The organism is Acetobacter sp. DsW_059, from assembly GCF_002153695.1.
GTDB classification, from domain to species: domain Bacteria; phylum Pseudomonadota; class Alphaproteobacteria; order Acetobacterales; family Acetobacteraceae; genus Acetobacter; species Acetobacter thailandicus.
This window is the reverse complement of sequence record NZ_JOPI01000028.1, coordinates 1-57,446: the sequence shown is the minus strand read 5'-3', so window position 1 is coordinate 57,446 and position 57,446 is coordinate 1. Positions and strand designations below refer to the sequence as shown.

The 57,446-nt window shown below is 52.1% G+C and carries 48 protein-coding genes; 23 read left to right on the top strand and 25 right to left on the bottom strand.

Annotation, left to right across the window (positions count from 1 at the left end; all coding sequences use genetic code 11):
• Window positions 1-574: 574 nt before the first annotated feature.
• From HK25_RS07240 to HK25_RS07205, 8 genes are all read left to right on the top strand, one after another.
• Window positions 575-1,063, top strand: coding sequence for a hypothetical protein (locus HK25_RS07240; RefSeq protein ID WP_086635801.1), 489 nt, complete (start codon window positions 575-577; stop codon window positions 1,061-1,063).
• A complete protein-coding gene (locus tag HK25_RS07235; RefSeq protein WP_086635800.1) occupies window positions 1,053-1,496 on the top strand; it encodes a cell wall hydrolase in 444 nt (147 codons plus the stop codon). The genes HK25_RS07240 and HK25_RS07235 overlap by 11 nt, the downstream gene beginning before the upstream one ends.
• The gene (locus tag HK25_RS07230) at window positions 1,489-1,827 is read left to right on the top strand and encodes a hypothetical protein (RefSeq protein WP_086555132.1); all 339 of its coding nucleotides are present in this window, start codon (window positions 1,489-1,491) and stop codon (window positions 1,825-1,827) included. The genes HK25_RS07235 and HK25_RS07230 overlap by 8 nt, the downstream gene beginning before the upstream one ends.
• Window positions 1,824-2,201, top strand: a complete 378-nt coding sequence (locus tag HK25_RS07225; RefSeq protein WP_086635799.1) for a hypothetical protein — start codon at window positions 1,824-1,826, stop codon at window positions 2,199-2,201. The genes HK25_RS07230 and HK25_RS07225 overlap by 4 nt, the downstream gene beginning before the upstream one ends.
• A 1-nt stretch (window position 2,202) precedes the next feature.
• Window positions 2,203-2,403, top strand: a complete 201-nt coding sequence (locus HK25_RS07220; protein WP_086555130.1) for a hypothetical protein — start codon at window positions 2,203-2,205, stop codon at window positions 2,401-2,403.
• Between the two features lie 145 nt (window positions 2,404-2,548).
• Window positions 2,549-3,937, top strand: coding sequence for a DUF262 domain-containing protein (locus HK25_RS07215; RefSeq protein ID WP_086635798.1), 1,389 nt, complete (start codon window positions 2,549-2,551; stop codon window positions 3,935-3,937).
• On the top strand, window positions 3,927-5,843 hold the full coding sequence (locus HK25_RS07210; RefSeq protein WP_086635797.1) for a DUF262 domain-containing protein: 1,917 nt from the start codon (window positions 3,927-3,929) through the stop codon (window positions 5,841-5,843). Before HK25_RS07215 ends, HK25_RS07210 begins: the two co-directional genes overlap by 11 nt.
• A 72-nt stretch (window positions 5,844-5,915) precedes the next feature.
• Window positions 5,916-6,458, top strand: coding sequence for a hypothetical protein (locus HK25_RS07205; RefSeq protein ID WP_086635796.1), 543 nt, complete (start codon window positions 5,916-5,918; stop codon window positions 6,456-6,458).
• On the opposite strand, the gene HK25_RS07200 is transcribed toward HK25_RS07205, so the two are convergent.
• Genes HK25_RS07200 through HK25_RS07160 form a run of 9 tightly spaced genes read right to left on the bottom strand, consistent with a single transcriptional unit; the run spans window position 6,451 to window position 15,960 of the window.
• A complete protein-coding gene (locus HK25_RS07200) occupies window positions 6,451-7,803 on the bottom strand; it encodes a tetratricopeptide repeat protein (RefSeq protein ID WP_086635795.1) in 1,353 nt (450 codons plus the stop codon). The genes HK25_RS07205 and HK25_RS07200 overlap by 8 nt on opposite strands.
• Window positions 7,804-7,823: 20 nt before the next feature.
• Window positions 7,824-8,675, bottom strand: coding sequence for an alpha/beta fold hydrolase (locus tag HK25_RS07195; protein ID WP_086635794.1), 852 nt, complete (start codon window positions 8,673-8,675; stop codon window positions 7,824-7,826).
• Window positions 8,672-9,697 (bottom strand): P1 family peptidase, encoded by a 1,026-nt coding sequence (locus HK25_RS07190; RefSeq protein WP_086635793.1) that lies wholly within the window; start codon window positions 9,695-9,697, stop codon window positions 8,672-8,674. The genes HK25_RS07195 and HK25_RS07190 overlap by 4 nt, the downstream gene beginning before the upstream one ends.
• On the bottom strand, window positions 9,697-10,470 hold the full coding sequence (locus HK25_RS07185; RefSeq protein WP_086635792.1) for an ABC transporter ATP-binding protein: 774 nt from the start codon (window positions 10,468-10,470) through the stop codon (window positions 9,697-9,699). Before HK25_RS07185 ends, HK25_RS07190 begins: the two co-directional genes overlap by 1 nt.
• The gene (locus tag HK25_RS07180) at window positions 10,463-11,308 is read right to left on the bottom strand and encodes an ATP-binding cassette domain-containing protein (protein ID WP_086555122.1); all 846 of its coding nucleotides are present in this window, start codon (window positions 11,306-11,308) and stop codon (window positions 10,463-10,465) included. Before HK25_RS07180 ends, HK25_RS07185 begins: the two co-directional genes overlap by 8 nt.
• Window positions 11,305-12,150 (bottom strand): ABC transporter permease, encoded by an 846-nt coding sequence (locus HK25_RS07175; RefSeq protein WP_086635791.1) that lies wholly within the window; start codon window positions 12,148-12,150, stop codon window positions 11,305-11,307. The genes HK25_RS07180 and HK25_RS07175 overlap by 4 nt, the downstream gene beginning before the upstream one ends.
• Window positions 12,147-13,118, bottom strand: coding sequence for an ABC transporter permease (locus HK25_RS07170; protein WP_086555120.1), 972 nt, complete (start codon window positions 13,116-13,118; stop codon window positions 12,147-12,149). Before HK25_RS07170 ends, HK25_RS07175 begins: the two co-directional genes overlap by 4 nt.
• Window positions 13,118-14,632: an ABC transporter substrate-binding protein gene (locus HK25_RS07165; protein ID WP_198945960.1), complete on the bottom strand. Its 1,515-nt coding sequence runs from the start codon at window positions 14,630-14,632 to the stop codon at window positions 13,118-13,120. The genes HK25_RS07170 and HK25_RS07165 overlap by 1 nt, the downstream gene beginning before the upstream one ends.
• Window positions 14,632-15,960, bottom strand: coding sequence for an LLM class flavin-dependent oxidoreductase (locus tag HK25_RS07160; protein WP_086635790.1), 1,329 nt, complete (start codon window positions 15,958-15,960; stop codon window positions 14,632-14,634). Before HK25_RS07160 ends, HK25_RS07165 begins: the two co-directional genes overlap by 1 nt.
• 463 nt (window positions 15,961-16,423) lie before the next feature.
• Between HK25_RS07160 and HK25_RS07155 the strand changes: the two genes are divergently transcribed.
• Window positions 16,424-18,790 (top strand): TonB-dependent receptor, encoded by a 2,367-nt coding sequence (locus HK25_RS07155; protein WP_086635789.1) that lies wholly within the window; start codon window positions 16,424-16,426, stop codon window positions 18,788-18,790.
• Window positions 18,791-18,803: 13 nt separating this feature from the next.
• Here HK25_RS07155 and HK25_RS07150 read toward each other — a convergent pair whose 3' ends face one another.
• On the bottom strand, window positions 18,804-19,991 hold the full coding sequence (locus tag HK25_RS07150) for an MFS transporter (protein WP_086635788.1): 1,188 nt from the start codon (window positions 19,989-19,991) through the stop codon (window positions 18,804-18,806).
• A 264-nt stretch (window positions 19,992-20,255) separates the two neighbouring features.
• On the opposite strand from HK25_RS07150, the gene HK25_RS12950 reads away from it, so the two are divergent.
• Window positions 20,256-20,432 carry a hypothetical protein gene (locus HK25_RS12950; RefSeq protein ID WP_158092813.1) on the top strand — a complete coding sequence of 59 codons (177 nt, stop codon included), beginning with the start codon at window positions 20,256-20,258 and terminating at the stop codon, window positions 20,430-20,432.
• 17 nt (window positions 20,433-20,449) lie between these two features.
• Here the strand turns inward: HK25_RS12950 and HK25_RS07145 are convergent, their stop codons facing one another.
• Together HK25_RS07145 and HK25_RS07140 are read right to left on the bottom strand one after the other, a co-directional pair.
• On the bottom strand, window positions 20,450-21,376 hold the full coding sequence (locus HK25_RS07145; RefSeq protein ID WP_158092932.1) for a tetratricopeptide repeat protein: 927 nt from the start codon (window positions 21,374-21,376) through the stop codon (window positions 20,450-20,452).
• 115 nt (window positions 21,377-21,491) lie between these two features.
• Window positions 21,492-22,724, bottom strand: a complete 1,233-nt coding sequence (locus HK25_RS07140) for a tetratricopeptide repeat protein (protein WP_086635786.1) — start codon at window positions 22,722-22,724, stop codon at window positions 21,492-21,494.
• Window positions 22,725-23,289: 565 nt separating this feature from the next.
• Between HK25_RS07140 and HK25_RS07135 the strand changes: the two genes are divergently transcribed.
• A complete protein-coding gene (locus HK25_RS07135; protein WP_086635785.1) occupies window positions 23,290-24,924 on the top strand; it encodes a lactate permease LctP family transporter in 1,635 nt (544 codons plus the stop codon).
• Window positions 24,925-24,981: 57 nt separating this feature from the next.
• Here HK25_RS07135 and HK25_RS07130 read toward each other — a convergent pair whose 3' ends face one another.
• From HK25_RS07130 to HK25_RS07115, 4 genes are all read right to left on the bottom strand, one after another.
• Window positions 24,982-25,956: an SPFH domain-containing protein gene (locus tag HK25_RS07130; RefSeq protein ID WP_158092931.1), complete on the bottom strand. Its 975-nt coding sequence runs from the start codon at window positions 25,954-25,956 to the stop codon at window positions 24,982-24,984.
• A 113-nt stretch (window positions 25,957-26,069) separates the two neighbouring features.
• Window positions 26,070-26,726 (bottom strand): GNAT family N-acetyltransferase, encoded by a 657-nt coding sequence (locus tag HK25_RS07125; RefSeq protein WP_233127738.1) that lies wholly within the window; start codon window positions 26,724-26,726, stop codon window positions 26,070-26,072.
• 22 nt (window positions 26,727-26,748) lie between these two features.
• Window positions 26,749-28,914, bottom strand: a complete 2,166-nt coding sequence (locus tag HK25_RS07120; protein WP_086635804.1) for an FUSC family protein — start codon at window positions 28,912-28,914, stop codon at window positions 26,749-26,751.
• Window positions 28,915-29,351: 437 nt separating this feature from the next.
• Window positions 29,352-29,984: an EcsC family protein gene (locus tag HK25_RS07115; protein WP_086635783.1), complete on the bottom strand. Its 633-nt coding sequence runs from the start codon at window positions 29,982-29,984 to the stop codon at window positions 29,352-29,354.
• Window positions 29,985-30,137: 153 nt separating this feature from the next.
• Here HK25_RS07115 and HK25_RS07110 point away from each other — a divergent pair, with 153 nt between their 5' ends.
• Entirely contained in the window at window positions 30,138-30,512 is a 375-nt protein-coding gene (locus HK25_RS07110; protein WP_086553592.1) for a YidH family protein, read from the top strand.
• 42 nt (window positions 30,513-30,554) lie between these two features.
• Here HK25_RS07110 and HK25_RS07105 read toward each other — a convergent pair whose 3' ends face one another.
• Window positions 30,555-31,301, bottom strand: a complete 747-nt coding sequence (locus HK25_RS07105; RefSeq protein ID WP_086635782.1) for an SDR family NAD(P)-dependent oxidoreductase — start codon at window positions 31,299-31,301, stop codon at window positions 30,555-30,557.
• A 334-nt stretch (window positions 31,302-31,635) separates the two neighbouring features.
• On the opposite strand from HK25_RS07105, the gene HK25_RS07100 reads away from it, so the two are divergent.
• On the top strand, window positions 31,636-33,090 hold the full coding sequence (locus tag HK25_RS07100) for a phosphomannomutase (protein WP_198945962.1): 1,455 nt from the start codon (window positions 31,636-31,638) through the stop codon (window positions 33,088-33,090).
• 126 nt (window positions 33,091-33,216) lie between these two features.
• On the opposite strand, the gene HK25_RS07095 is transcribed toward HK25_RS07100, so the two are convergent.
• Both HK25_RS07095 and HK25_RS07090 read right to left on the bottom strand, forming a co-directional pair.
• Entirely contained in the window at window positions 33,217-34,467 is a 1,251-nt protein-coding gene (locus HK25_RS07095; RefSeq protein ID WP_158092930.1) for a 2-hydroxycarboxylate transporter family protein, read from the bottom strand.
• Between the two features lie 129 nt (window positions 34,468-34,596).
• Entirely contained in the window at window positions 34,597-35,304 is a 708-nt protein-coding gene (locus HK25_RS07090) for an RraA family protein (protein ID WP_086635779.1), read from the bottom strand.
• 114 nt (window positions 35,305-35,418) lie between these two features.
• Here HK25_RS07090 and HK25_RS07085 point away from each other — a divergent pair, with 114 nt between their 5' ends.
• Window positions 35,419-36,330, top strand: coding sequence for a LysR family transcriptional regulator (locus HK25_RS07085; protein ID WP_086635778.1), 912 nt, complete (start codon window positions 35,419-35,421; stop codon window positions 36,328-36,330).
• A gap of 3 nt (window positions 36,331-36,333) precedes the next feature.
• Here the strand turns inward: HK25_RS07085 and HK25_RS07080 are convergent, their stop codons facing one another.
• Window positions 36,334-37,407: an AraC family transcriptional regulator gene (locus HK25_RS07080; RefSeq protein ID WP_086553599.1), complete on the bottom strand. Its 1,074-nt coding sequence runs from the start codon at window positions 37,405-37,407 to the stop codon at window positions 36,334-36,336.
• Window positions 37,408-37,593: 186 nt separating this feature from the next.
• On the opposite strand from HK25_RS07080, the gene HK25_RS07075 reads away from it, so the two are divergent.
• The 4 genes from HK25_RS07075 to HK25_RS07060 all read left to right on the top strand — a co-directional run bounded on the left by HK25_RS07075 (window position 37,594) and on the right by HK25_RS07060 (window position 42,822).
• Window positions 37,594-38,976: an ethanolamine ammonia-lyase subunit EutB gene (locus HK25_RS07075; RefSeq protein ID WP_086553600.1), complete on the top strand. Its 1,383-nt coding sequence runs from the start codon at window positions 37,594-37,596 to the stop codon at window positions 38,974-38,976.
• A 4-nt stretch (window positions 38,977-38,980) separates the two neighbouring features.
• Window positions 38,981-39,772 (top strand): ethanolamine ammonia-lyase subunit EutC, encoded by a 792-nt coding sequence (eutC, locus tag HK25_RS07070; protein ID WP_086553601.1) that lies wholly within the window; start codon window positions 38,981-38,983, stop codon window positions 39,770-39,772.
• Window positions 39,769-41,124 (top strand): ethanolamine permease, encoded by a 1,356-nt coding sequence (gene eat, locus HK25_RS07065; RefSeq protein ID WP_086553602.1) that lies wholly within the window; start codon window positions 39,769-39,771, stop codon window positions 41,122-41,124. The genes eutC and eat overlap by 4 nt, the downstream gene beginning before the upstream one ends.
• A gap of 300 nt (window positions 41,125-41,424) precedes the next feature.
• The gene (locus HK25_RS07060; RefSeq protein ID WP_086553614.1) at window positions 41,425-42,822 is read left to right on the top strand and encodes an outer membrane beta-barrel protein; all 1,398 of its coding nucleotides are present in this window, start codon (window positions 41,425-41,427) and stop codon (window positions 42,820-42,822) included.
• Window positions 42,823-42,887: 65 nt separating this feature from the next.
• On the opposite strand, the gene HK25_RS07055 is transcribed toward HK25_RS07060, so the two are convergent.
• The 3 genes from HK25_RS07055 to HK25_RS07045 all read right to left on the bottom strand — a co-directional run bounded on the left by HK25_RS07055 (window position 42,888) and on the right by HK25_RS07045 (window position 45,945).
• Window positions 42,888-43,223, bottom strand: coding sequence for a carboxymuconolactone decarboxylase family protein (locus tag HK25_RS07055; protein WP_086553603.1), 336 nt, complete (start codon window positions 43,221-43,223; stop codon window positions 42,888-42,890).
• 117 nt (window positions 43,224-43,340) lie between these two features.
• Entirely contained in the window at window positions 43,341-44,762 is a 1,422-nt protein-coding gene (gene clcA, locus HK25_RS07050; RefSeq protein WP_369824737.1) for a H(+)/Cl(-) exchange transporter ClcA, read from the bottom strand.
• A gap of 7 nt (window positions 44,763-44,769) precedes the next feature.
• Window positions 44,770-45,945, bottom strand: a complete 1,176-nt coding sequence (locus HK25_RS07045) for a restriction endonuclease (protein ID WP_086635777.1) — start codon at window positions 45,943-45,945, stop codon at window positions 44,770-44,772.
• A 391-nt stretch (window positions 45,946-46,336) separates the two neighbouring features.
• Here HK25_RS07045 and hpnC point away from each other — a divergent pair, with 391 nt between their 5' ends.
• The 5 genes from hpnC to HK25_RS07020 all read left to right on the top strand — a co-directional run bounded on the left by hpnC (window position 46,337) and on the right by HK25_RS07020 (window position 52,320).
• Entirely contained in the window at window positions 46,337-47,278 is a 942-nt protein-coding gene (hpnC, locus tag HK25_RS07040) for a squalene synthase HpnC (protein WP_086553616.1), read from the top strand.
• A 73-nt stretch (window positions 47,279-47,351) separates the two neighbouring features.
• Window positions 47,352-48,233, top strand: coding sequence for a presqualene diphosphate synthase HpnD (gene hpnD, locus HK25_RS07035; RefSeq protein ID WP_086553605.1), 882 nt, complete (start codon window positions 47,352-47,354; stop codon window positions 48,231-48,233).
• A gap of 25 nt (window positions 48,234-48,258) precedes the next feature.
• Entirely contained in the window at window positions 48,259-49,554 is a 1,296-nt protein-coding gene (gene hpnE / locus HK25_RS07030) for a hydroxysqualene dehydroxylase HpnE (protein ID WP_086635776.1), read from the top strand.
• 70 nt (window positions 49,555-49,624) lie between these two features.
• A complete protein-coding gene (gene shc, locus HK25_RS07025) occupies window positions 49,625-51,595 on the top strand; it encodes a squalene--hopene cyclase (protein ID WP_086553607.1) in 1,971 nt (656 codons plus the stop codon).
• Between the two features lie 5 nt (window positions 51,596-51,600).
• A complete protein-coding gene (locus HK25_RS07020) occupies window positions 51,601-52,320 on the top strand; it encodes a hypothetical protein (RefSeq protein ID WP_086635775.1) in 720 nt (239 codons plus the stop codon).
• A gap of 185 nt (window positions 52,321-52,505) precedes the next feature.
• Here HK25_RS07020 and HK25_RS07015 read toward each other — a convergent pair whose 3' ends face one another.
• Window positions 52,506-54,683 carry a tail fiber protein gene (locus tag HK25_RS07015; RefSeq protein ID WP_086635774.1) on the bottom strand — a complete coding sequence of 726 codons (2,178 nt, stop codon included), beginning with the start codon at window positions 54,681-54,683 and terminating at the stop codon, window positions 52,506-52,508.
• Window positions 54,684-54,886: 203 nt separating this feature from the next.
• Entirely contained in the window at window positions 54,887-57,295 is a 2,409-nt protein-coding gene (locus tag HK25_RS07010; RefSeq protein ID WP_086635773.1) for a TonB-dependent siderophore receptor, read from the bottom strand.
• Window positions 57,296-57,446 lie beyond the last annotated feature (151 nt).

The window sequence follows — 57,446 nt, the reverse complement described above, 5'->3', positions numbered from 1 at the left end:
AGAGGCCTAGGACACCGCCCTTTCACGGCGGCAACACGGGTTCGAATCCCGTACGGGACGCCATGCACTTTATAAGATTTTACCCTAAGGTATAAATCTTATCGCTTTTTCTAAAAGCATTATTCTCCGACATTATAGTATTTGCATCTTTCTCCTGCGGCATCTCTGCTGTGTGCAATGCCCACCCGACAAAGCTGTGATGAACGCACTGATGCAAAGATCAGTGTATCTGTCAGAAATAGTCACCTTTATACATCGTGTTATGGCAGAGCGTCCTGATATGTCAGTGCTCCTCTCATCTTAAAAAATACACTGAGACAGCTGCCGTAAAACCGGCCGTACGTCGGTTTTATCATGGGCACTGCACAGACAGGGAGACGCTTTTTCATAAGCATATTTTTATCATGACATGTGAAGCAGCAATCGTTTAAGGCCCGCCGGGAGTTAAGCCCGCCCCTGTGCCCGCCACAGCACCAGACCATGCAGACACATGAAATGACAAGCGCATGCTTTAACGACCAGACGTATAAAAAATGAAAAATATATTTATTTTTCAATAATTTTCTGAGGTTTCATGAAAACCAGACTCACCATACAAAGGGCTGAAGCAGGAGTGTCTGTCATATCACGCCTCAAATCTGCTGAGGCCCGCCTGAATAATATCGAACGACGGCAGAACAAAGCAGATGGTAAACTTGATACAATATGCAGGGATATTTCGGCTATTCGTGCCGAAAGCAATGTACGGGCCACCCTGACAACGGCCTGCATGGACCGGCTGAGTTATCAGATTGCAGACCTGGCGAAAGAGATGGCATCTCAAACAGGAGCACAGCAGGAGAGAAACCGCATTAATGAAGAACGCCTGCGCCTTGAAAATATCCGTCGGATAAAAGCCGAAACCCGCCTGGCCAACTGGAAACGGCATCTGGCGGTGATCAGTCTTGTCATTATGCTTTTTGGCTCTGTCTCTTCCGCTTTCCTCTCATGGCAGGATATCTCAGGCTATTTATGGGCTGAAATATTCCACCAGCAAAAACCGGGGGGACCTCATGCCGCCTGACAGTTTGCTGACCAGCCCTGTGCAGGTCCTTGCCCGCACAGCATGGGGTGAAGCCCGCGGCGAAGGCCGTGAAGGGATGCAGGCTGTCATGAATGTTATAGCCCGCCGTGCTGCAACGCCCTGCTGGTGGGGGCGTGACATTATTACTGTATGCCTCAAACCCTGGCAATTTTCCTGCTGGAACAAAAAAGACCCAAACCACATAAAAATTCTGACTGTTACTGATAATGACAAACAGTTTCGCGACTCTCTCGAACTGTCCGGGCAGCTGACTGCCGGTTTTCTGCCCGACCTGACGAACAGATCAGATCATTACTTCAACATCCATAGTGCTCCCCCTGCCTGGGCAGCGGGGAACACACCCGAATGCATACTCGGCAACCACGCGTTTTATCGCCTGGGGCCTTATGGTCAGGAAAAAAATAATGCCTGAAGAACAATCCCCTCTTCCCGACAACACACCGGAAAAACCAGAATCATTATCAACCACTGTTAAAGCTGCGGCTGCGGGCCTCTCGCCCATGGCTCTGGTCATGGCTTTACCAGAACCCTATGCCACCTGGGTGCTCTATGCCTGCGTTATCTTTGCCTGTGCAGGGCTTGCTGCAACGCAGATTCCGGTTCCGGCCAGTCCAGGCAGTAAATTATTACCACTTTACCGTATTTTAAACTTCCTCGCTGCTAACTGGAAATATGCGGCCAATACGGCCATGGCCCTGCGCAGTAAAGCAACAGCATCGGCTGAAAAGGACTTACATAAATGACAAAATTATTGTGTCTGTTGCCATTTTTCATGGTAGCCGCCTGCGCTGATACAACACAGGGTAAATTGCGGCAAACCATATATGATATGAACAGTACCTATCATGTTCTGGCAAACCCGGTGCCAGATATCATAGCCGGCAAAGTGCCTGGTATCAGGCTGACAGATTCACAGGTTATTCTGATAAAACGTGCCAGCCAGAGTGTTTTTAACGAACTCTCAGCACTGAACACCTCAGTTCAGGCTGACCAGACACTGAAAGAAACAGCTGTTGCTGCGGCACAAAGCAGCCTGGCCTCGCTGGTGACGTGCTGGTCTGGCCTTAAAGCGGGAGCGACACCCGCAGCCTGTTCAGCACTTGCAGGAGACGAATAAAATGAACACAGCGGCTCTTACTGCTCTCCTCAGTCTTGCCAGCACGCTGGTTTCTCTGGCCGAACAATATGGCCCTGAGATTTACACAACGTTCTTACAGGCTGTTGAACAGTCAAAGTCCGGCACTGGCCCGACAGCTGATGAAATCAGGATTATTTTTGAAAAATGTAAAGCAGATAACGCCTCTATTCAGAAGAGCTGACTATCTGACATGACAGGGCCTGCAAAGCAGCCATATCTTTTCTCACCTGCCCGCAGGCCTGCTTGAACGGGCCACTGGTCAAAACAGATCTTTACTGTCTACAGTCAGAAATATTAATGACCCCGATGGGAAAGAGAAGCACTCCATGACCGCGCCTCAGGGCAACAGGACCACTGTTTCAGGCCAGATTATCACCGTGAGTGAACTTCTGGCCAACTCTTCTCTTAAAATTCCCTTTTATCAGAGGCCGTATAAATGGACTGGTCAAAATATCAGCCAGCTTCTGTCTGATATTACCACCCACTCTGAAAAGAGTGCCTGGCGCCTTGGGTCAATCGTTCTCCATCTGGACGAATATGGCAATAACAACATTGTCGATGGTCAGCAACGCACACTAAGCCTGCTGCTATGTGTGCAGGCTCTCCTTCAGAAAAAAGGACTGAGTAACAAAACACTCAAAGAGCAGCTTCATACCCTTGTCAGGCAAATGATAGTACCTGAGTTTTCCGACCTGATCTCACAAAATAATATCCGGCAGAATTATCTTACAGTCAGCCGCATTATCTCACGACCTGACTTCACTGAAGAGCATGCTCTTTTTTTACTAAATAAGTGCGAAGTTGTTGTTGTCACACTCAATAACCTTTCAGAAGCTTTTCAGTTCTTTGACTCACAGAATGCCCGTGGCCGTGACCTCGCCCCGCATGACCTTCTTAAAGCTTTTCATCTGCGCGAGTTCGGCCTCAGCGACGAAAAGAAAAAAACAGAAGCCGTCGAGAAATGGGAAGCTATTGCCCCTGAAAAACTGGCAAAGCTCTTTTCAGATTATCTGTTTCGCATCCGCAAATGGTCAGCTAACAGCCGTGCCCGCTATTTTAGCAAACAGGATATTGATCTCTTTAAGGGTATAAATATCAACACCGTTGCGCGTTACCCCTACACCCGGCAACTGCACATCACCCACCAGTTTGTTGACCATTATAACGCGCAATATGAACGCCATATTGATGAGCAAACGCTGCATTTCCCATTTCAGCTTGACCAGAAAATTATTAATGGACGGCGTTTTTTTGACTTTGTCAGTCATTATCAGCAGCAAATTGCACAATGTGACCTGCTGTTTAAAGGCAGCGGGGCTCCTGCCCCGGACATAAAGCTGACCGGCTATGCCGGCGCAATTATCCAAGCCATTAATACTTATGAAGGACAGTACCGCAAGGGCGACCGTTATGTCAGGGCTCTGTTTGACTGTCTTCTTATTTTTTATATGGATAAATTTGGTCATGCTGAAATTGCATCTGCCATTGAGAGAATTTTCATCTGGGCTTACAGCCTGCGCCTGAAGCACTATGCGATACAGGTCGCCGGGATGGATAATTATGTTCTGGCGCATAATCTCTTTCGCATTCTCAAAGACGCAACAACTCCCGCCGATTTTCTGTGCGTTACCCTGCCTGTAGTTCACACTATAAAATCAAGTAAAATCAATAAAATAGAAGCACTTTTCAGAGAGATGGAATATTATGCAGAATAACCCGCAGCAACTCTCTGTTCACGAGCTTCTGGCCGGTGATACCCACTATGTTATTCCGGTTTACCAGCGCAACTATGCCTGGAAAGAAGGAGAGATCACACAGCTTATTCAGGATATTACAGATTATCTGCCCGGCGGCCGGCCATATTATATCGGCACCCTCATTATTTACGGGCGCAAAGATGAAAACAGGCAAAGCAGCGAGGTCATTGATGGCCAGCAAAGGCTGACAACCCTGTCTCTTCTGGCTTCATACCTCAAAAACACCCTGCCTGAGGGGCTGGCCTGGTATAAAAATCTTAATATTGAATTTGATAACCGCAGGAACTCCCAGGTAACTTTTCAGACTCTTTTTAAAGGGGGATCCAGCCAGAATATTCCCGATCCGGCTCTCATCAACACCGGCATTCTTAACGGATATCAGCTCATAGAAAAAATTCTGCCCCTTATCATCAGGGAGCATCATTTAACTCTCAAACAATTCTCTGACTATCTCTTTAATTCTGTCACGATCATGCAGGTTCAGGTGCCTGATGATACTGACCTGAATCATTATTTTGAAATTATGAACAGCCGCGGAGAGCAGCTCGAAAAACACGAAATTCTTAAAGCACAGCTGATGGAAAAACTCCCGGGCTACGAGCATACTCTCAGCATTATATGGGAAAGCTGTGCAGGGATGCAGCGTTATGTGCAAATGGGTTTCACCCCTGAACAGCGTCACAATATTTTTGGTAAAAATGACTGGGGGCGGTTTACCGCAACAAACTTCGATGCACTTCATACACTGTTAAATAAGGAGCATACTCACGCTCAGCCTCAGTCTGTTAGCCTGACAGACCTTATCACAAATACCTTTACCAGAACGGACCAGCCAGAAAACAGCAGAGAAGAGGACACGGAGCGCTTTAACTCTGTGATTAATTTCCCCAATTTTCTGCTGCATGTTTTACGAATAACTCTACGCAAGACTATCCCGCTTGATGATAAACGCCTGCTTGAAACATTTAAGGAACATCTGTTCAGCGCTGATGACCCGGCAGCTTTTATTAAACTCTTTTTCTTTAACCTGCTGCGCTGCAAATATCTGTTTGATCAGTACGTCATCAAACGTGAATACGGCAGTGCCGGAGAGAGCTGGAGCCTTAAACGCCTGACCTGGAGCGAAAGCGGCGCTTATTATGTCAGCAGCTTCAGCCAAAAACCTGAAGAAACTGACGATATTAATCATACCCTGCTCATGCTGCTCAGTGCTTTTCATGTCTCAGCCCCGACGCAGGTATATAAATACTGGCTGCATGCCGCTCTTACTCATTTATTTGATAGCCAGGCCCCCACAGGCGCTGACTACCTTAAGCATATGCACGCAACAGGCACGGCCTTTCTGTTTGACCGCTTTCTTGCCCCTGATAATGAGCGCGCATATTTTGATATAATCGATACACCGGTCTGCAAAACCCGTGCTGATACTGTGTCCGTCAGCACGCTTACCCCGATGCTGCGCTATGGTCATATCAAAAATAACTTCGTGTTTAATTTCCTCGACTATCTGCTCTGGCTTCGTAACAAAGAAAATGACGCCCATATCCGGGCTTTCGACTTTACCTTTCGCAGTTCAGTTGAGCACTACTTCCCTCGTAACCCCAGGTTTGAAAGCGATAAAATACACGCTGACGTCTGTGACTCTTTTGGCAATCTCTGCCTTATCAGTGCCGAGAAAAACTCAAGTCTGGGCAATCTCCTCCCCTCAGAAAAACAAAAAGAATACAAAAACAAACCCGCTGACAGCATCAAACAATACCTGATGATGAAAGAGGCAACATGGGATGAAAATGCCATACAGCATCATACTCAGACCATGACAGAAGCGTTTCTTCTCTGCCTCGCCGGGCAGACAGATCATTAACCACCCACGCAGAGCAGCTTTGGTGTATTATTCTGGCAGCTCAGAACGAACAGCCCCTTTCAGGAGAGAAGAATGATAAAAATACACCACCTGGCGGCCTGCGTAACCGGCGCAGCACTCTGTCTGATAACCGGGCCTGCTCTGGCACAACAAACCCCGCCTGCCGCCCTGCGTGCAGGTGACGGGCATGTGCTTGGGCAGATCAAAACCAATGGCGAAGTCGTTGACAGCAACGGCAACAGGCTGGGCAAAATTGATGCCGAGGGGAATATGCACGACCGCCTTGGTGTTATTCAGGGCAAGGTCGAGGCTGATGGCAGAGTGCGCGACAGCAGCGGCACCTATCAGGAAAACGCTGCGGCACCTGACATTCTGCGTGACAATAACGGTGTGCGTGTTGGCCGTATCGACCCCGATGGCACCGTGCGCGACAATAATGGCGTGCGCACCGGCCATATTGATGCAGATGGTACCGCCCGCGACTTTAACGGCGTGCGCCTTGGCCGCATTGATGCTGACGGCACCATGCGCGACAGCAACGCTAAAAGCATGGGCAACCTGGGAGATGACGGTACGATGCACAGCCTCAATACCGGTAAAAAATCAGCTAAATAATATGCTTGCCCCGTGCTGTTGCCTCTGCTGCCAGGGCAGGAAGCCCTGCTGAGGCATAAAGCGTGGCCAGCGCATTGTTTGCCGGCACATCACCTGGTGTTGCAAGCCGGCGCATTTCAAGAATTTGCTGCGCGCGGTTATCAGCCCCGGTGCGCAGCATAGCGTCGAGCGCAAGCTGACCAAACAGGTCACGCTGCGCATGGCTGCCACCAATATGCTCAATGCGCCCCTGCACCGGGTCAAGCCATGGCAGAACATCTTCAAAACGCCGCTCTGCATGCGCGCTCAGCGCTTCAGCCAGCGCCAGCCCGACCTCATGCCAGGCAGTATAAACACTGCTGTCTTCAGCCCCGGCAGCCTGGCGTATAGCCGCTAACAGCGCCTTCCCCTCAGGCAGGCCAGCCCGCAACAGCCCGTAGAGATAATGCAGGCTGAGAAACGGCTGTGACACATCGGCTTTGCGCACCACCAGATAAGCCCCCAGATCCTGCCAGCGCGCTCCCACATCACACCCGGCAAATTCAAGGCGCAGCAGTAAGGAGACCGCTCCGGCCTGGTCCTGCGAGAAGGTGCGCTCACGCGCCCAGCAATGCCGGTCATAAATCGCAAGAGCCGCCTGCTTCTGCCCCAGGCTAAGGTGAAACAGCGCCTTATGCCACCATAAATGCGTGTAGAGAAACGACGTCAGCCGCTTCCACTCCTGCGTATGGGCCGAAAGAAAGGCAAGCCCCTCCTCAATCCGCCCCCGGGTCAGCATCACATGGGCCAGCGCGTGCTGGGCCCACCCCTCCTGCGGGTCGATGGCCAGTGCCTTACGTGCGGCCTCCTCAGCATGGTCGAGCAAATGGCACTGCTCAAAGGCAAAAGCCCGCATACCCTGAAAATGTGCATTGTCAGCCGCTGCCTCCAGACTGAGTTCTGTCACCCGCAGCATATCGAGCGCACGGCCATTATTAAAATCATCATACTGATGAATTTTCAGAGCAATAAGGTCACGTGGCCACTGTGTCAGCACAGCGCGCAGTGTTGTGCGTACTTCCACCATGTCATCAGCCAGCCAGGCGAGCAAAACATGCAGCAAAAGCTGCTCGCGGGCATTCAGCCCATCTGCCGCCTGTGCCTTACGCGCATGTTCACGCGCGGCAGGGGGCACACCACCGGTTTCAGAGAGCATCCACAACAGGCCGGCATAAATATGCACCAGCCCGTTATGCGAGGTTTCAGCCACTGACAAAACCCCGGCGATGCACTGATGATAGCCCAGAAAACCGTTGATAAAATCATTCACACCCGCAAGGTCAGCCTGTGTGCTGACCGTTGTGGCATTGCCCAGACAATCCTCCATGCGCTCCGCCCTCTCTGCCCCTAAGCCTGACCCGCGTTAACACGGGCCAGCATGGCATCAGTCAGCATGTTCACCTCGTCAGGTTTTTCCAGCATGATCTGATGCGCACACTCATCAAGCGTATGCACCTCAGCGCCGGGCAGAGAGTCAGCCAGTTTTTCAACCGTGCTGTGTGGCACAATACCATCATGCGCACCGGCAATAAGTGTGACCGGCACAGCCGGAAGTGCCTTCAGCGCCGCTGCGGGAAACACCGGCCCCTGCCGCAGCAGTGAGCGCATCATAAACAGGCTGTTATGCCGTGTGGCATTTCGCTCAAAAGCCAGCAAAGCCGGGTCAGTGCCAGGATGCCAGGCCAGAGCCTCAAAGCGCCTGCCAAGCTGCGGGCGCAAAATCTCCATCACTGGCAGAGGCAGGTGGTCCATCCAGTTGCCAAACAGGCCACGTCGTTTATTCTCATGCGGGGCCGGGCCAAGAAGCACCAGGCCATCGACCGGTAGGACATGCCGGCGGGTCCAGACCTGCAGCAGCCAGGCCAGGGTGATGCGGCACCCGAAGGAATGCGCAATAATAATTGTTTTTTCAGTTCTGAATTTTTCAAAAATAAATGAAAAATCACGCAAAAAAGCATCAGCCGAAAAATCCTGCTCTCGCTTTGAGCGCTGACTTTTACCATGACCAAAGGCATCCCACGCCACGATATTAACGTGCTGTGGCAAAAAATGCGCAAACTGCCTGCGCCACTGGTTTTTATTGCCACCACCGCCATGCACAAAAAACAGCGTGACCGGCGCCTCAGCCTGACGGGTGGTGACATGCAGCGCACGACCGGGAGCAACTGTGAGCATCTGCTCGTGAAGGGGGGTCGTCATGAACGGTTCTCCTGAGCATGGGTTGGTAAAAGACCGGCAAATTTCTCCTGCCAGGAGGGCACACAATTCTGCCAGCCCAGCGGGGCAGCATGATACACACCCAAAGCCACAGCCCGGGCTGTGACCAGTGTGGCAGCCTGCAAAATTGCGCAGAAGGCCGCCAGGTCAGGGGCTGGTTTTTCCTCTGTCGAGACACCAAATACCGTGTCACCATCCTGCGGCAGGTGCGCGGGCAGAACCGCACGGGCCACGCCATCCTGGCCCAGAATAGCCAGGCGCTTTGCCTGCACGGGGCTCAGTGTGGCGTCAGTCGCGACAATGCCAATTGTGGTGCCGGCCACATAATCGGGTTTGATCAGCAGGTGCTGTGCCGCAGCCGCGCTGTCAGCTGGCAGACCGAGCCCGCCAAACTCCCCCTCCTGCTCGAAGGGAGCACTCCAGAAATGCGGGCCATGCCCCACGGTGGCACTGCCCACCGCGTTCACCGCCATAAGGGCAGAAACTCTGTAACCCTGGGGGGTAACCATGCTGGCACTGCCCAGCCCGCCACGCAGTGTCGCCGTTGTTGCCCCGGTGCCTGCCCCCGCTGTGCCCGCGGGCACCGGCTGCGCGGTTGCAGCCCGTGCTGCCTGCGCCCCCATATGCGCATAAGGCGAATGGAGCGGGTCTTTCTCCCCTCCGTTCGCAAGGTCAAACAAACTGGCCTGCACCACAACAGGCACCCGTATTTTACCTGGCACCGGAGGGAGTGCCGCAAACTCCTCACGCAGCACGCTCTGCACACCTGTTGTGGCGTCCAGCCCATAGACAGAACCACCAGACAGCACGATGGCATGAATGCGCTCCACCATCATTTCAGGCTCAAGCAAATGCGTGTCACGCAAAGCCGGTGCACCACCCAGCACACTGACAGAAGCAACAGCAGGCCGCGCAAAACGAATGACTGACACACCGGTACGGGCTGTCAGGTCCTGCACGTGGCCGGTGGTGATACCGGCAATACTGGTCAGGGTGCCATTCATCAGCTCAGTTCTTTCTCTCTGCTGTGTTGTAAAAGCATACGGGCCGTATCAGAACGCGGGGCCGTGAAAATCTGTTCCGCAGGGCCTTCTTCCACCACCTGGCCCTGGTCAAGCACTATAACCCTGTGGGCCATATGACGCACCACAGCCATATCGTGACTGATAAACACTAAAGAAAGGCCGGTGCGCTGCTGCTGCATAAGCAGCGTATTAAGCACCCGCGCCTGCACTGACACATCAAGTGCTGACACGGCCTCGTCTGCAATAATCAGCGCTGGCTGCCCCACCAGAGCACGGGCAATGGCAATGCGCTGGCGCTGGCCGCCTGAAAACTCATGCGCGCGGCGTGACAGCACATCTTCAGGCAGGGCCATATCATGCAGGGTCGCGCGTATCCGCCCCTGTTTTTCAGCCTCGCTCAGAGGGTGAAACAGCAAAGCCTCACGCAGAACAGCCTCCACACTCTGCCGCGGGTCAAGCGAACTGTAAGGGTCCTGAAAAATCATCTGTAATTCGCAGCGCAGCGGGCGATGCTGCTTTTGTGACAGAGCCTGCACATCGGCTCCCTTATACGTCACCTGCCCGGCGGAGGGGCGCAGCAGCCCGGCCAGCACATGCGCCAGAGTTGTTTTACCTGTGCCTGAAGCACCGATCAGCGCAACGGTCTCACCAGATCTGACGCTCAGGCTGAGGCCACGCAGCACATCAACTGCTGGCCCACCGGCACGGACGCGACTGAGAAAGAGGTTCTGTGCTGTGAGAAGATCAGTCATTGAGTGCCTCCTCCGTCATCGCCCGGGGGAACAGGCTCAGCGGTGCGCGCGGGGTAAAATGAAGCGACAGGGCCAGCAAAGACTGCAAATAAGGCGAAGATGGCTGTGCAATAACAGCTTTTGTCTCGCCATGCTCAACACACACACCATGGCGCAGCACCAGCAGGCGGTCAGTTGCACGGGCAACAAGCTCAAGGTCATGCGAGATCATCACCACAGACATACCCCTCACCTGCACCTGCTCACGGATCAGGCTGACCACCAGCTCACGGGTGGCGGGATCAAGAGCTGTTGTAAATTCATCGGCTATCAGCACATCAGGCTCAGCAGCCAGAGCTGCAGCCAGAAGCACGCGCTGGCGCTGCCCGCCTGAAAGCGCATGCGGGTATAATTTCTGCACTGACAGGCCATCAGCCAGCCCCACGGCAGCAAGCCAGCGGGCGGCACGTTCTGCGCGCTCTGCACGGGTCAGTGTCGCAGGCAGCCCCTCGGCCACATGAGCCGCAATGCTCATGCCGGGGTTAAGAGCCTTCATCGGCTCCTGGGGGACATAGCCAAGCACCCGCCCGCGCAGGCGGTAACGCTGCCCGGGTGCAACAGAGCGCAGAGTGGTGCCGTGAATATACACATCACCCGCAACAGAAAAACCCTGCGGCAACAGCCCGAGACAGGCCAGCCCCAGCGTGGTTTTGCCACTGCCTGACTCCCCCACAATGCCCAGAACCTCACCGGCTCTGAGCTCAAGGCTCAGGTCGCTGAGCACAATACGCCCGCCGGCGGCCTGCGGCAGGGTTACGCTCAGATTTTCAAGCCGCAGGGGCGTGGTATGTGTCGTCACGAGGTTTTCTCCTGCCTGGCAAAAAGGTCACGCAGGCCATCTCCCAGCATATTGATGCCCAGCACCAGCAGCACAACTATAACCCCGGGCACGACCACCAGCACGGGATGGTCAAACAGATGCACCTGGTATGAGGCCAGAATACGCCCAAGCTCGGGCAAGGGTGGAGGCGCCCCCAGCCCCAGGTAAGACAGGCCTGTTTCGGCCAGCAGAGCCAGCGCAACATTGACCGAAAACTGCACCAGCAGACCAGGGGCCATGTTGGGCAGCACGTGCCGAATATGGATCTGCCACGGTGTAAGGGCTGAAAGGCGGGCTGCGGCAATATAGTCCTGCGCCAGAATAGCCGAGGCCGCCTGCTGGCTTAGTCTGATAAACCCGGGGATGAAGAAAATAGCGAGCGCGAAAACCTCCTCCCCCATACCCGCACCATAAAGCGTGACCAGCAACGCCGCCGTAATGACCGGAGGGAAGGCAATGCCAAGCTCAACCACGCCACCGGTGAGGATTTTTGTCCGTCGGCCTTTTTCCGCTGCGAGCAGACCGGCACTGCCCCCCGCACACAGGGCCAGCACCATTGCGACCACACTGATGCCAAGGCTGTTAACAGCCGCTACCAGAGTATAAGCCAGCGTGTCACGCCCCAGCGGGTCAGTACCAAGCCAGTGCTGCCAGGAAGGTGCGAGCAAACGATGGTGCAGGTCGATACCAAAGGGATGAACCTGGTGATACACCCACAGCGCAGCACCTGGCTGCAGCACGCAGGCCAGTGAAACCACACCCCAGAGTAACCCCGCCCGTGAAAGGCCCCATGGCCTGCGGGCCAGTGAAAGCGCACTCATACGCCCTGCCCCTCTTTGTCAGAATGTGCCCGGGGGTTAAGCCGGTTTTCAACCCGCTCAGACAGGCCTTTTTCAAAAATCACCAGAGCAACAATTAATAAAACACAGATCTGCACCACGGGCACATCGCGCTGGTTAACGGCGTCGAGCAGTAAAGCCCCGGTGCCTTTAAGGTTAAAAACATTCTCGACAATAATCGTGCCTGATAACAGCAGCGGAATTTGCAAAGACAAAACCGCCAGCACAGGCGGCAGGCTGCGCGGCAGCACATGGCGCAGCAGCACGGCTGGTTCTGACAGGCCATGTGCGCGGGCTGTCAGCACAAAAGGCTCCTCCAGCACTGCGATAACAGCAGAGCGTGTATAGCGGGCCAGCACCGCAGCCTGCGGCAGGGCCAGAGCCACAGCCGGCAGCAGCAGAGATTTAAACGCAGGCCAGGGGCCGCTCTCCCACCCGGCAAACCCGCCCGCTGGCAGCCAGTGCAGTGTAAGAGCAAAAAAACCTGTCAGCACCATGCCAAGCCAGAAGTCAGGCACGGCTTTGGTCAGCTGTATGCCCCCCATAAGCACAATATCAGCCGAGCTGCCCCGCTTAATGGCCGCAAGCCCGCCCAGTGGCACCCCCAGCGCAACTGCAAGCACCAGAGCCAGCCCGGCCAGAGGAGCAGAAAGCTGCAGTCGCTCTGACAAAAGCTGCCACACCGGCACGTTATAGCTGTAACTTTCGCCAAAATTACCCTGAAATAAGCGCCCCAGCCACTGCACATACTGCACCGCAAAAGGCTGATCGAGCCCCATTTTATGATGCAGGGCGGCCAGGGTTTCGGGCTGGGCATCAACCCCCAGAATAACCTCTGCCGGGTCACCTGGCAGTAAAGCCATGCACGAAAAAATAAGCGCACTTGCAAGCACAAGCAGCACAAGCCGCCCGCCGGCAAAACGCAAAAAGCCTTTAACAGAAGATGACATTATGGCCCCCAGGAGGCAGCAGATAACGGGCAGGCAGGCAGAGGCTGGTTGTTCCACATCCCCTTTATCTGAGCGCGTGTTATGTTTGTTCTGGGGGTAAAGAACAAATAGATATTGGGCACGTCATGAGCCAGTTTTTCCTGCATTTGAACCGAGAGCGCATGACGCTCAGCAGGGTCCGCTGCTTTTTCATAAGCCGCATAAAGAGCCTGAAATTCGGCATTATTATAGCCAAAATAATAGTTCTTACGGGCATAGATATTTAAATCATCAGGCTCGGTATGTGCAATGATGGTCATATCAAAATCATGATGACCAAAGACCTGTGCAAGCCATGCAGGCCACTCAAGCTGCTGTATGGTGACATTCAGCCCCACCTGCTCAAGATAGGCCGCAATGACCTCACCCGTGTTGCGGGCGTAGTCGATGGGAGGAAGAGCAAGCCTGAGGCGTGTGCCCGGCTCAACCCCGGCCTGCTTTAAAAGCTCTTTCGCCTTTTCTGGATTATAAGGATAAACACCCGATAAATCAGTGAAATCGGGGTTTTCGGGGCTCATATGTGAGCCGATAACCCGCGCACCTGGCACATCTGACACCTCAGCAATGCCCCTGCGGTCGATCGCATAGGCCAGAGCCTGCCTGACCAGTGGCTGCGCCAGAAGCTTCTGGCGGTTATTAAGGGCAAGAATACCCTTAAACGGCGCCAGCCCCGAGCGCATAACAAAGTCAGGGTTATGAGCAAAACGTATGAGCATCTCAGGGGCGGGAAAGCTGGGATAAGCGTCAAGCTGGCCGTCGAGCAGAGCATTAGCCGCTGCCATCGGGTCAGAATAGAAACGAAACACCACCTGACTGAGATGCGCCTTCTCGCCCCGGTAATCGTCATTACGCGTGAGGGTTACGCTGTCACCACGTTTCCAGCTTTTAAAAACAAAAGGCCCGGTGCCAACAGGGTGCTGCCCGTTACCCGCAGCACTGGCAGGAGAGACAATGACCGCATCGCCCCAGCTCAGCTCAGAGAGGAAGCTGCCATGAGGGGCGTCAAGGCTTATATCAACAACATCATCTGACGGGCAGCTGATAGTTTTGATATTTTCAAAAATATGTTTTTGTGGATTAAGACTTTCCGGAGCCTTAGCGCGCTCAAACGTATATTTAACCGTTGCGCAGGTCAGAGCTGAACCATCGTGAAAACGCACGCCCGGCTGCAGGGTAAAATGATAAAGCAGCCCGTCGGGGGAGACAGACCATGATTTTGCCAGCAGCGGCTGCACCGTGCCGTGCTCATCAACCCCGGTCAGCCCTTCAAAAATATTGGCATAAGTGACAATGCGTATCCCCTCAGCAGGGTTTGCTGTCGGGTCGAGTGTCGGCGGGGAGACATTAACCCCCACGGCAATGCTGTTGTTCTGCGCGCTGGCCAGTGCCGCAGAAACAGGCAGAACAGCCACCAGGCTCAGCACAACACCGGCCTGAAAACTTCTTTTTTTATAAAAAGATTTTTTATAAAACATCAGGTCATTTCACCGGGTTTGGGACGGGAAAGCCCCAGATGCTCGCGCAGAGTGCTGCCGGTATATTCTTTACGAAACAGCCCGCGCCGCTGCAGCTCAGGCACCACGAGGTCAACAAAGTCATTCAGGCTTTTTGGCAGCACGGGGGGCATTACGTTAAAGCCATCAGCTGCACCGGTGGTAAACCACTCCTCAAGCTGGTCTGCAATCTGGCTGGCATCTCCCCATATCGTCCAGTGGCCACGCGCACCGCTGACTTCAAGATAAAGCTCGCGAATAGTCATGTTACGCCGGCGGGCCATTTGTAAAAGCAGTGTCTGACGACTCTGATTTCCGTTAATCACTGCCGGGGGTTCGGGCAGCGGGCCATCAAGCGGCAGGCCGCGCAGGTCGGTACCGGTCATACGTGAAAGCAGCAGCAAACCCACCTCAGGATGGGTCAGGTTATCAAGCTGGTCTTTCAGGTCTTCAGCCTCAGACTGCGTGCGCCCGACCAGAGGGTAAACGCCGGGCATAACTTTAAGGGCATTCACCGGCCGGCCAATAGCACGCATACGATTATGCAGGTCGGTGCGAAAAGCACGGGCCACCTCAATTTCCTGCTGGGCAGTAAACACCATCTCAGCCGTTTCAGCGGCAAGCTGCCGCCCTGGCTCGGAAGAACCAGCCTGCACCAGCACCGGCCGCCCCTGGGGTGAGCGCGGAATATCGAGCTGGCCTGATGCCCCGAACAATGTGCCCTCATGCTCTACGCCGCGGCGCAGGGCGGGGTCAAAAAACAGGCCATTTTCAACATCACGGATAAAAGCGCCATCGTCCCAGCCATCCCAGAATTTTGTGACCAGGTCAGCAAATTCGCGTGCACGCTGATAACGGTCAGCGTGGCGCACATGGTCAGGCACACCATAATGCACTGACTCACGCACATTGGCTGTTGTAACGAGGTTCCACCCTGAGCGACCGCCATTGATCTGATCGAGGGAGAGGAACTGCCGGGCCAGCTGATAAGGCACAGAATAGGTTGTGCTGACAGTGCCGATAACACCGATGCGCTTTGTAACGGCAGACAGAGCCGAAATAAGCGTAAGTGGTTCGAAAGAGGACGCATAGGTCATGCGTTTAAAACCTTCGATACCATCCTCATCAATACCGCTGGTAAAATCAGCAATAAACACGGCGTCAAACAGGCCACGCTCGGCAGTTTGCGCCAGCTCAACATGATGCTGAAAGTTTACACCTGCATCTTTCACAGAACCAGGGTGACGCCATGCGGCCGCATGATGCCCCGTGGGCAGAAGAAAAGCAGCAAGGCTCATGGCACGGGACATATAACGATACCTTTTCGTGATACAGGCGACATAGCAGACAGAGCAGGCACCATATACGGCACTTTATGCACTTTCTGACCACAACAGAGAGTGCACGATATAAGCTAAAAATTCAAAACACAAGACGATGCAGGTTTTATTTTTACTAAAAATAATAGTGATTAAAACCCTCTGAAAAAATAAATTATCTTATTGTTTTTATGTTGTTTATTTGAGAATTATCATTTTATAAATGATGCGAATTCGAAATTATTGATAAATTTTAATCAAAATATAACTACTTTTTTGTGGTATTTTTATTTCACGACAATATTGTTGCAAAAATGAAACCAGCACAAACACAAAGCCTGATATGATGTAAGGATACGCGCCACCATGCGCCACACAATGCCAGCCCGATGTTAACACCCGCAACCTTTTTCACCAGTTTGTGCACTCACCCTCCATCAGGGACCTTATAATTATGTTCGCCCAGAAGGCTTTGTTCTCCCTCAGGCTTCAGCCTTTTTCTCACAGATATGTACTGCTCGCATCAGGCATTTTACTGTTTACCTTAAGCGGGCAGGCCCTTGCACAGACGCAGACCGCCCTCGCAAAAACAGCGCACACAGCAGACAAAAACAAAAGCAAAAACCGCCACAGCCCCGCACAGGCTGCAAAGCCTGCCAAAGCCACAGGAAACGCAGTTGAAGGCGGCACAGAAGAAGTGCTGGTGACCTCTGAACGACGCGCTGAAAGCCCGCAGAATATTGGCACATCCCTCAGCGTCATCAGCGGCAAAACACTGACCACACGTAACGTCAATAACGTGTTTGACCTGCAGTATCTTACCCCCTCCCTTCAGGTCACACCACAGTTTGGCAGCGGGCAATATGCTTTTGCTATTCGTGGGGTGGGCTTTAACGATTATGCCAGCAATAACTCCCCCACTGTTGGCGTCTATGTTGATGAAGTCGCAAACCCCGTACCTTTTGCCACCAACGGTATGATGTTTGACATTCAGCGCGTTGAGGTGCTGCGCGGCCCGCAGGGCACACTTTATGGCCGCAACACAACGGGCGGTGCCATTAACTACATTCTGAACAAACCAACATCGACTTTCCACGCTGGTGGTGACGTGCAGTATGGCCGTTTTGGCAGCACAAAAATTGACGGCTATATCTCTGGACCGCTGTCTCAAAAACTGCGCTATCGTCTGTCAGGTGAGACCGAACAGGGCGGAGCCTGGCAGCATAACAGTGACGGCATAAAACTTGGCCGGGTAAACCGTGGCGCAGCACGCCTGCTGCTCGATTATCAGGCCACTGACACGCTGAAGTTTGAGTTTAACCTGCATGGCAGCCGCGACCGCTCTGACGCAAACGGCCTGCACCTTTACAGCCCGATGTCGGCCTTTAACGCGCTCAACCCTTCTGCGCCGATTTATCCGGTCAGCTCTGACCGGTATGAAACCAACTGGGGTACATCATCAGAGTTTGCAAAGCAGCTTGGCATCAGACCCAACACCAAACCGTTTTCGCATATTGATGTGGGCGGCATGAGCTTTCGTGCAGAAAAGAAACTGCCTTTTGTTACCATCACTGATCTGATCAGCTATGATAACATGCAGCGCCAGACTTATATGAATTTTGATGGCTGGTCATCAGCTCTGGCCGATGTCGCCTTTAACACCCGCGCAAGTGTGCTGGCTAATGAGCTGCGCTTTACCTCGCCAGGCAAGCGGAGACTCACCTGGGTAGGGGGTATTTACTACGCCCACCAGTATATGAACGATCATTATCAGTCGGGCTTTTCTGACCTGTATGGCTTTGATGAGGACCTGCGCTACACCCAGATGGTTAACACCATCAGCGGGTTTGGTCAGGCCACTTATCACATCACGCCTAAACTGCGCATTACAGGCGGGCTGCGTATTGAGCATGAACAGCGCACGCTCTCTAACATGAGCTCATACGAAATTATGAATGGTGTCATTACCAACCCTGGTAACGTCGTACGTCATGAAGGAACCGACTACACCCTGCCCTCAGGCAAGTTTGAAATACAGTATAACCCCATAAAAAATGACATGCTCTATGCGTCGTTTACACGGGGTATAAAATCGGGTGGTTTTACCACCTATAACTCGGGCTCTGTCGGGGTAGCCTCAGCACCCTTTAAGCCTGAATCGCTCCTGGCGTATGAGGTCGGCAATAAGTTCTCCCTCCCCTCGCAGCATCTGCGCTTTAATGTTGCCGGTTTTTATTATGAATATAGTAACCAGCAAATTCAGTCTGCCTCACTCAACCCTAAAACCGGCCTGGTCGGCTCAATTGTTAATGCGCCACGCTCGCATATGTATGGCGGAGAGATTGAAGCAGAATGGCACCCTCTGCGCGGGCTTACCCTTTCACAGTCAGCGGGTTTTGCAGTCGGGGCATTTGACAAATTCTCATCTCTTTACAGCGCACATATTGTGAATGGCCTTTATGTCGGTGATTACCGAAACCGTAAGGGAGAAGAATTACCTTTTCCAAAATTCACGGTAAACGGGTCAGTCAGCTACACTTGGGATCTTGGACGTTATAACCTGACAACCGGCATAGATTACAGCCTGCGCAGCACTTACCACTCTCTGTTTGGCTCGCTCTATAACGTGGCAGGCTATACCTTATGGGGGGCTGATATGTCGTTCGGCCCCAAAGATGGCAAATGGACAATAGCAGCCTTTGGTAAAAATATTTTTGACAAAAAATATGACGTAGAAAGGAATTATTTTGTTCAGGGTGCTAATATTGCCCTTGCCGGTATGCCCGCCACATGGGGTGTGCGTTTAAGTGTGAATTATTAAAACGTACATCTGATCAGCCCGGCTTCGTTTCACGCGGGAGCCGGGTTATAAAACAGAGTAATGCGATCAGTAATGGTGCAGAACAGACCACTACCATATAGACCAGGAACCCAATACTGTTCTGGAAATCAAAAATATAATCGAAAACCGGCATAGCACTTCTGCCAAGCTCATGAATACAAAAGAGCAGACCAAAAACCGCACCCATACATGAAAAATCAGCAGGAAAACGGAAACAAATACAGGCACTCAAAACAATGCAGCTCAGAAATGCAGCATAAAAAATCATCATGATTGTAAAATTTAATTCTGCAGGCACATAAAATCCTGAAGTCATCGTTATTAATTTTAAGATAAAAAACACACCAAGCAAAAAAAATGGTGATATATATTTACTCAGAACACCGAAAAGACAAACAGAGACCATTTCTACAACACCAAGGCAGATAACAAATAAATAAGAATTATTCCCAGCCTCCGTCTCTCGTATAAAATGTATTAATAAAGAATCATGGAATGATAAAATCAAACCAGTACACAGCATAGCTGACGCCAGTACCAGAAAGGCACGCGTTCTGATAAAAGTTACAATCTGAGTATTAAAAAAAGCCTGCTTTAATGGCCTGGAGCGCATTGCTGTATCAGCTACTCTGGCCAGCTGCGCCCGCAACATATAACAGAGAAAACAACCCAGAATACAAAACAGCAGACCACAAAAATACGCTGCACTCTGCCAGGAGAGTGTTTTCTCAAGCTTCTCCCATAGCTGAACAAAAGCAATATACCCGCCCCCCATAGCACTCACCATCAGAGCATAACTCAGACCCGCTCTCTGCCGCGGCAAAGACTGGCCCGTCAGAACAAAAAGAGGAACGTAAGTGGCACTCGCCTGTGCGGCAGCAAGCCACACCCCCGCGACGAGAAGAAACCACAAGGAATCTGTACAGGAAGGCAGCGCAAACAGTGCTGAGGCAGACAAAAATGAACCTGCAACCAGAACACGGGCCGCCCCATATTTATCACTTAATACGCCTGAAACATAAGAAGAAAAACCAAAGCTGACTGAATAAAGAACCGGTAACGCAACAAGCCAGGCAGAATGAGATAAAAAACCCCTGAACTGTATATAATAGATTAAAAACATCATCTGCATCGCACTGGCGCATAACAGAGTAAGGAAGCCACAGAACAGGTATTTCATATTTTCTCGTTTAGATGGCGTAAGATTAAAAATTAGTAATATACTATAACCAGCTGATTTAATACCCGGAAAACCCGCTCTGCCCCTGCATAAACAGCGCAATAAATAACTATTTAATATCGTTATTTAAAATGAAATAAACACATATTCATATAAAAATATGCAAAATGTATTTTTTTCGTGTTGTAAAAATTATAATTCACACTATTTAGAGTGTAATATGTTTCGCAGATTTCGCACCATTGTAGCAAGGAGAATGGTTCCATGCTGAATAAAACACTATTTTCTGGCGTTATTACTGCTGGTGTTGTTTTTGCACTGAGCAGCCTGGTCATACCCGTGCAGGACGCCCGCTCAGCCATACTCAGCCTGTCACAGGCCACGTCATGCCTGTTTCAGTATGACGCAGCCATGCCTGCACTTAAAGCTGATGTAAAATAACAGCCATTACCCGGCTGTTATGAAGGATGGCAGGTATCACCTGCTTTTTTATACCACTCCTGCGCCTGACCTTTATTTTCAGGCACACCCTGCCCGTAAGCATATAACTGGCCTATGCGGCACATCGCATCAGAGTTACCTGCCCGCGCTGCCTGCTCGTACAGCCCTAACGCTCTGGTATAGTCCTGGTCGTCACCTGAGGCATCATTATACAGGCGGCCAGCGTTAAACATACCATCAGGGCTGCCTGCCTCAGCGGCCTTTTTATACCAGGTCAGCGCTTTCTCTTTATTGACTGGTGTGCCCAGCCCCAGCTCATACATCTCGGCTGTGCTGAACATGGCGCGGATATTGCCGTTTTCGGCGGCCATTTCATACAGGTGCAGGCCTTTTTTATAATCATGCGTACCGCCCTGACCGTTGCAGTAAGCTGTAGCAATATCAACAAGCCCCTGAGTTTTCACTGCCTGCTCAGAGCGTTTCTGCCATTTTGCTGCTTTTTTGCGGTTAACAGAGACACCCCTTCCATTTTCATACAGCGTTGCCAGGCGTGACATCGCGACCGCATTGCCTGCATCAGCTGCTTTTTCATACCATTCATGCGCTTTTTCATAATCCTGCGGCACACCATGCCCCTGCTCATAAAGCGCACCCAGGTCAAGCATAGCGGTTGCCCCGCCTGCAGCAGCCGCTTTTTCATACCACTCAAATGCCCGGTTATAATCAAGTGGCACGCCTCGCCCTGTTTGATACAGCGCACCGAGGTCGGTCATTTTCTCAGCGCTGTCAGCACTGAATGTTGATGGTCCGGGCGCTTTTTTGGCTGCCACCACCGGCGGATGAGCCCTGGCAGGCGCAGCCAGCGCCCGCACCGGAGTAAGAGGCACTATCAGCGACAGTGAAAGAAAAGCAAAAGAGCCGGATAAAGAACGCAGTGCTGTCATAATAATCTTTACACCCATCAGAAATGCAGTGCAGTTAACTGCGTTACTGCTGTGAAAATCAAAAGCAAACAAAAAAAGAATGTCTTTGTGTTTATTTTTTGGCAACTATCATATTTCAGTCAGCATGACACGTAACGCTGGTTTTTTCATACCAGAACTGTGCTTTCTGCTTATCCTCGGCAACACCATAACCATGTTCATAAAGCGCGGCTATACGACACATGGCATCGCTATTGCCTGCAGAAGCTGCTTTTTCATACCATTCGCGGGCCATACCGTAATTCTGAACAACGCCGTGGCCTTTTTCGTATAAAACACCAAGAGAAGTCATGGCTGAGCTGCTGCCTGCCTGTGCGCCCTGCTGATAAAGCTCGCGCGCCCTGACATAATCCTGCGTGACGCCCTGGCCACTATCATACAGCCTGCCAAGATTGGTTATCGCACTGACATTACCCTTTTCAGCAGCCTGCTCGTACAGCTCGTGCGCTTCGCCATAGTCCTGCTGCACACCACAGTTACCGGTTTCATACAGCACGCCCAGACTATTCATCGCGCTGTCATTCCCCTCGTCTGCTGCCTGATGATAGAGCTGAAGGGCTTTTTCACAGCTTTTTGCCGCGCCATGACCATACTGATACAGCCTGGCAGCGTTCACTATACCGTCTGTATCACCGGCCTGACCGGCCTGCTGATAATAATCGAGCGCCTTTGTGTAGCTTTGAGGCACACCAAGACCACCCTCATATAAAACACCGATATTTCTGGCCGGCGCTTTATGATCACCCGCCCGGAATGCCTTGTGATACCACTCAAACGCCATGGCATAATTCTGCGCGACGCCTTTACCGGTTTTATATAAAACCCCAAGATTATTCATCGCCTGAACATTACCGGCAAGAGCGCCTTTTTCGTACCACTGAAAGGCTTTTCTCTCATCCTGCTGAACACCTTTGCCTTCAGCATAAAATATGCCGGTATACAGCATAGCCTCAGAATTACCGGCAACAGCTGCCTTGTGATACCACTTAAACGCGTTCTCATAGCTGCGCACAACACCATGCCCCTGCCGGCAAAGAGTCGCCAGATGCACCATGGCCCTGACATTGCCGGCGCTGGCACCTTTTTCATAATAGTAAAAGGCAGATGTATAATTTCCTGGCATATCATCTGCGCCATTTTCATAGAAATGACCCACAGCAAAAAAAACTTCACCCTGAACAACAGACACATAAGAGTGGGTCAGAGCCGCAGTGCTGTCTGCTCTGATCGTGTCAGATTTATTGAAATAACCAAAACATAAGAATAAAAATAAAAAACTGACTCCACATAATTTTAATATGTTTTTCATAACAGACTGTTTTTATCCTTAAAAAGTTATTTATATTTTTATTTAAATACAGTTCACTATTTAATAAATAAAACCTGGAATTTTATCTTATTTTATCTGCATAAAAATTTAAAGCTCTTAAGTGTTCAGGGGCTCTAGCATAACAAGCAAAATCCCCACAACCCGAAAAATGAATATTTTTTCAACTTCTGGTATTATCTATATAAATGTATCAACCATACATTTTATATATTTTCCTGCATAATTATTAACTTTAATATGTTTTTCAATAAGATACCTGTTTTTCAACAGAAACACCTGCCTGCATCCGGCTTTTTATTTCGAATAGAAAATAATTACTGAGTTTTCGAAAATTCCCCGCCAGATAAAACCTGCCCTTAGTATCTGATTACCTTATATAAACTGAAGAGTTCTGCCTCACACAACTGTCATTTTTCGCTGGTATAAAGTCAGCCTACAGTCATAATAAGCGTTTCTTCAGCCTGCACATCAGGCACACCCCGAAGAAAAATAAAACCAACAAAAACACCGTTGTACAAACGGGAGCACTGGGGAAAATTTACTCATGACCTGGCAACAGATCTACGATCCCGTCGGCAATATCTGGCTTTCGGGCCTGGTCGCACTCACGCCCATTCTCTTTTTCTTTTTTGCTCTTCTGGTTCTCAAACTCAAAGGGCACATTGCCTGCACCATTACAGTAGGTATCACCCTGGCCATTGCCATTCTGTTTTATAAAATGCCTGCCCTGACTGCTGTCAGTGCCGGGCTTTATGGTTTTTCCTACGGGCTGTGGCCTATTTCATGGATCATCATAGGCGCTGTATTTTTATATAAAATCTCGGTCAAAACCGGGCATTTCGACATTATCCGCCATTCGATCTCCTCTGTATCAGAAGATCACCGTATTCAGGTTCTTCTTGTTGCCTATAGTTTTGGTGGCTTTCTGGAGGGAGCCGCTGGCTTTGGCGCACCTGTGGCCATTACCACCGCCCTTCTGGTGGGCTTAGGTGTGCCTGCCATCACTGCCGGCGGGCTGTGTCTGATTGCTAATGCTGCGGCCGGTGCCTTTGGGGCTATGGGCATTCCGGTCATTGTAGGGGCACAGGTTATTGGCGCGGCACCTGACGCTGTCAGTGCTCATGTTGGCTACCTGCAAATGGTCATTGCTTTTATCATCCCGATCTGGCTGGTGGCTATGTCTGACGGCCTGCGCGGTCTGCGTGAAATCTGGCCGGCTATTTTTGTTGCCGGCGCCTCCTTCGCCCTCCTTCTGGGTGGGACAGCCGTGTTCATCGGCCCTGAGCTGCCCGATATTATCGCCCCCCTGGGCACACTGATTATTCTGCCGTTTTTTCTGCGCTTCTGGCAGCCAAAGCATATCTTCAAATTTAAAAACGACACACAGGCCGTCACTCCGGCGGTCACGGCACGTGCCTGCAGCATGGCTGAAATTGCCCGAGCATGGTCTCCTTTTGTTATTCTGACTTTCTGTGTCGCCCTGTGGAGCCTTAAACCTGTTAAACGTCTGTTTGCTGCCGGTGGCCCGCTGAACTGGACAACACTGACTTTTAACTTCCCCGGTTTGCACGACAAGGTGCTCAAAAGCCCGCCGCTGACAGATATGCCAACACCATATCACGCCGTTTTTCACCTCGATTTTATCTCATGTGTTGGTACGGCCATTATTCTTTCCGCCATCATTTCAGTGTTTGTGCTGAGAATGAAGCCAGCCGTTGCCGCCGAGACATTTTTTGAAACAATCAGCAGCCTCAAAATCTCTATTTATGCCATTGGCATGGTGCTGACCTTTGCGTTTCTGGCCAATTACTCAGGCCTTTCAACTACGCTGGCTCTGGTTATGGCCCGCTCAGGCCGTGCCTTTACCTTTTTCTCACCTGTGCTGGGCTGGCTTGGTGTTTTCCTCACCGGGTCTGACACCTCATCAAACGCCCTGTTTGGCGGGCTTCAGGCTGCAACCGGGCGACAGATCGGGGTAACAGCAGATATTCTCATCGCAGCGAATACGGTTGGCGGTGCAGTCGGCAAAATGATCTCACCACAGTCCATTGCTGTGGCCTCTGCCGCTGTGGGCCTGACCGGCCAGGAAGGAAAGCTGCTCGGTTTCACACTAAAGTGCAGCATTATCCTTGCGCTGCTGTGCGGTGCAGCGACCTCACTGCTCGTCTATATTTTTTAACACCTGCACCTGATACGCCTTAGCCTGCAGTTAAGGCGTATTGTGCAGCGGCCCCTGTTACATACCGGCATTAACCGTCGGCGTGGCCTCACGGTCGCCAATCAGCACGACCAGCAGATTTGAAATCATTGCAGCACGCTGCTCGGGTGGAAGCGGCGCGCCCATACGCTTTTCAAGGCTGTTCAGCGCATCATCAATAATAGCAACTGCCCCTTCGGTAATGATACGCCGGGCAGAAATAACCGCACTGGCAGCCTGCTTACGCAACATTGCCCCGGCAATTTCAGGAGCATAGGCAAGGTGAGAAATGCGCGCTTCAACAATCTCTATCCCCACAGAAACCATGCGCTGCTGTAACTCGTTAAGCAACAGGCCGGCCAGGGCATCGCTGCCGTCACGCAGTGTCAGGCCAGAGTGAATGGGGTGCTCAGGCGGGTGGCCTGTGGCATCAGGCTGTTCGGTCGGATCGTAAGGATACTGGCTTGCCAGCACCCGCAGCGTTGTTTCACTTTGTGCGGCAACATAGTCCTGATAATCATCAACCTCGAGCAATGCACAGGCAGCCTCTGACACGCGCCAGATAATAACAGCCCCGATCTCGACCGGGTTGCCCACAGCATCATTGACCTTCAGGGGGCCGCTTTCTTCCGTTTTCAGTCGTAAAGAGACTTTTTCACGAGAATAAAACGGGTTTATCCACCAGAAACCCGGGCGCGCCAGAGTGCCACGATAAGCCCCCAGAAACAGACACACAACGGCCTGATTCGGTTGCAGCACAACCAGCCCCTTAAGGACGAGTAAAGCAAATATCAGCAGGGTCGCACCCACAGCAGGCCCTGCCACCGCGCCGGCACCAGGGAGATCGGGATCAGAATGCGTGATACAAAACAGAGCCGGAAGCGCCAGCAACACACCGACGCCCAGCGCAGCCCAGGCACTCATCGAAAAAAGTACACGCTCAGCAATGCGCTGCGTGACGCGCTTTTTATTTTCAACATCTGGCACAGGCTCAGACGATAAAGCATTAACCATTAAAAAAGACCCTTTATTACAGAAGAAACGGGCCATTAATGCTGCCCTGAGCCAGGCGGATACTAGCAGACCGACTTCTGCACGACTATCTTTTTCAATAATCAGGCAGAATATTAAACAAAGCTCAGTCTGCTATGCTGCTGCCCGTCAGCCCCGAAATTATCTGCGGCAAGCCAGCGTTTATAACCTGCACGCAGGCGGGGCCATTCCTGGTCAGTTATCGCAAACCAGGCGGTGTCACGGTTATGGCCTTTTACAACCATGTGCTGGCGAAAAAGCCCCTCAAACCTGAAACCAAAACGCTCTGCTGCACGCTTTGAGGGTTCATTTGCGTTATCACACTTCCACTCAAGCCGCCTGTAGCCCAGAGCAAAAACATAATCCGCCATAAGGAAGAGTGCTTCTGTTGCAACACGCGTGCGGGCTATGGCCGGCCCCCATAAAATACTGCCAATTTCTGTTACACCATGGGCTGTGCTGGTGCGCATCAGAGCCTGTCGCCCCTCGGCCCGCCCGGTCACTTTATCAATAACCGCAAAAAATAACGGGTCCTGACCGGCAGCGGCTTTCTCTGTCCAGGCGTGTTGTGCCGCAGGGTTTGCAGGCACCTCGTCAAAAAGATACCTGAAGCGTGCCTCTGCTCCAGGGGCTGTCGCCGCCTCGAATAATGTCTGTGTATGCTGTGCAGCATCCAGGGGCACGAGTGCCGTAAACGTGCCCTCCAGCCTTTTACGCTCAGGCGCGGGCGCGCCCTGCCAGTCTGAACACACCCTCTGATCCTCCTGTGGTTTATTATAGCAGTCGCTGGGCCATATAGGGGGATGAGGCATCAAAAAATTCCTTATTATGCGTAAGTTCAGCTTCTATCACCTGCAGGCTTGCCAGCGCACGCAGCATCTCCTCACGCACCGACAAATTCATCTCCATACGTTCACAGCGCTGAAGACGCAGGGCAGCCAGATGCGCCGCCCGGGCTGTGCGCCCGTACTGACGGCCATATCGCCCTGAGAAATGCTGCATACGACGCAGCAGAAGCTCCACCGCCCGCTCGGCCTCTGATGACAGGACATGCCGTGACATAATGGCCCGCAGGCTCAGAATATTAAGCCCGATCGTAATGGCTGATAACACGCCGCTGATATAGCTTTGCAAAACAAGAGATTTCTTATCCCCTGATATAGAAGAAAGAGAAACAAAATTCTCAATCCCCCGGCCAATCACCTCGGCTGGTGACGGAGGATTGCTCCAGGTCGCCAGGCGCCGCATCAGACGTAAAATGCCCGCACGCATATCCCAGCGCAAACCATCAGGATCAACCGGCAGGAAAACGCGATACATCCACATGACATATGTCATTGATAAAACGAGCGGCAACGCCGTGTTAAAATAAAGCAGCTCATCCATCCGCCCCTGGTTCATCGGGCCGACCAGAATAGGCAGAAACAGATTATAGGCCACCGCCCCCAGCACCAGAGCAGGAGACGCAAAAGCCAGCCCCCCCAGCAGCATAGGTACAGCCAGACACATAGCCAGCATCTCGTATGTCGTGGGGTGTGACATCACCCACAAATCAAGCACGCCACAGGCAAGTACTGAACATAATGTGCCATGGAGAAAGGCCCGTGTCGCCAGAGCAGGCTGCTCAAGTGTGGAGAATAACGAACAGACAATGGAAACAAACATCAGAAATGTAAGACCATCAGGCCAGGCGGTTGTGATCCATATCAGCCCGGCGAAAAAGATAGTAACCGAAGCCCGCAAACTGTTCGTAATCGCCACCGGCCAGTCACGGTAGCTATGCATACCATAATGAAACGTGTCGTGCGGCTGAGGGTTACGGCTCATCTCAAACTGCTCAAGCGTAAGCCGCAGTTCGTTCAGCACCTCATTAAGCTTGTGTAAAAGCTGCCCCTGCCCGGCGATAATCCCTTCACGCTGCATATCAACAGGGGGGCGAACTGCGGCCGTCATTTCAGCCTCAAGGCAGAGTGCGGCCATTGAGCGGCAAAGCCCCTGAAGCTGCACCAGTTCAGCCAGCACCGGAACAGCAGACATATCAGCCTGTAACCTGTCAGGTAAAACCTGCAAAAAGCGCTCTGTCTGTTCAATAATCTGCTGAAAATCGCTCCCCTTCTCCGCCACCGTGCCTTGCAGGGCTAACAGTTCCATCCCCCGTGAGAGCAGCACCGTCATGGCCGCGAGTGCTGCCCTGGCATGATCACCCTCATGATGGTGTTTACCCATTTCAATTTCAGCAAACTCGATCTGGTCACTCAGGGTCAGGATAGTCCCGAAGACATCGGATGAAGAGACAACAGCCTGACGGTCACCCTTTATGGTGCTGATCAGCGTGCGGGTGGCGCCGCCAAAAGCCTGCACAAAATTTGCTGCCAGCCTGTTTTTCGCACGGTTTTCCAGACGATACTGAAACAGCGATGATATAACCGTTTCAACTACGATACCCAGTGTAATATAGGTCGCACGTGCCATAGCGATATCAAAAATATGATGCGGTGCCGCGGCACCATCAAGTGCGATAATCGCGTAAGTAAAACCCGAGGCACGCATGCCATGTATACGGTAGTTGGTCATGGTCGGAGGGCCAGGCAGCAGCGTGCCGATAAAACAAAACCCGCCAATACCTGCGGCCAGGAACAATACATATAAAAGCGGCGCCTGCGGCATGCAGGCCACCAGTGTCACAGCGCAGATCGTGCCCACAACCATGCCGAACATATGCCAGCGCGCTTTGGCGATCGATTTACCACGCGTACCCTGAGCTATCATCCACACAGTAAGTGCTGCCCACTGCGGGCTGCCAAGCTCCCACCACAATGCGATACCCAGCGCAATAAGCGAGGAAATCGTTGTGCGCACTGCATAACCAAACGATAAAAAATCGGGGGCATAAAGCCAGCGAAAATGATCAAGACGACGCGGCCTGCCATCCTGAGCCATAAGCTGCCGGGTAAAACCAGCCAGACGCTGATAAAACTGACTGACAGAAGATGCGGTATACCTCACGCTCTGCCCCACCCGTCTTTTCGGATATTTTGCGCTCTCATGCCCTCCGTCATACCCCGGATAAGACACAAGCTGTCATACCATCTTGTCATAGGCGAACCGCTCTGAGTGGGGGGACAACCCCTCACTCAGAGAATAACTAACTGGCTATCAGCGCCATCCGGGCCATCCGGATAAAAAACGCACCTTTTCCCAGAAGCTCATAAATCTCAGCTGCGGGTCCTGGTCACCACATACAGGACACACATGAGGATAAACCAAACAATCACTTTTCTGATAAAAAAACGCATGCCATGTGCACTTTTGACACTGCACAAGCAAATACGGCTTTCGGGGCCTCATAACCATTTTTTTACCTCAAAAATCCGACATTAACCTTCAGGAATAAATGTCTTTCTGGCAGTATTACCTATAATATTTGTCGTTACGCCATCAAATGCACCACCGACAACACCACCCACTAAAGGCACCATTTTAGTTAAGTTCAGAACGCCTGTTGTGCCGGCTTTTGTCATCAGTCTGAAGCCAACAGCTTTATTAATCGTTTTAATCATCTCTCCGGTTATATATTTCTGGATCGCTGATGCCGTAAATTTAGTACCTATCTGCACACCGGCAGTTTTCATCACTTCGGACGCACTATTGCCTGTCATACAGACAAAACATAATGTTTTCACTCTGTCATCAAGTACATTGTGCCCGCCCATGTGAGCAATACCGGCGATCATACGTAATTGTATGTACATACTCGATGCCATATTGGCAGGAATAGCTGCAGGAAGTGTGACCAGCCCACCAAGATTTGTAACAAAACCACCGGTTGCTGCTTTAGTATTCTGCCACCGTATTAAACTATTGGCTGCTTCTTTCAGATTATGACCATTAGAATGAAGATACTCATCAGCCAGCTCCTGAGCTGTGCCTAAAACGCCACCACCTGACACAGCTTTTTCGTAACCCCACTCAAGCGCTTTCTCAATAACACCTAATTTTTTATCTGACATCCCCGTCGCCTTCTGCTTTATAACAAAATGTTTGCTATATACTGACGGTTATTTTTTCTCGTCAACTTACCATTCTGTTCTTAAATAAAAAGATAATTTATATGAAACAGTATGTTAGTCTATCACCAGATATATAAAGGATAACGATATCCTATGATTCCCCGTTACAGTGACCACGCCGCCAATGAGCGCACGTTTCTGGCCTGGGTCCGCACGGCTCTGGCCATGGTTGCTTTTGGAGCAGTGCTCGCCAAATTTAATCTTTTTCTGCGCCTGACAGTGGCACAAAACCTGTCTGAAAGCGGCAATACGCATCAGGCTACTGCTGTGCTGGGCATTACCTTCGTTACACTGGGTATTGCGTTATTCCTTCTCTCTTACCGGCGTTTTTGTCGCACACGTAAAGAAATCAGAGATGAAACGCTGCACACCCCCGAAAGACCGGTCATGGAGCTGATTACAACAATAGCGCTCGCCGGCCTTGGCATAACCGTGCTGATTGCCCTGATAAAAGAGCTGTCTTTCTGAGCCGACCGCTCCTGGCAGTCCCCCCGCTAACCGGACTGGATATTACGCTCTGACTTTATGTAAAATACGCGCAGGCAGGTCGCGTACAACCGCTGTGACTTTACGCCACAGGCAGGGAATATAGACGATCGGCTCAACCGGGTCCTGAGCGATCATTACCAGCTGCTCAGCCACACGGGCAGGTGTCGCCCACAGCATATAATTGTCAGTATGTGAGGACATCACCGGCCCATCAAGCAGGTCAAGTTTTGCCACAACCGCAGACGCCCCAAAAGGGCGTAACCGCTGTGATAATGTTTCTATCAGACGAGAGAGGCCGGTATGAGCCGCCTCACCGGCATCATTTGAATGACGCACCTGATCTGAAACAACAGAACACACAGCAACCAGCACACCACTGCGCTGTTTTTCAAGCTGCGCAGCCGCAGCCTGACACCACTGAACAGCACCTGAAAAATTTGAACGAACAATAACAGGCCCGGCCATACGCTGTTTTACGTTGCTCTGATGGCTCAGAAAACCATAAAACACGAAAACAAGGTCAACATGCCCGCCAAGGTCAGCCACCATCCTGCCGAAAGAAAAATCAGCCCCCTGCTCACAGGCATCGTCAGTGACACGTGTCGTGCACCGCACTGCACCGGCGGCTTCGAGCTGCTGGGCCAGCTGCTCAGCCCGCAGGCCGTTGCGGGCCACAAGCACAAACTCAGCCCCCTGACGGGCATAACGGAGGGCTGTTGCCTCAGCCATGGCAGAAAGCGCACCAAGGATAATAATCTTTTTACTCATTGCAATAAATTCTCTTTTTAAAAACCTGATACTATCGTTCAGTGCGCTGCGTGCCCCGGCCGGCGGTTCGGAGAAAAACCGGCATACAGTATATATTATTACGTAAAATACATTAAAAATAATCTGTTAAATCATACTTTTAAATATATTACCTGTAAAATTATTAATGAATTTTAATTTTATAATTCACTCTTATATTGCATGAAGTCAAGAGTAAACCATGCGCTTTACGTGTGACATCATTTTAAAAGAAGGGTATCTCCTCTCTGTTGTTTAAAAACAACAGATGAACAAAGCACAAAAGGCCCACGACACAATGAACATTGCTGCATGGATGAAACAGTCAGCCGTTGCTTTTGGTACCAGTGGTGTACGCGGGCTGGTCAGTGCTCTGACAGATGAGCTGTGCTATATATGCACAAAAGGCTACCTTCTCTATCTGGCAACGCAGGGGGAGTTTAAACCCGGCAGCCCCGTTGCTGTTGCAGGGGACCTGCGCCCAAGCACCCCTCATATTATGAAAGCCTGCATTGCCGCTATTGAGGATATGGGAGGCAAGGTCGTTTTTTGCGGGGCTGTACCATCACCTGCTTTATGTTCTTTTGCCTATGCCCGAAACATGCCCTCACTCATGATCACCGGCAGCCACATTCCCGATGACCGTAACGGTATTAAATTCAACCGGGCCTGCGGGGAGTTTCTTAAAACTGACGAGCAGGGCATGCTCTCTCAGGATGTTACACTACCTGACGGGCTGACTGACACACATGGCGCACTGATCAGCCCGCCCGCTTTCCCGCCCGTCACTGATATTCTCCCGCCATTTATCGCCCGCTATACAGATTTTTTTGGCACAGACACGCTGAAAGGCCTTAAACTTGGCATTTATCATCACTCTGCCGTAGGGCGTGATGTGCTGATGCAGATTATGCAGACACTGGGGGCTGAGGTTACACCCCTCGGGCGTTCAGAAACCTTTATTCCGGTTGATACTGAGGCTGTCCGCCCCGAAGATGTCATTCTGGCGCGCGAATGGAGCAGCGCCGGTACGTTTGATGCTATCCTCACGACCGACGGCGACTCAGACCGCCCGCTTCTGGCTGACGAAACCGGCACCTGGCTGCGGGGCGATACACTTGGCCTGTTAACCGCTCAGTTTTTAAAAGCAGGCAGCGTCACCACCCCGGTCAGCAGCAATACAGCCCTTGAGCGCAGTCAGCTCACCAGCCACGCCATACGTACCCGCATTGGTTCACCCTATGTCATTGACGCGATGAACGCGGCTGCCTCTGCCGGGCACACTCCGGCTGTAGGTTACGAAGCCAATGGCGGTTTTTTGCTGGCAAGCCCTGTAACCCTTAACGGGCGCACTATTACAGCCCTGCCTACGCGTGACTCTGTTTTGCCCATGCTGTGCGCTCTGGTAGCCAGCCAGCGCATACCTGGCCGCTGCCTGTCAGCACTTGTTGCCAGCCTGCCCGCGCGCATCACTGACAGTGACCGCCTGAAAGAGATGCCAACTGACACCAGTAAAGCACGCCTGCAAGCACTGCTGAGCGCACCAGAGCGGGATGAAACCGTCAGTGCACTCAGCAAGGCCTGTGGTATGCCGGAGGATATCAACCTGACGGATGGCGTAAGGCTCACTTTTGCCTCTGGCGAAATTGTGCATCTGCGCCCATCAGGCAATGCACCTGAGCTGCGGGTGTATGTTGAGGCTGACAATGCTGAGCGTGCCCGTGCCCTGCTCACCCTGGCGCTCAGACAGGTCAGCCGCTGGCGCGACTAATATGCGAAGAGAGCAGGATGAACCGCTGTAACAGACTGGATTGTGTGCCTCTCTTCCTCCGGGTCATGTCATGGCTTTCAACACTGAGTGAAAACTCATGAAAAATTCAGGGTGTTACGCAATCTTTCAGTGATGCAGCCAGGCATAGACCAGCAAAGCAAGTGTTACGGTCACAAAACCACCAATCTTAGTGGCAACCTGAGCACTCGCCATGAGCGAAAGGCGCTCCCCCGCGCTGAGTATCGCCACATCGCCCGCGCCGCCTGAGCTGGCATGGCAGACCATGATCATCGCGGCCTCAACCGGATACATGCGTAAAAACCGGGCCATTATAAAACCGGTGCCGGCCAGCGCCGCCACGGTGCATGCCACTGTTATGCAAATAGCCGGTGAAAAAGCCGCAACCAGCGGCTGCCAGGGAGTTAGCACAACACCAATACAAAACATGAGCGGATAGGTGCACGACGTGGCAAAAAACCGGTAAATCCAGCGGGCGCCCTCTTCCATACTCACCGGGATCAGATGACCTGTTTTCAGCATAATGGCGAGAAAGAGCATGATAAGCGGTGCAGGAAATGAAATAACATGCTCAATAACAGACGACACGCCATAAAGCGTAATCAAAGCCAGGCCTGATGTCGCCACGCGCCCCGGGTCAGAAATAAGGGGGAGATGAACCTGCGGGTCAGCCTCATCATTCTCTGCGTCCATAATCAGCAGGTTGCCGTTGCCTGTCAGCACGGGTTTACGCACCCCAAGAGTGTGCAGGCCGCCTGCAATGACAATGGCGCAGATATTCGCCATAGCCACAATAGGCAGCAGCCCGCCGATGAGAGACGCCTCTGACTGATGCGTTATCGCCGCATAGCCGGTAGCAAGAGGCACTGCCCCCTCGCCCACACCACCGGCCATAACCGGCACAAGAATAAAAAACAGAATATATTTTGCATCAAGCCCGCACAGCAGGCCAACAGCCATGCCCACACCAAAAGCCACAAGGGAGGCCACAGCAAGAGGGTTTAATACCTTGATGATATTGGCAAGAAGAGTTTTTCGGTTCATCGAAAAAATGCTGCCGACAACTACAGCTGTTACAAAAAGATAGAGAAAATTACTCTGTTTATAAAAGGCTGTAATCGCGCTCTCAAGCGGGTGTGGCAGCAGCCCGTAAAATACGAGAGCTGACGGCAGAAATGTGTTCAGGATAACAGCCCCGCCCACCGAACGAAAACCCGGTATGCGGTGCCCGATTTCGGCCAGCGGGTATGAACACACAGCCAGCACAACAGACATAATACATAAATCAGAGCTGACCCTGCCCTGCACCACCAGAATGATGACGCAGACAGCAGCTATCAGAAAAACAGGCAGCGGCATTAATGAGATCCGAAATGCCGCCACCCTTTGCCATAATGACAAAGGCGGAGATGAAAAACCTGTGTCTCTCAAAGAATGTTTATTCATTGTATTCTTTTTCATTGAAGGAGACAGAAAAAAGTCAGGGGGCTAAACCATTACCCCTTTGCTGCGCAGCAACGTATCAATACGTTCTGAATCGCCCTTTTCGCGTGCGTTCGTCTGGCGGATATTTTCCTCTTTCACGAGGTGCGCCTGTACTTTTGGCATCAGAGAGGGCAGCTCAGCGACAGGAATGGCAATAATACCATCAGCATCAGCCAGCAGCAGGTCACCCGGCATAACAACCAGCCCGCCACAGCTGATGGGAATATTAACAGCACCCGGACCATCTTTAGCTGGCCCGCGATGAGTGTGGCCTCTTGCAAAACAGGCCATGCCCCCTTCATCCCACTCAGCCAGGTCGCGCACGGCACCATCAATCACGAAGCCACCCAGTTTACGTGCCAGGGCTGTTGTGCGCATCAGCCCGCCCACAATAGCCTGCTCGGTTGAGCCCCCGGCATCAATCACAACCACATCACCCGGCTCTGCCATCAGCAGGGCTTTATGAATAATCAGGTTATCACCCGGGCGGGTACGCACCGTAACAGCCCGGCCACAGACAGGCGTATGAATATCAGGATGATAAGGCCGCAACCCTGTTGCCCCGATGCTGCGGCCCATACAATCACCCGCGACTGCAACGGGAACAGCCCGCCAGGCCTCAAGCACATCAGCTGCGATTGCCGCACCATTAGGCAGAATACGCCAGCCCGGCGGCCAGCTGTACTGCTCATCGGGAACGATATAACTCATGATCAGCTCTCCTGCATCTGCGATATGGCGAAAAACTGATCGCAGATTAGGCTTCCCATTTCGTAAATATCTATTCAATAATTTTCAGGTATTAATAACTTCTGGTTATCAGACATGCATCTTGATTCCCGCGATCTGCGCTATTTTGAAGTCATTGCCGGGCTGGGCCATGTGCGCGCAGCTGCCGAGCAGCTTAACCTGAGCCAGCCAGCTGTAAGCAAATGTATTGCCCGGCTTGAGCAGAATATCGGCGCCAGGCTGTTTGAACGCGAAGGGCGCGGCATTCGCCTTACCCCCGTGGGTGAAGCCCTGTTGCAGCAGGCCCGTCGCCTGAATGTGATCAATGCTAACGCCCTGCGTGACATACAGGACTTTGCCTCGGGCGATGCCGGCACCCTGCGCCTTGGCTGTGGCCCTGTGATGTCAGAGTTATTTCTGCCTGCTGTCTGTGCCCTGCTCACCCGACATATGCCCGGTGTCAAAGTGACCATTCTGGTCGGAATGAACTACACACTACGCGAAAAACTGCAGCAGGGTGATATCGACGCTATTCTGGGCCTGGTCACACCAGATGATGCACTTTTCACAGCATACCCGCTGTTAGAGGATACAGTCGTTGTTGCAGCCAGCAGCCGCCACCCGCTTTTTAAAAAACCTGATGTAAGCCCTGAAGATGTCGCACAGGCGCACTGGGTGTTGCCCGTGCGTGAGGTTGCCAGCCGCTTATGGCTTGATGCACAGTTCAGGCACCATAAACTGCCCCCTCCGCAGGCTCAGATAGAGGTCAATGCCACCCCTCTGCTACTGCCGATGATTGCTCATAGTGACATGCTCTGTTTTATCTCGCGTCATATGCTGGCCCGCCAGGTGCAGGAGCCACAACTCAAAGAGCTGCCCATTGCGGCACTCACGATGCCACGCGCGCTGGGCCTTACAGTTGTCAAAGACTGGCGCACCCCCACTGTGCAGCGCTTTACTGACCTGCTGCACTCAACGCGCCTTGATGCCCCGCTTGTGACAGTCTGACCCTTAGCCCCCGTTGCTTTGCCGCCAGGCACGGGGTGAAACACCAAACCACCGCCTGAATGCGCGGCTGAAAGCACTTGTTTCAGCATAACCAAGGCGGGCAGCGATCTCACTCACATCAACATGGGGCAGGCTCAGCAGATGCAGGGCCGCTCTCTGCCGGGTTTCCTCCAGCAGGGCTGAATAAGACAGATCAAACTGGGAGAGCCTGCGCTGCAGGGTCCAGGCAGGCAGAGACATGCTCTGTGCCACCTCATTCAGTTCAAACGCACCATGGGGCAGCAGCCCCTGCAAATGCTGCATCACCTGCTCTTTAAGAGAGAGCTTACTGTCTGCGGGTTGTGCAATTTGCGCCGCAGCCTCTGCCCGCCCCAGTGCCTGCAGGGAGGAACGGACCACATCAAGCAATATCGGGTCTGCTCCCGGCATGGGAGCCGAAAGACCTTTGCTCGAAAAAACCAGCGCATTAGTTGCGCATCCAAAACGAATATCAGCCTGAAAAGCATCCCGGTGTGCTGTGGCCTGCTCAGGCTGCGCATGAGCAAAACGCACAAGCCGGGGCTGCCACTCAGGCCCGAGACCAGCCCGCAAAATATTACAAAACATCCCCAGTGTCAGTTCAGCATCCTGGCGACGATCCTGAATAGCAGGGTCGGTAATCATATATTCAAGGGTAAAGTCATCATCCGTTTCAGCCAGCCCGGTAAAAGTGCGGCTCTGATGATAGCCAAAACAGGCAGCCAGATTACGCACGGCCTCCTCAACCGTGGCAGAGCAAAGAGCGACATACCCCACAAGCCCGAGCTGACGCGGCATAAACTGCTGGCCAAAACGCAGGCCAATATTGCCGTCACGCGTATCAACCGCAGCTTCAGTAAAAAGGCGGCAATAGCCCGCCAGGTCGAGATGTTCGGTCGGCAGGGCAAACTGTGAGGGAGACAGCCCCGCCCGCCCGGCAATGCGCTCAACATCCCCCCCTGATTCGCTCAGAAACAGCTCTGCCCCTGTCGCTGCTGAGGCAAGAACATGAGACTGCAACTCTGTCTGCCGACCTGATCCTCTTGAAGAAGATGACATGATGCTCCCGCCCCTCGCTCTGCGCTCCAGTAATACTATTTTAGATTTTATTGTTACGATATGTCAAAACATTGTACTCCGCTGTCAAGTCATTTTCGATACGAAACAGATATAATTGCTGTATCGAACATATCCGGATTCTGCGCTTTTCCGGCCTCGCAACAATAAAAAGATGAAAGTTAATCAATGGGATATGGCTACACCATTGGTGGCGAACACTACGTTTTTGCAGACCTGAAAACCCTCCTGGCCAAAGCCTCACCCCTGCGCTCGGGTGACCAGCTTGCCGGCCTTGCTGCCTCATCTGACGCGCAGCGCATTGCCGCACGCCATGCCCTGGCCAGCCTGCCGCTCGAAACTTTTCTCAACACGGCCCTCGTCCCTTATGAAGACGACGACGTCACGCGTCTTATCATGGACACGCACGACAAAGCCGCCTTTGCGCCACTGTCTTCTATGACAGTCGGAGACTTCCGCAACTGGCTGCTGTCAGACGCTGCCACGACCGAAGCCCTTGCCCGGGTCGCTCCCGGTATTACGCCAGAAATGGCTGCGGCTGTCAGTAAAATTATGCGCAACCAGGACCTGATGAGTGTTGCCCGTAAGATTACGGTTATCACCCGTTTTCGCAACACGATCGGCCTGCCTGGTCATCTGAGCACACGCCTGCAGCCAAACCACCCGACCGATGACCTCAAAGGCATTGCGGCCTCAACCCTCGACGGCCTGCTTTACGGCTCGGGCGATGCCGTGATTGGCATTAACCCTGCCACAGACAGCGTTGCCAACGGCTTTGCCCTGCTCGACATGCTCGACCATGCACGGCAGCACTACAATATTCCGACCCAGACCTGCGTGCTCACCCATGTCACCAACACCATTGAGATCATGAACAAAGGTGGCGCGGTTGACCTGGTGTTCCAGTCCATCGCCGGCACACAAAAAGCCAACGAAGGCTTTGGTGTTACCCTCAGCGTGTTGCAGGAAGCCTATGACGCAGCCCTGAGCCTGAAGCGCGGTACCACAGGCCAGAATGTCATGTATTTCGAAACCGGCCAGGGTGCTGCCCTCTCGGCCGGAGCACATCACGGCATTGACCAGCAAACGGTTGAAACCCGCGCCTATGCCGTTGCCCGTGCCTATAACCCGCTGCTGGTCAACACTGTGGTGGGCTTTATCGGGCCGGAATATCTTTATGACGGCAAACAGATTGTCCGCGCCGGTCTTGAAGATCATTTCTGTGCCAAGCTGATGGGCGTGCCCATGGGCTGCGATGCCTGCTACACCAACCATGCCGAAGCCGACCAGGACGACATGGATAATCTGATGGTGCTGCTTGCTGCGGCGGGCATCACCTTCCTGATCGGTGTGCCTGGTGCTGATGATATCATGCTCAATTATCAGAGCCTCTCGTTTCATGACCTGCTGGCACTGCGTAACCTGATGAACCTCAAACCTGCCCCTGAATTTGCCGCATGGCTTGAGCAGATGGGCCTGTATGACACCGCAACAGAGCGGATGCTCGATGTGCCTGCCGCCCAGAGCCAGCTGCGCCTGATGGTGGGGTAAGAGCATGTCAGACGAGATTATCCCCCACGCACAACATGCTGACCTGTGGCACAGCCTGCGCCACCTGACCCGTGCACGCATTGGCCTGGCACGCACAGGCACCGCCCTGAAAACACATGATGTGCTTGATTTTCAGGCGGCTCATGCTCAGGCACGTGATGCTGTGCATACCCCGCTTGATGTTGCTGCTCTTCAGGCCACTGTCGCCCCGGAAGAGTGCCTTGTGGTGCACAGCCAGGCACCTGACCGCCCCACCTATCTGCGCCGGCCTGACCTGGGCCGCCGCCTGGATGAAGGCTGTGCAGCACAGCTGACAAAAGGCGACTGGGATGTGGTTTTTGTCGCGGCAGATGGCCTCTCCTCCTTCGCGACACAACAAAATGCCGTGCCCCTTTATAAAGCGATGAAAGACCGCCTGACCGGCTGGCGCATTGCCCCGCTGGTCATTGCCACACAGGGGCGCGTTGCCCTGGGGGACGACATTGCCGTCGCCCTGGGTGCAAAAATGGTCGTGATGATGATTGGCGAGCGCCCTGGCCTGAGCGTTGCCGACAGCCTGGGGGTGTATCTGACTTACAACCCTTATACCGGCTGCCCTGACTCAGCGCGCAACTGCCTCTCCAACATTCACCCCAACGGGCTGAGCATCTCTGGCGCGGCCACCAAGCTCACCTGGTTTTTAAACGAAGCCCGCACACTCAAACTCACCGGTGTCGGCCTGAAAGACGCCGCCCCTGAAGAAGGTGTTCTTTCAGACAGTTCCACCCCTCTTCTGCAAAAGGATCATGATATATGAGCAACGCGCCTGCGCATCTTCATAAGTCACTGAGCGCGTTCCATCTCTGGGGCATTGCCGTCGGCCTCGTTATTTCAGGCGAATATTTTGGCTGGAGCTATGGCTGGGCCACAGCAGGCACCCTCGGCTTTTTGCTGGCTACGGTTTTTGTCGCTGCCATTTATACAAGCTTTATCTTCAGTTTTACCGAGCTGACCTGCGCTATTCCCCATGCCGGAGGCCCTTTCTCCTACAGCTCACGCGCCCTGGGCCGGTGGGGCGGGCTGATTGCCGGCCTTGCCACACTGGTTGAGTTCATTTTTGCTCCTCCCGCCATTGCACTGGCTATTGGTGCGTATCTGAATGTGCAGTTTCCTGGCCTGCCCCCCAAAGTGGCTGCCTGTGGAGCCTATATTGTCTTTATGACACTCAACATCGTGGGTGTGCGTATTGCCGCAACCTTTGAGCTGTTCATTACCATTGCAGCCATTCTTGAGCTGCTGGTGTTTATGGGTGTCGTCTCCCCCGCCTTCTCATGGGACAATTTTATGCATGACGGCTGGGGTGTAAGCGGCTCTCACTTTGGCTGGGGCGCCATTGGCGGCATTTTCGCGGCTATGCCTTTCGCGATCTGGTTCTTCCTCGCTATTGAAGGTGTGGCAATGGCCGCAGAAGAAGCCAGCAACCCGAAACGCTCTATTCCTGTTGCCTATATCGCCGGTGTGCTGACCCTGGTGAGCCTGGCTTTTGGTGTAATGATTTTTGCCGGTGGTGCAGGCGACTGGCATGCTCTTGCCAACCTTAACGACCCGCTGCCCCAGGCGATGAAAACCGTTGTTGGCCCCCATAGTGGCTGGCTGCATATGCTGGTCTGGCTGGGTCTGTTTGGTCTGGTTGCCTCACTGCACGGCATTATTATGGGCTATGCCCGCCAGATTTTCGCCATGGCACGGGCCGGCTTTCTGCCTGCGTTCCTTGGCAAACTGCATCCGCGCTTTCAGACCCCCGCAGCGGCAACTATTGCGGGTGGCGTCATTGGTATGGCCGCCATTTTCTCTGACGACATCATCTCCGTCAATGGCCAGTCGCTCACGGCAACACTGGTCACCATGTCAGTTTTCGGGTCACTTACCATGTATGTGATGAGCATGATCAGCCTGTTTCGTCTGCGCAAAAACGAGCCTGATCTGGAGCGTAGCTACAAAGCACCTTTCTACCCTGTTCTGCCTGCTCTGGCGCTGGGTGGAGCGGCTGTTCTGCTGGGGGCTGTTGTATTCTTCAACCCTCAGGTCTGCATGATTTATGTTGGCCTTATGGTGGTGCTCAGCATCTTCTTCATGCGCGCTTACATGAAAAGCCAGGAGCCTCAGTAATCAGAAAATCATCCTGAAAAATAAAATTAAAACCATTCTTTTTTAAAAGCTTTTTTTCCGGAGTGAGCCATGACCTGTAAAAACCGTGTTGCACTGATGTGTCTTATCCTCGGAACAATGGCGCCTGCACTGGCTCACGCCCGTGCAGCGTCATCCTCCGCGATGGATACAAAGCGTAAGGTACCAGCTAACCCCAACCACCCCGCTTTGTCCCCCATGGGGCCAGGCGCCGCAAAAAAAGCAACGGCCCACAGAAGCCGTAAAGCACCGGCCAACCCTAACCACCCCACTTTGTCACCTATGGCACCCAATGCCGGGCAGCGCGCAACGCCGGCACTGACACCAGCCGGTGCGACGGCCCCTGCTGCCACGCTGAACGCGCCTGTGGTCAAACCTGAAATTAAGCAGGACTATGTGCAAAAGCAGGACCCGGATATTCCGGCCATGCAGGTGGGCAACCTTTTCACCCCCAGAAAAGGGCAGCCTCTGAGCTACTGGGACGGACTGGTCGGGCACCTGACGGTTGAAGCCGGCGTGTCAGGTAACCCCTGGACAAAGTCAGGGCACAACTTTGCACAGTTCTATGTTGACCGTGCCAACACCACGACCCTGAACCAGATTATGGGCTCACTTTCACACCCTGTCAGCCCTGTGGGCGGGGGCTATGGCATTGGTTTTGTGTTCGAGGCAATGTATGGCTCTGACGCGCGCTTTGACCCGACTATTGGTATGGGTGAAAACGCCCTGACAGGCATGTATCAGTGGGCACCAACCCAGGCTCATATTGACGCTCACCTGCCATGGCTGTTCAAACACGGTATTGATGTGCAGGTAGGGCAGATGTACGGCCTTCTGGGAGCTGAGGGCACACCGGCTCTGGCCCGGCCTTTCTACTCCTTCAACTATGCTTCAGACTATATCGTACCGTTTGAAACGGTAGGTATTGTTGCAACCATGCATCTGACAGACCATATGGACTGGATCATGGGTATTGATGCCGGTAACTCCGTCACATTTGGCAGCTCAGGCAATAACAGCCGCCCCAAAGGATATTTTGGCTTTGCCTGGAACAACCTGCTTGACGGCAAACTGAGCATGCATGCGATTGGTCGCTTTGGCCCGCAGGGCAATAACGGCCTGACCCGTTATTCGGCCGATGGCTGGGCCAGTGCCGGCATTGGCAAACCTGCAAACCACCTGATGCAGTATAATGCTGAATTTCTGGCAACCTATCACATCAATAAAAAGGTCTCTGTCACGGAAGATATCATCTACCTCCATGACGATGCCTCTCGCGATGATGTGTATGGCTTTACCTCCTACCTGGCATGGGACATCAACCCCTCTCTGACGTTTAACGCACGTGGCGAGATTTTTCGTGACAACACCGGTGCTGTTATCACCCAGTATACCGGCACGACCTCGTATGTTCACTCTCTGAGCAACCGCCCTTATGCCTATTTTAACGCAGCCCCCACAACCTATGGCGAAATGACCGTTGGGGCAGCCTATCGCCCTGAATTTATTAATAAGCACCTGGGCAAAGGCAGCTTTACCCTGCGCCCCGAGGTGCGACTTGATAAATCACTTAACGGCACACGCCCCTTCAACCGGGGTGGCACGGTGCAGGACCCCGTTGTTAATAACGGCACAAACAATATGTTCTGGTTCAACTGTGACGCGACACTCAGCTTCTGAGTGTTCCCGGCAGGAAAAAAGCCCCGTTTACAGCGGGGCTTTTTTTGTGGGCTGAGGGTGGTCTCTCAGCTTTTCTGAAAGGCTTCCAGCGCCTGAGCTGAGTAAACATAGGCTGCCCCGGCATTCAGCGCGATAGCTGTACCCAGTGCGGCAATTACCTCTTCATCAGTTGCGCCGCTCTTTTTTGCCTCAGCGGCATGAATGGCAATGCAGCCTGAGCAGCGTGTTGTCACAGCCACCGCAAGAGCAATCAGCTCATGCGTTTTTTTATCAAGAGCCTTACTGGCTTCAGCTGCGGCCTGAATGCCACCAACGGCCTCAGCAAAGCCACCACCGGAGGCACTAAAGTTTTTCAGCTTTTTTAAAAGAGCAGACAGTTCAGTCTCTGATGCAGTAGTCATTGATTTCTGACCTTCTCATTATGACACGAACCCAAACCCGGGTGAGACGAGCGGAGGATAACCGCGCGCCCCGGTAAGATATGGTGATACTACTTATAGTTGTCATCACCTGACGCTTTAGCGTTCATCTAACGACACGCGGTTGCGCAGTGCCGTATAAATAGGCTCTTCTTTCAGGCCGTCAGCCACAAACATGGCGGCAAAGCTGCCAGCCAGCAACGGTAAGAGCAGGTTAGATGCATTGGTCATTTCCACCACCAGCACAATGCCTGTCAGCGGAGCACGCACAGCACCGGTAAACATTGCCGACATACCCACAACAACAAACGGCATTGTACCATGCACAAGCCCGGGGGCGAGCACGTGTGCAATATCACCACAACCAAGGCCGACAAGAGCACCCAATGCCAGCATCGGGGCAAACAGGCCACCTGGCGTTGCCGCTGCATAAGATAACGCACCAAAAAGCAGACGCACGACAAATAAAAACGGCAGGATCTGCCAGGTCAGCGTGTTGTTAATGGCATTCTGCGTCAGCCAGTCGCCCCCTCCGGCAACATGAGGCGCCAGCCACACAATCAGCCCGCCCAGAGCACCAATCAGGGCCGCACGCACCTCAACACTCATAGCCGCGCGCTCGCTCAGGCGCAGCGTTGCCAGGAGAGTGCGGTTATACACTACCGAAAGCAGGCCTGTCACAAGCCCGGTCAGCAAAAACAGAAACTGCGGCAACACCTGCGGAATAACCGGAAAGTCAGGCACAACAAAATCAGGTGCGCCACCCAGCATCGCCCGCGCCATCAGAATAGCAGCAACCGAAGCCCCCAGGGCTGAACAGGCGGTGCGTGGGTTAAAACGCCCCACCAGCTCCTCAAGCACAAAAATAGCACCCGCAGCCGGTGCATTAAACGCTGTTGCAAGCCCTGCACCCGCACCCGCAGCCAGAAGTGAGCGGCAGTCATCTGCACCAAGGCGCACAAAACGCCCGATAGCATTTGCAGCTGTTGCCCCCATCTGCACACTCGGGCCTTCGCGCCCGAGGGCCAGCCCGCCCCCTATGGCCAGCACGCCCCCCAGAAATTTAACAGGCACCAGCCTGAAAGGAGCCGGCTGCGCCATGCCCGCAAGCACAGCCTCAACATGTGGAATCCCGCTGCCTGAGGCCAGAGGGGCCAGCCGCCGCACCATCCATGCCGAGATGAGTGCCATGACCGCCCCCCCGGCAACCAGCAGCAGCCCGGCAGGAAAACCATGCAATGCGTGCAGTGACCACGCATTTCTCACGCTGTCAGCCTGTTCAAGGCACCACCTGAACCCGCCACACAGGGCACCGGCCACCACCCCGACCACCAGCGATAAAAGAGACAAAACTGTCAGACTACAGGGAGGTTCAGGCAGCGAAACCGTTTGAGCCTCTGAGGCACCGTGATGATCTGACATAACTCTCAGCATTCTGATGAAAGGAGAGATCAGCATGGCAGGATTAACAGCCCGATGACAACCCGCAAGGCAGAGAAAGCCCCCTCCGGGCTGTGTCACATCATGTTTATTGCCTCAGCCGGGTTACTTTCGCCCGTTCAAGGCGACGCACATACTGCAACAGCTCATCGTGATGCAGCAGCGAGACTTTATTAGTTCTGGCCAGCTGCTGCGCTGCCGTTGTGTAAGAGGCATTAGACACCACAGCCCCAAAGCGCGCGCCATAATGCTGCCTTGCGGCAACAACCTGCTGCACGGCATCATTCCCGACAGGACGGGAATATAATTTGCACTGCACAACCAGCCGCAGCCTGCCACGGGTTGCGACAATATCAGCCCCCTGGTCACCACTTTCAGAGGTAACAATAGCCTCCCACCCTGCCTGGCGCAGTATCAGCCCGCAATAACGCTCATAATCAAACGGGTCCATATCGGGGCTGTAAACGTCAGGGCTGGTGGGCTTTTTAACCTCTGCGACAACAGGCGTGCTTTCATCAAAAGCAACCTTATCAATATATTGCGACAGACCATCACTAACGCGCTCAAAATAAGCCTCATAGCCGCGCTCTCTGAGACAGTTGAGCATCTCGCGCTGCATGAATTCTTTTTTCTCACGCTCCCATTTATCATAAATGGTGGTGCCATAAATGTTCTGATACACAAGCTGCTTACGGCGAATCTGCAGGCGTTCGGCCAGAGAGCTGATAAGCTTTTTGCCTGCTGCCATAGCCCGGTGGCACTTACGCCAGCGCCTGTATTTCAAAAACAGGCGCAGCAGCACATAAGCACCAAGCAGCTCAGAGACAATAATCAGTATCTTCCCGCCATCCTGATATACGCCGGTGGAAGGCAGTACATGACCAAGCTGCGACATGAGCCAGACCAGCACCGCCCCGACGGCAGACAGGACCTCAGCCGCATAAGCGGAGAATGTACCGCTATGCTGAGTGACATGCCCCTCACTCACCAGTGCAACACCATGTCCTTCAGGACAGATGACAGAGGCTCTCTCCCTTTCTCTGACAGGGTGGATGCTCTGCCCCTGAAAAGAACAAATGTTCTGCCCGGTGTCATTTATGTTTGTCAGTGAGTGCGCACAGACAGAAGTGGCCAGTAAAGCAGACAGCCCCGCACATGCCAGAAATCCACGCAAAGTCTGCTTCAGACCAGCGCTCAGGCCAGCACGCCTTAAGCCATGCGCACGGGGTACATTATAAGAACAGTTCTGTTTACGTTCAGACATGCCGGACTTTTACGTTCTCTTTTTATTCTGGTCCAGACACACTGTGCTTTCAGCTGGTACATGACAATTCAAAACCAGCATCCGTCACAATCAATGAAAAATTCAGACCCGAAATAAAATAGGACACTACAAAACATAAAAATTCACATCAATTACTCTGTAAAAATAATATAACTATAAATATAAGCATTGTTTTTAAATAATTTATCACCATTATTATAAAAACTATATCACGATAAAAAATTTATTATGTGATAATAATCTCTCTGCTCCCTTCACTGAAAGCATGATCCTGCAAAAAGAACCTGCCCTCTGCCTGGAATCGGCCAGGCGAACATCTCGCAGACAAGGAGTAGGCAGAGCTGACGAGACAGTATACACTACGCCGGCTATGAACAAAAAACGCAGACCGACACATCCTGTTACGGCAGAGCAGGCCTCATCCTCCCTCCCTCCGGCTGACGTCTGGGGAGCCAGAGATGTTTCATCAGGAAAAGGTTCAGGAGATGAAAATTTTCCTGTCGGCTCGCTGCTGCTCGATAAAAAGCTGCGCCCGCACGTACATGCCTATTATAATTATGCCCGTGCTATTGACGATATTGCCGACTGCGAAACACTGGACGCAGAAGAGAAAATCACACGTCTGAACGCAATGGAAGATGTGCTTCTGGGCAAACGTGAAGCGATATCACGCGACGATGCGCAGAGTGCTGCGGCTTTGCGCACATCGCTGATGCAAACAAAGGTACCGTTCGAAACAGCCACTGACCTGACCATTGCCTTTCGTGACGATGCACGCAATGTCCCCTGCAAAACATGGAGCGACCTGGTCAGTTACTGTCGCTACTCAGCCAATCCTGTCGGGCGTTTCCTCATAGCGCTGCACCGCGAAAGCCCTGCAGCATATGCTGCATCTGACGCTTTGTGCACCTCGCTCCAGATTCTCAACCACCTTCAGGACTGCCAGAAAGATCTGCGTCTGCTTGGGCGCTGCTATATGCCGGAAGACCTGATGGCCCGGGCCGGCGCCACACAGGATGACCTGCTGGCTGGCCGTGCCACACCACGGTTGCGCAGAGTGTTTAATACACTGCTGGATAATACAGATGAACTGAATGCTCAGGCAGCCACCCTGCCCGCCTATATTTCAGACCGGCGCTTTCGTATGGAATGTGCCGCTATCGTGGCTCTGGCACAGCGCCTGACACTGCGCCTGCGCCGTGAAGATCCGCTGGCTGGCCGGGTCAGTCTGAAAAAATCAGACGTGCTCCATGCACTGGGTGCGGCCCTGAAAGTCTGGCCCGGAGCTTCTCCTGCACGGAAAGTTCTGTAAAAGACAGCTCAGACAAAGTGAACTCCTTTCAAGATACATCGCAACAACAGGTAGAAGACGCGTGACATCCCATATGATCCAGACGCATGAGACCCCAACACCACTCGGGTGCGACCCGGCTGATCTGGCATGGGTAGAGGCAACCGTGAAACAGGCAGGCACGTCGTTTGCTGCCGGCATGCGTGTTCTGCCCCCCATGCGCCGTTATGGAATGTATGCTCTGTATGCCTTCTGCCGTGTCGTTGATGATATTGCCGACGGCAGTGCCCCCCTGGAGCAACGCCGCGCAGAGCTTGAGGCATGGCACGGCCGTATTGCGGCTATGTATTCTGACAACAAAGCAGAAACCCCGCTCGATCGTGTTCTGCTGGCCACCATTCACTTTTTTGCCCTGCACCAGAAAGATTTTGATGCTGTTATTGACGGCATGATTATGGATGCAGAAAACAGTATTGTTGCCCCTGATGAAAAAACTTTCGACCTTTACTGTGACCGTGTGGCTTCTGCTGTAGGGCGTATGTCTGTCCATATCTTTGGTGACAGCTCAGACAATGCCATTAAGGTTGCCTATCATCTGGGACGCGCCCTGCAGATCACCAACATTCTGCGTGACATTGCAGAAGATGCCGCCCGTGGCCGCCTTTATCTGCCATCAGAGCTGCTGACACGTTTTGACGTGCCGGCTGACCCCGTTAAAGCTATGTACAGCCCTGGCCTTGAAAGTGTTGCCCGTATTCTGGCTGAACGGGCAAAAGATCATTTCAGAGCGGCATTTACACTGATGAAGCGCGCACCGCGCAAAGCCATGCTGCCTGCCCGTATTATGGGTGCAAGCTATGAAGCCACCTTAAATGCTCTGTGCAAAAGGGGCTGGTCATCAGGGGTTCTGCTTAAGCGCCCTGACCCGGCGATTGCAGTGCGCCTGGGGCACCTGGCCACATCGTTCTTCGTCTGATTATCATAAACAGGAAACCGGGATTATGGCACGAACCCTGCATATTATAGGGGGCGGCATGGCCGGCCTGGCAGCCGCAACCGAAGCAGCAGGTTGCGGCATGCATGTTATTGTGCACGAGGCCGGGCGGGCCTGTGGCGGGCGGGCACGCTCATACCACGACCGCCAGCTTGACTGCCGCATTGACAATGGCAACCATCTGCTGCTTTCGGCCAACACAACGGTTTTTCGTTACCTGGCACTGACCGGCGCAACAGACACACTGACCGGGCCGGGTGCGCCGGTTTTCCCGTTTGCTGACCTGACCGAAGACAACCGCTGGACCCTTACCCTCTCATCAGGCAAAGTGCCATGGTGGATGTTCATGCCACACCGGCGCGTGCCCGGCATGCGCCTGGCTGAACTGAGCAGCCTTAAAAAACTGCTCAGCGCCGGTGAAGATCAGACCGTGTCAGAATGTCTGGTCCCTGGTGCGCTGACACACCGCCTGCTTGAACCCTTTGCTATTTCAGCGCTCAACACCCCGTGCGAAACGGCAAGTGCCGCCCTGCTGGGGGCTGTGGTGCGCGACTCTCTGGCACAGGGTGGCAAAGCCTGTATTCCCTGGTATCCTAAAACCGGACTGTCAGAAACATTTGTTGACCCCGCTCTGGCCCATTTACGCATTATGCGTGCCGAAGTGCGCACACAAAGCCGCATCACAGGCCTCGACATAGCCCGTGGCCGGGTTACAGCACTGCACACCGGCGGGGGTGACCCCATAACCCTGACGGAAGAAGACAGGGTGATTCTGGCTGTGCCGCCTCAGGTTGCCTCCTCCTTACTGGCTGGCCGGGTCGATGGCTTTACTGCCCCTGATGAGGCTGAGAGCATTCTCAACCTGCATTTCGTACTGCAGGAAGCCCCCATTCCCACAGGCAGCTTTGCCCGCTGTGGCTTTATGGGACTGGTTGGCAGTGTGGCCGAATGGGTTTTTCTGCGTGACAATATTCTCTCTGTCACAGTCAGTGCTGCCAGCCGCTTCGCTGAGCGTGACCAGGAAGAACTTATTCGCACTATCTGGCATGACCTGCGCCGCGCCTGTGACCCTGTATTACAGTCTCCGCTGCCGGCAAACCCGCTGCGACAACGCCCTGTGTGGGAAAAACGCGCCACCTTTGCCGCCACACCGGCACAAAACCGCCTGCGTCCGGGGCCTGCGACGTCTCTGATTAATCTTGCCCTTGCCGGAGACTGGACTGCAACCGGCCTGCCCTCAACACTGGAGGGCGCAATGCGTTCTGGTGTAAAAGCGGTTCATACGCTAGGGCTTTACGCCTGACATCTTAACTATCAGGCACACCACCGTGCCTGCTCTCTGACACATCGGTATTGAATAAGGAATTTCTGACATGGCCGCTGATGGCAGTGCTCTTTCCGGCTCGCTCCTGACTTCTGAAGCGCTCGAGCAGGCTGTAAAAAATGCTCAGGCTGCCCTGAGCAACCGCCAGAATGCAGACGGGCACTGGGTATATGAGCTTGAGGCAGATGCAACTATTCCGGCCGAATATGTGCTGCTGGAGCATTTTCTCGATAAGATTGATGACCCGCTGCAGCAGAAAATCGGCAATTATCTCCGCCGTATTCAGAGCGATGAGCATGATGGCTGGCCACTGTATCATGACGGTCAGTTTGACCTCTCGGCTTCTGTTAAAGCCTATTTTGCCCTCAAGGCTATTGGGGATGACATTAACGCCCCGCATATGGCACGGGCCCGCAAAGCTATTCTGAGCCATGGTGGTGCCGCACGCGCTAACGTCTTTACCCGCTTTCAGCTTGCGCTGTTTGGCGAAGTGCCCTGGCGTGCGCTGCCCGTAATGCCGGTTGAGCTGATGCTGCTGCCCCGCAAGGCCTTTTTCTCGGTCTGGAATATGTCTTACTGGTCACGCGTGGTTATTGCCCCGCTGACCGTTCTTGCTGCTTTAAAACCCGTTGCTGTTAACCCACGCCAGATCAGAGTGCGTGAGCTGTTTGTTGCACCACCTGAAACAGTTACCGACTGGATCCGCGGTCCTTACCGTTCAGCCTGGGGGCATGTGTTTAAAGGCATTGATTCTGCCTTACGTGTTGTGACGCCGTTTATCCCCGCAAAAACACACAAAAAGGCCATTAAAGCCGCCGTTGATTTTATTGAGCCGCGCCTGAATGGTGAGGATGGCCTGGGAGCCATTTACCCGGCAATGGCGAACGTCGTCATGATGTATCGCGCTATGGGTGTGCCTGATAACGACCCCCGCGCCATGACAGCGCTTAAATCTGTGCAGAATCTTCTGGTTATTAAAGAGCACGAAGCCTATTGCCAGCCCTGCGTCTCTCCGATCTGGGACACGGGTCTTTCTGGCCACGCCATGATTGAGGCTGCCTCAGGCCCGCAGGGCATTGCTCCCGAAAAAACGCGGGAGGAACTGAGCAAAGCCGCAAGCTGGCTGCGTGACAAACAGATTCTCAGCGTCAAAGGTGACTGGGCTATTAACAAGCCTGACCTGGCACCGGGCGGCTGGGCCTTTCAGTATGGCAACGACTACTACCCCGACGTGGATGACACCGCCGTAGTTGGCATGCTGCTGCACCGCGAGGGAGACCCGAAAAGCACTGAGGCCATAGAAAGAGCACGCCAGTGGATTATTGGCATGCAGAGCACCAATGGCGGCTGGGGTGCGTTTGACATTGATAATAACAAAGAAATGCTCAACCATATCCCCTTCTCTGACCATGGGGCTCTGCTCGACCCGCCAACAGCTGATGTGACTGCGCGCTGCATTTCATTCCTGGCACAGCTTGGCCACACGGAAGACCGCCAGGTTATTGAACGTGGTCTCGACTATCTGCGCAAAGACCAGGAAAAAGACGGCTCGTGGTTTGGCCGCTGGGGCACCAACTATATTTATGGCACGTGGTCTGTATTGTGCGCATTTAATGCCGCGGGCATTTCGCATGATGACCCTGCTGTTATTAAAGCTGTCGAATGGCTGCGCTCTGTGCAGCGTGAAGATGGCGGATGGGGTGAAGATTGTGCCAGCTATGAGGGTGCTGCCCGCGGTGTTTATAAAAAGAGCCTGCCGTCTCAGACCGCATGGGGCGCCCTGGGCCTGATGGCTGCCGGCCGCAGAGACGACCCCGCCGTTGCTAAAGCCATGTCATGGCTGGCCAGCCAGCAGGACGAAAACGGCGAATGGCAGGAAGACCCTTATAATGCTGTTGGTTTCCCCAAAGTGTTCTATCTGCGCTACCATGGGTACAAACAGTTTTTCCCTCTTTTTGCACTCTCTCGTTATCGCAATCTTGAGAAAAGCAACTCCCGCCGCGTTGATTTTGGGTTTTAATAACTATGGCAGAGCGTAACACATCAGAGCATCTCGCCCCGACCAGACCGGGTATTCTGACCGGCCTTAAGGCTGAGGTAAAATTTCTGCGCCCTGCCTTTCCGCATGCTGCAATTGCAGCCAGTGGTGCAACCAGTGCCGGAGCACAGCGTGAAACAGCACGCCTGATTGCGACCGGCCCTGACTGCCTGCTTTCATTTGGTCTTGCCGCCGGGTTAGACCCTGCTTTGCCCCCCGGCACAGTGATTGTACCTCAGACTGTACACGCCTGGGGTGAAACCTTTGAGTGTGACCCTGACCTGCGCCATATTCTGGGGGCAACACGCCCTGACTGCTATGGCGGCACATTATTGCATAGTGATGATGTTGTACTTGAGGCTACTGAAAAAGCCCGTCTTTTTGCCGAAACGCAGTGCGCCTCGCTGGATATGGAAAGTGGCTTTATGGCCCGGCAGGCCAGAGAAGCAGATATTCCCTTTGCTGTGCTGCGTGTTGTCTGTGACCCCGCCACACGCTCTCTGCCCGCAGCAGCGGGCTGTGTGCTCTCCCCCAAAGGGGGATTAAAAATCGGTGCCCTGCTTGCTTCTCTGGCACGTAACCCCTCGCAGATTGCCGGACTGATTGCCTTAGGGGGCGATGCCGCGCGCGCGCGCAAAGCTATGCAGCAATTTCTCGACCGACAGCGCACAGTGCAGGCTTTTATGCGCCTTGCATCTGGCAATTAAATAAAAATTTCTGATAATTTAATATTTAAGAAATATTACATCCTTCTTTTTTCATCGCGGCATATGTTTTAACCCAAGCTATTTTACCGGCTGTGGCAGAAGACATGATCCACACCGCTATGGAAAGCCTCATGCTTTGCAGAAACGCCTCATCCCTGAATATCTGAAAAGGCACTCAGAACTTGTCACAACCCGGTTAATCTGAGGGCATCCTGAGGCATCATATTAAAGTTTAAAGGATGAAAAGCATATTCCCCGGTATAAACTTCATTAACAAGATATGGCCCAGCATTGATAATCTGAACAGATAATAAACAAGCATAACCAGAAGAGCGCACACCTAAAGGCAAAAGAGCATCACCTGAAGTCCAGCGGCTATTATTTTTTACCTGAGAATGCCAGCCTGGCATTTCAATACCGGTAAGATGGCTGCTCACAGAACAAGATTTTTTATTTTCAAAAAGTGTAATTTCTCCGATTTCCACACCGAAATAGCGACGATCATCAATAAATGGACCGATAACATCACTCGGACGAGCCGCACGAGAGATAAGACGAATATTCTCAACACCAGCAGGAAGCAAAAATATGGTGCAGCCATTATGCTCACGCACCGGCATAATCATTGCACCACTACCCAGTTTCAGACAGAGATCAGGATGCTCTGTGTGTTCAGATTCAGGCTTGCGTAGCGAGTGGCCTGCTGAAATAGCACGCGCCTCCGTCTGACGAAACAAAGGCTCTGCAAATGCTGCTGAAACATCAAGAGGAGCTGCGGCATGATCCCAGCTCAGGCACTGGCGACCAGCAATAGAAACTACTTTACCTGTTTGCCGGAAGATATGCCTGTTACCGGTATCAAGATAACTTTCGGTCAGCACACCATCAGCTGTGATAACAGCATGTTTTTCGGTTTCAATATGATAATAATCATAAGAGTTGATTGATTTATCATAAAAAATCGATCTGTTATTGACAAGCATACGTACAGGCAGAAAATGCCCCTTAAAAAACAGACAATGTTCAGCTGTAATCAGCATATCTTTAAAGGGTACACCTTTAGCGAATGCGTCTTTTACTATTCTTACAGGCCAGCCTGCTCTGTCATCTGGTAAATCAGAGCGAACATAGCACCTGGCAGTACCAACCCATGACACAGCCTGAAGAACCTCTGCCTTGTTACGCCAGTCAAATGTAACAATCTGATCACCAATAGTCAGGTCTTCAACAGCTTTACAACCAGAGGGGGTGTTTATCATAGAACCAGCGAGAAAACACACAACCTCCAGCAAGATCTGATTCAGACCATACACAGTTCCGACCGTTGATGTTGATGAACTGCCGGCTACCGTGCTGTCAGACAGATCTGGCAAAGCAAAAGTGCTAACACCGTCACCGCCATAAGTGGTGCCTAAAAGAGAAAATAAAGCCTGATTCTGTCCTATTGATAACAGGACCCCATTAGCCAGTTGCCATCCTGATGGAATTTTAGAAACCGGCCCGGCAAACGCCCTGACTTCACCAAGGTAGGAATCATCACTTAATGTTCCCGGATACGCGCCGGATGTACAAATAATATAATTTAATGCCAGGCCTGCACTTCTGTTATCAATTGTATCTGCATTACTATTTGCATCAGATTTAATGTTACTATCTGACACTGTAATAGTATCATTTCCAATTTCAGAGCCCAGAGGTGTCGTGGATGATGCACCAACAATGTTGCGGCCACTCAGGTCTGGCAAAGCAAAAGTATGAACACCGTCACCGCCGTACGTATTCCCGATGACTGCGAACAACGCCTTATTGTTAGCAACAGAAAGAAGTTGTCCGTTTGCCAGAGCAAAACCACCCGGAATTTGATTACCCGCAAAAGCATCAACCTCCCCAATAAATCCCTGAGACCCGTCTGTCGGTGCAGATATCCGGATTAAATAATTAATCGAAAGAGATGGCTGTATATTATTAACTTCAGCGGATGATCCACCCAGATCTGCCGGGTACTGAGACTGAGTAAGTGTTTCAGTTTCTGCGCCTTCAGTCGTCCCTAGGAACGTTGAACTGGTCTTTCCCACAAGAACGCGACCTGATGTATCTGGCACATCAAATGTTGAATTGCCGTCACCACCATAAGTTATGCCCAGAACTACAAAAAGAGACTGATTATCGACAATGTTAACGGCCGCTCCGTCAGTTTGCTCCCCTGAACTGTTGGTCGCATAATTAAAGGCCGAGAAACGCAGCATGCCTAATGGAAAAATACTGGAAGAAGACTGCGCATCGCTCGGGTAAGTCCCCTGTGTTACGATCTGCTCACTCAAAACTGTTGTTTTTTGATTATTATTAAATACAATAGAGGACATTTCTATAACTACTCACAATATATACAAAAAAGCACTCCGCCACTCTCCAGGCACGTCTCTGATATCTGGATACACGATGCTATCATATCAGGTAAGTTATAATTGTTACTAAAAGATAACAGTTTGTTCAGTCAGGCATATGGCCCATAATCATCTGAATAACCGGGCTCTTCAGATCACATGCCTGACTGTAAAAAAAATCATTAATAACTGGCAGAAAGATTAAACAAAAAAGAGCGACCAATAGCCGGCGTGACACGGTTTTGAAACAGGCTGCTATAATTAAGACGATTAGCAAGATTGTAACCGTTCATTGCAATACGCCAGTGCTCTCCAAATTTGTGCGCAATCATAGCATCAAAATCTAAAGTCGCTGGTACACGCGCGGTGTTTGCTGCATCCAGCCATACAGCCTGACGCCATGTTACGCCGCCACCAATGCTAAGATTATATGGCGTTCTGGGAGCAATGTTATAGCTCGTCCATAAAGTAGCTGAATTTTTGGGGACAAACTGTATACGCTTACCAACGTCAGCCGCGGTTTCAGAGCCCGTAACACGACTATCGTACAATGCGTAGGTGCCTATAATACTCCAGTTTGCCGTGATGTTTCCTGATGCACTCAATTCCAGCCCCTGATTCCGCTGACTGTCAGATGAAGCAGAGACATCTCCGGTTGAAGGGTCTGTTATTGTTGAATTATTTTTCTCAAGGCGAAATAACGCTGCTGTAAACCCCATACGCCCTTTAAAAGCATTATATTTTGCACCTACCTCATAAAGCCGGCTCCGCTCAGGTGAATAACCAGACCCTGTAATAAAGGGAGCATTGCTATTGGTAACATAGAGGCTTGTCGGTGTTGTTGATTCAGACCAGTTAAAATATACCATCAGATTATCATCAGGTGTGTACATCATACTAACGGTGGGATTAACCGTTGTTTGTGTCTGCCTGAAATGTGAATCAGGTGTTGTTTTAACACCGCCTGTAGCCGAATACGAACTATACCACTGATCCAGCCGAAATCCGCCCTTAATGGCAAACCATTTTGCCAGCCAGATCTGATCAGAAAGAAAAACGCCAATGTCAGTTGCACTGCCATCTTTATAACATTTACGCCCTACACCATTGGGGATAGAAGCCAGCCCACCAGGGTTTTCTGCGCAACTTACTCGTTCAAGACCAGGAACATTCATCGATGGATTTATAAGGTTAGTACCCTGGCGCGTTTCATTATAAGGGTAGTTTTTTCTGTGATCTTCAACGTGCTCAATATCAAAACCACCTATCACCTCGTGGCGAATACCTCCGGTATTGAAGCGGGCAATGCCTGAAAAAACATTTTGTATTGACCAGTCACTTTGTCTGTAAGGGTTTGGCCCTCCCAACCCGCCATTTCTGACAATAGCAGCCGAAGTGTCACCACTAAAATATTTGCTAACGCAGGTCGCATTACAGTTTGGCTGTGATGCTGAGTAATAACGATGGTAAATGCCGCCCTTTGTATCATTGTAAAGGGTAAGCCATGGTTTGATTTTTGCTGTAAGTCTGCCGCTCAGCATATCAGTGCTGACATCATCCTGGTCAAATGTTGTTCCATACCAGTTTTTTCTATTTATACCATATTCTGTAATGGGTTTTGCAATTTTGGTTCCTGGCTTCTGCACAACCCATACACCATAATCTGGTATACGATTATCATTTTGATGAAAATAATCGACAGTGTAAGAAATTTTTTTATTCAAACCAAATGTGACTGAGGGTGCGATACCCCAGCGGTGAGAATAAATATAATTTCGGCCAACCATATTATTTTCGTTGCCCATAGCCGAAAGTCTGACAGCAATACTATCACTGATTTGTTTATTAATATCCAAAGTGCCACGATAATAAGAACCTGAACCGCCTGAAAAATTTGCCTGGTAAGAATCTTTTTTATGAGGTGCTTTTGTCACTATATTAATAGCGCCACCTGTTGTGCCATTACCAAATACTTCTGAAGATGGACCTTTTATAACAGACACATGATCATAATAAAAACTATCACGCGTATAAACACCAAAATCGCGCAGGCCATTCTCATAAATATCGTTCTGCGCCTGAAAACCACGGATCAAAAACTGATCTCCCGACATCCCGCCCTCTCCTTCACCTACAGAAGCTGTGATGCCGGGCACGTTACGCAGTGCTTCATCTAATGATTTTACATTTTGCTGCTCCATCAAAACACGTGGAACAACATTCACTGTCTGAGGAGTATGCATGACATCCTGAGGCATACGGCTCAGGCCAATATCCTCACGCAGGATATTCATGCTGCTACCATGAACTGTAATGGCTTCATCAGCATAATGTGCAGGGTGCATTCCCTGCGCCAGAGGTCCATTAATGGGCTGTGCATGAACAAGTTCCTGAGAAGAAGCTGTATCAGGAACAACAGATGATTGTGGAACTGATTTATGCGCTTTGGTGTGACGATGCTTAGATTTTGTTACATGATCTGTCGTCATTGCAGCATCAGAATTGCCTGTATGTAAAGCTGAGCAAAACAAGGCAAACCCCGCCATAAGTGGAGTGGAACGTGCAGAGTGATAGAGATGCCGGTGCGTCATTTCAATGCTTTCGTGACAAACAAAGTAGGGCACAAAAAACACAAATGAGAATGTGTCACAATTGCAAATTATGGTTTTCGGGTCTATACCTAGGCTCAGGACCTGTTAATTTATTGAACTGAGCGAGAGATTGTGATTCACAGGCTTACCG

What these genes read in the sequence shown, in the direction of transcription:
- HK25_RS07240 (WP_086635801.1), top strand. Translation starts at nt 575, where the DNA reads ATGAAAACCAGACTCACCATACAAAGGGCTGAAGCAGGAGTGTCTGTC.
- HK25_RS07235 (WP_086635800.1), top strand. Translation starts at nt 1,053, where the DNA reads ATGCCGCCTGACAGTTTGCTGACCAGCCCTGTGCAGGTCCTTGCCCGC.
- HK25_RS07230 (WP_086555132.1), top strand. Translation starts at nt 1,489, where the DNA reads ATGCCTGAAGAACAATCCCCTCTTCCCGACAACACACCGGAAAAACCA.
- HK25_RS07225 (WP_086635799.1), top strand. Translation starts at nt 1,824, where the DNA reads ATGACAAAATTATTGTGTCTGTTGCCATTTTTCATGGTAGCCGCCTGC.
- HK25_RS07220 (WP_086555130.1), top strand. Translation starts at nt 2,203, where the DNA reads ATGAACACAGCGGCTCTTACTGCTCTCCTCAGTCTTGCCAGCACGCTG.
- HK25_RS07215 (WP_086635798.1), top strand. Translation starts at nt 2,549, where the DNA reads ATGACCGCGCCTCAGGGCAACAGGACCACTGTTTCAGGCCAGATTATC.
- HK25_RS07210 (WP_086635797.1), top strand. Translation starts at nt 3,927, where the DNA reads ATGCAGAATAACCCGCAGCAACTCTCTGTTCACGAGCTTCTGGCCGGT.
- HK25_RS07205 (WP_086635796.1), top strand. Translation starts at nt 5,916, where the DNA reads ATGATAAAAATACACCACCTGGCGGCCTGCGTAACCGGCGCAGCACTC.
- HK25_RS07200 (WP_086635795.1), bottom strand. Translation starts at nt 7,803, where the DNA reads ATGGAGGATTGTCTGGGCAATGCCACAACGGTCAGCACACAGGCTGAC.
- HK25_RS07195 (WP_086635794.1), bottom strand. Translation starts at nt 8,675, where the DNA reads ATGACGACCCCCCTTCACGAGCAGATGCTCACAGTTGCTCCCGGTCGT.
- HK25_RS07190 (WP_086635793.1), bottom strand. Translation starts at nt 9,697, where the DNA reads ATGAATGGCACCCTGACCAGTATTGCCGGTATCACCACCGGCCACGTG.
- HK25_RS07185 (WP_086635792.1), bottom strand. Translation starts at nt 10,470, where the DNA reads ATGACTGATCTTCTCACAGCACAGAACCTCTTTCTCAGTCGCGTCCGT.
- HK25_RS07175 (WP_086635791.1), bottom strand. Translation starts at nt 12,150, where the DNA reads ATGAGTGCGCTTTCACTGGCCCGCAGGCCATGGGGCCTTTCACGGGCG.
- HK25_RS07170 (WP_086555120.1), bottom strand. Translation starts at nt 13,118, where the DNA reads ATGTCATCTTCTGTTAAAGGCTTTTTGCGTTTTGCCGGCGGGCGGCTT.
- HK25_RS07165 (WP_198945960.1), bottom strand. Translation starts at nt 14,632, where the DNA reads ATGTTTTATAAAAAATCTTTTTATAAAAAAAGAAGTTTTCAGGCCGGT.
- HK25_RS07160 (WP_086635790.1), bottom strand. Translation starts at nt 15,960, where the DNA reads ATGTCCCGTGCCATGAGCCTTGCTGCTTTTCTTCTGCCCACGGGGCAT.
- HK25_RS07155 (WP_086635789.1), top strand. Translation starts at nt 16,424, where the DNA reads ATGTTCGCCCAGAAGGCTTTGTTCTCCCTCAGGCTTCAGCCTTTTTCT.
- HK25_RS07150 (WP_086635788.1), bottom strand. Translation starts at nt 19,991, where the DNA reads ATGAAATACCTGTTCTGTGGCTTCCTTACTCTGTTATGCGCCAGTGCG.
- HK25_RS12950 (WP_158092813.1), top strand. Translation starts at nt 20,256, where the DNA reads ATGCTGAATAAAACACTATTTTCTGGCGTTATTACTGCTGGTGTTGTT.
- HK25_RS07145 (WP_158092932.1), bottom strand. Translation starts at nt 21,376, where the DNA reads ATGACAGCACTGCGTTCTTTATCCGGCTCTTTTGCTTTTCTTTCACTG.
- HK25_RS07140 (WP_086635786.1), bottom strand. Translation starts at nt 22,724, where the DNA reads ATGAAAAACATATTAAAATTATGTGGAGTCAGTTTTTTATTTTTATTC.
- HK25_RS07135 (WP_086635785.1), top strand. Translation starts at nt 23,290, where the DNA reads ATGACCTGGCAACAGATCTACGATCCCGTCGGCAATATCTGGCTTTCG.
- HK25_RS07130 (WP_158092931.1), bottom strand. Translation starts at nt 25,956, where the DNA reads ATGGTTAATGCTTTATCGTCTGAGCCTGTGCCAGATGTTGAAAATAAA.
- HK25_RS07120 (WP_086635804.1), bottom strand. Translation starts at nt 28,914, where the DNA reads ATGGCTCAGGATGGCAGGCCGCGTCGTCTTGATCATTTTCGCTGGCTT.
- HK25_RS07115 (WP_086635783.1), bottom strand. Translation starts at nt 29,984, where the DNA reads ATGTCAGATAAAAAATTAGGTGTTATTGAGAAAGCGCTTGAGTGGGGT.
- HK25_RS07110 (WP_086553592.1), top strand. Translation starts at nt 30,138, where the DNA reads ATGATTCCCCGTTACAGTGACCACGCCGCCAATGAGCGCACGTTTCTG.
- HK25_RS07105 (WP_086635782.1), bottom strand. Translation starts at nt 31,301, where the DNA reads ATGAGTAAAAAGATTATTATCCTTGGTGCGCTTTCTGCCATGGCTGAG.
- HK25_RS07100 (WP_198945962.1), top strand. Translation starts at nt 31,636, where the DNA reads ATGAAACAGTCAGCCGTTGCTTTTGGTACCAGTGGTGTACGCGGGCTG.
- HK25_RS07095 (WP_158092930.1), bottom strand. Translation starts at nt 34,467, where the DNA reads ATGCCGCTGCCTGTTTTTCTGATAGCTGCTGTCTGCGTCATCATTCTG.
- HK25_RS07090 (WP_086635779.1), bottom strand. Translation starts at nt 35,304, where the DNA reads ATGAGTTATATCGTTCCCGATGAGCAGTACAGCTGGCCGCCGGGCTGG.
- HK25_RS07085 (WP_086635778.1), top strand. Translation starts at nt 35,419, where the DNA reads ATGCATCTTGATTCCCGCGATCTGCGCTATTTTGAAGTCATTGCCGGG.
- HK25_RS07080 (WP_086553599.1), bottom strand. Translation starts at nt 37,407, where the DNA reads ATGTCATCTTCTTCAAGAGGATCAGGTCGGCAGACAGAGTTGCAGTCT.
- HK25_RS07075 (WP_086553600.1), top strand. Translation starts at nt 37,594, where the DNA reads ATGGGATATGGCTACACCATTGGTGGCGAACACTACGTTTTTGCAGAC.
- eutC (WP_086553601.1), top strand. Translation starts at nt 38,981, where the DNA reads ATGTCAGACGAGATTATCCCCCACGCACAACATGCTGACCTGTGGCAC.
- eat (WP_086553602.1), top strand. Translation starts at nt 39,769, where the DNA reads ATGAGCAACGCGCCTGCGCATCTTCATAAGTCACTGAGCGCGTTCCAT.
- HK25_RS07060 (WP_086553614.1), top strand. Translation starts at nt 41,425, where the DNA reads ATGGCACCCAATGCCGGGCAGCGCGCAACGCCGGCACTGACACCAGCC.
- HK25_RS07055 (WP_086553603.1), bottom strand. Translation starts at nt 43,223, where the DNA reads ATGACTACTGCATCAGAGACTGAACTGTCTGCTCTTTTAAAAAAGCTG.
- HK25_RS07045 (WP_086635777.1), bottom strand. Translation starts at nt 45,945, where the DNA reads ATGTCTGAACGTAAACAGAACTGTTCTTATAATGTACCCCGTGCGCAT.
- hpnC (WP_086553616.1), top strand. Translation starts at nt 46,337, where the DNA reads ATGAACAAAAAACGCAGACCGACACATCCTGTTACGGCAGAGCAGGCC.
- hpnD (WP_086553605.1), top strand. Translation starts at nt 47,352, where the DNA reads ATGATCCAGACGCATGAGACCCCAACACCACTCGGGTGCGACCCGGCT.
- hpnE (WP_086635776.1), top strand. Translation starts at nt 48,259, where the DNA reads ATGGCACGAACCCTGCATATTATAGGGGGCGGCATGGCCGGCCTGGCA.
- shc (WP_086553607.1), top strand. Translation starts at nt 49,625, where the DNA reads ATGGCCGCTGATGGCAGTGCTCTTTCCGGCTCGCTCCTGACTTCTGAA.
- HK25_RS07020 (WP_086635775.1), top strand. Translation starts at nt 51,601, where the DNA reads ATGGCAGAGCGTAACACATCAGAGCATCTCGCCCCGACCAGACCGGGT.
- HK25_RS07015 (WP_086635774.1), bottom strand. Translation starts at nt 54,683, where the DNA reads ATGTCCTCTATTGTATTTAATAATAATCAAAAAACAACAGTTTTGAGT.
- HK25_RS07010 (WP_086635773.1), bottom strand. Translation starts at nt 57,295, where the DNA reads ATGACGCACCGGCATCTCTATCACTCTGCACGTTCCACTCCACTTATG.